Here is a 55,917-nt window from a genome sequence, read left to right as displayed (position 1 = left end):
AAATCAGATCTTCCTGCTCGGTCGGCATTAAATCAGGCAGCAGAATGTCGCAATATTTTGCCGACGCGGTCATAAAGTGCTCGATGCCGACGATCATTTCACATTTACTGTCGTCCTGAAGCACCTCGTGGGTGTGGGCGATATCGCCATGCTGATTGATCAGCGTATTACTGGCGTAGCACCACAAAAATTTGATCGGCACGTCGAGCTTGTCTTTTCCCCGCACGCCGTCGCGTGTGGCGGTCATTTCCGCGCCATGATCGATAGCGTCGGTCCAGGTAAAGACCGAAATCTGGGTTTTTACCGGGTTCTCCAGCATAGAAAACCATTCGACGCCCAGATCCCAGGTGCCTTCGCGCACGCCGGAATTACCGCCATTTATGCCGACGTTACCGGTGAGTACAGACAACATGGCGATTGCGCGTGCGGTCTGCTCCCCGTTAGAGTGGCGTTGCGGTCCCCAGCCCTGGCAAATGTAAGCCGGTTTCGCCGAGCCGATTTCCCGCGCCAGTTGAATGATTTTTTCCGCCGGAATACTGGTAATCTGCGCGGCCCATTGCGGCGTTTTAGCAATACCGTCTTCGCCCTGACCCAAAATATAGGCTTTATAGTGCGCGTTACGCGGGGCCGAGGCGGGCAGAGTGGTTTCGTCGTAGCCGATGCAGTATTTATCCAGAAACGGTTTATCAATAAGATCTTCGGTAATCAGCACCCAGGCGATTGCCGCCGCCAGCGCGCCATCGGTACCTGGGCGAATCGGCAGCCACTCGTCTTCGCGGCCGGCGGCAGTGTCGTTATAACGCGGGTCAATCACGATCATCCTGGCGTTGGAGCGCTCGCGCGCCTGTTCGACATAGTATGTCACGCCGCCGCCGCTCATACGTGTTTCCGCGGGGTTATTGCCAAACATCACCACCAGTTTTGTATTGGCGATATCATCCGGACTATTGCCGTCGTTGCCGCCGAACATATAGCTCATGGCCGCGCTGATTTGGGCGGTGCTGTAGCTACCGTAACGGCTGAGATAGCCGCCGCAGGCGTTCATCAGGCGATACGGTACGTTAGAATTGGTAATATTGCCGCCGTCCACGCCGGTACCGTAAAGCACATGTACCGCTTCGTTGCCGTAGTCCTTGAGGATACGTTTCAGGTTATCGCCGATGGTATCCAACGCTTCATCCCAACTGATACGTTCGAATTTGCCTTCTCCTCGTTTACCAACGCGTTTCATCGGATATTTCAGGCGATCGGGATGATTCATCCGGCGACGAATAGAGCGACCGCGCAGGCAGGCACGTACCTGATGGTTGCCATATTCATCATTGCCCGTGGTATCTGATTCAACCCAATATACGGTGTCATCTTTTACGTGCAGGCGCAGCAGACAGCGGCTGCCGCAGTTAACGGTACATGAACTCCAGACCGCTTTTTCTGCCACATTGCCAGATGCGAGGTCTGCTGCGGCGTGGGCGATGCGGGAGAACGGAAGGGTGAAAGCGCTACTGGCAAGCGCAAGGCTACCGATAGCGGAGGTTTTTACCAGGCTTCGTCGGCTGATACTGGCCGCCATTAATGCCTCAGGGTTGGTGATTTTCATAACAGCTCACTATGCTCATCCAAAAAAGAGTTTTAAATGTTGTTGTGTTCGCAAAACGGGGAGCTCCGGGCGCGTAAAAACGTCCCGGAGCAGGCGGCTTAGATTTTTTCGATTTCCACCAGATTTGTATGTTGAGGATTCCCTTTTGCCAGGGGGGAAGGACGCAGCGTCGTGAGCGTATTGATGCAGGCGCCGTGGTCGATTTTATCGCCAGCCATATCCGCATTATGCCATGCGCCCTGACCCATCGCGCTGACGCCCGGCAGAATACGCGGCGTGACTTTGGCGGGTAGACGCACCTCTCCACGATCGTTAAAGACGCGAACCTTATCGCCATTCGCGATACCGCGTTTTTGCGCATCGAGCGGATTTATCCACACCTCCTGGCGACAGGCGGCCTGCAGAACATCAATATTGCCGTAGCTTGAATGGGTACGGGATTTATAGTGAAAGCCAAACAGCTGTAGCGGGAAGGTGCTCCGTTTCGGATCGTCCCATCCTTCAAAAGTAGGGGTATAAATCGGCAGTGGGCTTATCACGTCGCCTTCCGCCAGCTCCCAGGTACTGGCGATATGAGCGAGTTTGCTTGAGTAGATTTCGATTTTACCGGACGGCGTTTTTAACGGATTGGCCTGCGGATCTTCACGAAATTTTTTATAGGCGACAAAATGGCCGTTGGGATCTTTGCGTTTATAGATGCCCATTTTTTTCAGCTCGTCATACGCGGGCAATGCCGGATCTCTTGCCTGCATTTTGGCGTACAGATATTGCAGCCATTGCGCCTGGGTACGGCCTTCGGTAAACCGCTGATACACATCGTCGCCGAGGCGTTTGGCGATTTCGCTGAGTACCCAGTAGATGGGCTTGCGCTCGAACTTAGGCGTCGTCGCCGGTTGGATAAAAATCAGATATCCCATATTGCCGGCGTAATCATTGGGGATGATATCTTCCTGTTCGACGGTCATGAGATCCGGCAGTAAAATATCAGCGTACTTCGCGGAAGAGGTCATAAAGTTGTCGATGACCACAATCATTTCGCATTTCGTTTCATCCTGAAGAATTTCATGGGTTTTATTAATATCCGAATGCTGATTAATCAGGGTGTTGCCAGCGTAGTTCCATAGAAATTTGATCGGGACATCCAGCTTATCTTTGCCGCGTACGCCGTCGCGCAGGGCGGTCATTTCCGGGCCGCGCGCAATGGCGTCCGTCCAGCTAAAGCAGGAGATGGCGGTTTTAACGGGATTCTCCAGGACCGGCAGACGTTCAATGGTAATGGTGTAAGTAGATTCGCGTGCGCCGCTATTACCGCCATGAATGCCGACGTTGCCGGTCAGAATCGGTAACATGGCGATGGCGCGAGCGGTTTGTTCGCCGTTCGCTTGACGCTGCGGGCCCCAACCCTGACAGATGTAGGCCGGCTTGACGCTGCCTATCTCGCGCGCCAGTTTGATAATCCGATCGGCGGGGATGCCGGTAATATGCGATGCCCACTGCGGCGTTTTGGCGATACCGTCCTCGCCCTGGCCCAAAATATAAGCCTTATAATGGCCATTGGGGGGCGCGTCAGCCGGAAGGGTCTTTTCATCGTAGCCGATGCAATAGTTGTCGAGAAAAGGCTGGTCAACGAGATTTTCGTTAATTAATACCCAGGCAATTCCCGCCACCAGCGCGGCGTCGGTGCCGGGGCGAATCGGTATCCACTCGTCTTCACGTCCGGCAGCGGTATCGGTATAGCGCGGATCTATCACGATCATGCGCGCATTTGAGCGTTCACGCGCTTGCTCCAGAAACCAGGTAATGCCGCCGCCGCTCATGCGTGTTTCAGCCGGATTATTGCCGAACATGACCACCAGTTTACTGTTTTCGATATCAGACGTGCTGTTGCCGTCGTTGGAGCCATAGGTGTAGGGCATGGCGCAAGAAATTTGCGCGGTACTGTATGAGCCGTATTGATTCAACGAACCGCCGTAGCAGTTCATCAAACGCTTCACCGGCGAGGCGGCAGGCGACGAGCGGGTTATGTTGCCGCCTACGATGCCGGATGAATAGTGGATATAAACGGCTTCATTGCCGTAGGTCTCTACGGTCTTTTTCAGGCTGGCGCTAATGGTGTCCAGCGCTTCCTGCCAGCTAATGCGTTCAAATTTGCCTTCGCCGCGGCGGCCAACGCGTTTCATGGGATAGTTAAGGCGATCCGGATGGTTAATGCGCCGACGGATTGAACGGCCCCGCAGACAGGCGCGAACCTGATGATTGCCGTAGACATCGTCGCCAGTGTTATCAGTTTCAACCCACCAGACTTCATTATCTTTTACATGCAGACGCAGGGCGCAGCGACTGCCGCAGTTGACCGAACAGGCGCCCCAGACGATTTTATCTTCTTCGTTGCGCATGGCCTGCTGCACCGCCGCGGCCGCGGTACGCATCCCAAACGGTAAAGATACGCCTCCGGCAGCCAGCGCCAGTGAGCCAAGCGCCGCTGATTTCACTAACGTCCTGCGGCTAACGCCTGTTTGTTGCTTTTCTCTGGGCATCACTCACTCCATTGTCGTTATTATTTCGCTATATATTTATGACTATAACGAAATTATTAACATGCTAATGATGTAATGAGTTTACCCCTTTGGGAGTAAGGATTATTAATCCATGTCAAAGAGCGTTACCCTCCGGACCCGGAGGGCAGGAGGAGGTTATTGCGGTTCGGCGGATGAACCGTTCTGAGCGGGAGAGGTATTGGCTGGCGCATTGCCGCTGCTGGTGCGGGTATAAAGAATTTTATGCGTGTCGTTCGCGCAATGGCCCACCACCTGTGAGTCCGGCTGATCGGCTTGGTCGTTAGGAACGATAGTGAGCGTAAAATTATCCGCCGGCACGCCGTTATTGATGATACGTTGTTCAATATCGCTTTTTACTCTCTCGCACGATCCCGGTGCCGCCATCACCAGCGAGGGGGCGCTGACTAACGCCAGAGCGGCTATTGCAGTTGCGATTTTCATCATGAACTCCTGTGATTAATGACGATGTTCTAAGCTTAGCATTTTTCGTGTAAATAACTGTATTTGCTAATATGATGATAAATATCTTTTCATCCTGGTGACACGCGTGAAGAAACCCCTTTTACTGACGTTATTGTGCATGATACTGGCAGGTTGTGATAACCCGAAATCCCTTGAGTCTTTTACGCCGGAAATGGCCAGTTTTTCGAACGAATTTGATTTTGATCCATTACGTGGTCCGGTAAAGGATTTCAGCCAGACATTGATGAGTGAGAATGGCGAAGTGGCGAAGCAGGTCACCGGTACGCTTTCACAGGAAGGCTGTTTTGATACGCTTGAGTTACACGATCTGGAGAATAATACGGGGCTGGCGCTCGTGCTGGATGCCAATTATTACCGGGATGCTCAGACGCTGGAAAAAAAGGTGCAGTTACAGGGGAAGTGCCAGCTGGCGGCGTTGCCTTCGGCGGGTGTGACCTGGGAAACGGACGACAACGGTTTTGTGGTATCGGCGACGGGCAAAGAGATGAAGGTCGAGTACCGCTATGATAGCGAAGGCTATCCGTTAGGTAAGACAACCATAAACTCGCAGAATACGCTCTCTGTGACGGCAAAACCCTCCGCGGACCCGCGTAAAAAGCTGGATTACACGGCAGTCAGCCGGGTGGATGATCGACAGGTCGGCAACGTCACACAGAGCTGCGAATATGATGCGTACGCGAACCCTGTTGACTGCCGGCTTGTTATCGTCGATGAGAGCGTTAAGCCGGCAGTATCCCACCATTACACCATTAAAAATCGTATCGATTACTACTAAACCGGGCGCGGTGCGACTCTCCGTGACTACTGCGCCACGTTTACTGCGCGGTGGGTTTCAGGAGCGTAGAACCGGACGTTTTATGTTCATCCAGATACTGCTGCTGGAAGATACACATGCGGATGGTGTTACGGTATTCGCCGTTAATGAAGAACTCATGAATCAGCTCGCCTTCTACTCTAAACCCGAGTTTACGGTAGATGTGAATCGCTTTTTCATTCTCTTTATCGACGATCAAATACAATTTATAGAGATTGAGTACGGTAAATCCGTAATCCATCGCCAGTTTGGCCGCGCGTGACGCCAGGCCTTTTCCCTGGTACTCCGGCGAGATAATAATCTGAAATTCCGCCCGCCGATGCACATGGTTAATTTCCACCAGTTCTACCAGCCCAGCGTTTTCACCATCGCATTCGACGACAAAGCGCCGTTCGCTTTGGTCGTGGATGTGTTTGTCGTAGAGATCCGACAGTTCGACAAAAGCCTCATACGGCTCTTCAAACCAGTAACGCATAACGCTAGCATTATTATCAAGCTGGTGGACAAATCGTAAATCTTCACGCTCAAGCGGGCGCAGTCTGACCTTGTAGTCACTTGTCATACTGTATCCTTACACTTCCTTTTAGTTATCCTGCATTAGGGCGTAATAACGCGACCTGTACGACGATCCAGACACCGCAGCGTATTGGGCTCCCAATAGGCGTTGATGTTGGCGCTTTGCTCGCATTTATCGCGGTTATCAAAGGCGGCATCGGCTTTGTCCCACTCTTTTTCTGCGCGGGTATTCACTTTCTGACGCAGACTGCGAGTGTCGTTCCATTGTTCCTTTTCCATCGCCGCTTCCTGACGACTTTGTGCGCTATCTCCCGATTCAATCACCAGTTTACTGGTTTCAGCGAATGCGGAAGTAGTATATACAACGGCCGCCAACGTAAGCATTGCCGTCAGGCACAGGCGTTTGCTCAGCGTATTGTTCATCACAACATCCTTTCATTAGAGGGGAAAAAGCGGTAAACCACCTGTAAATTCTACACCAATCCTTATGCCTGGCATATACACAAGAATGGCCGGATAACCGTAACGATATTCTGTTGTATTATCACTTATCATTTCGTAACCAAATGAATCTCATGCTAAAGACGACTCTGCTTTTCTTTGTCACCGCCCTCTGTGAAATCATTGGATGTTTTCTTCCCTGGCTATGGCTTAAGCGCGGCGCCAGCATGTGGTGGCTTCTGCCCGCCGCCGCGTCACTTGCGTTATTCGTCTGGCTTTTGACCTTGCATCCGGCGGCGAGTGGGCGGGTTTATGCGGCTTACGGTGGGGTATATGTCTGTACTGCGCTCCTGTGGTTACGTGTTGTCGATGGCGTCCGGCTCACGGTTTATGACTGGTGCGGCGCGCTGATCGCGCTGTGTGGAATGCTGATTATCGTCGTCGGATGGGGACGTACGTAACATTGCCGCGCGACCAGAACATTTTGTGATCTGGCAGCGTTTTTTACATTAATATACTTGTATGGTAGTAGCTCAGTTGGGTAAATTTCCTGCATCCCATAATGCGATGTAAGGAATAAACATGAAGATTGTAGGGGCTGAAGTTTTTGTTACGTGTCCAGGGCGTAACTTCGTCACCTTAAAGATAACCACGGAAGACGGGATCACCGGTCTGGGGGATGCCACCCTGAACGGACGCGAGCTCCCGGTGGCCTCGTACCTTACCGATCACCTGTGCCCACAGCTCATCGGGCGGGATGCTCGCCGCATCGAAGATATCTGGCAGTTCTTCTACAAAGGCGCGTACTGGCGCCGTGGCCCTGTCACCATGTCCGCCATTTCCGCGGTTGATATGGCGCTATGGGATATTAAAGCCAAAGCCGCCAATATGCCGTTGTATCAGTTACTCGGCGGCGCTTCGCGTGAAGGCGTCATGGTGTATTGCCATACCACAGGCCACACCATCGACGATGTGCTGGAAGACTACGCGCGTCATAAAGAGCAAGGGTTCAAAGCAATCCGCGTGCAGTGCGGCGTTCCGGGGATGAAAACCACCTACGGCATGGCGAAAGGCAAGGGGCTGGCCTATGAGCCCGCGACAAAAGGCCAGTGGCCGGAAGAACAATTGTGGTCAACGGAAAAGTATCTCGATTTTACGCCAAAGCTGTTTGACGCCGTGCGTAATACGTTCGGGTTTAATGAACATCTTCTGCACGATATGCATCACCGACTGACGCCTATTGAGGCTGCCCGCTTTGGCAAAAGTATTGAAGACTATCGTTTGTTCTGGATGGAAGACCCGACGCCGGCTGAAAATCAGGCGTGCTTCCGCCTCGTCCGCCAGCATACGGTCACGCCGATTGCGGTAGGCGAAGTCTTTAACAGTATCTGGGATTGCAAACAGCTCATTGAAGAGCAATTGATTGACTATATCCGCACCACGCTTACCCATGCTGGTGGTATTACCGGGATGCGCCGCATTGCCGATTTTGCCTCGCTCTACCAGGTGCGTACCGGTTCGCATGGGCCGTCCGATCTGTCGCCGGTTTGTATGGCCGCTGCATTACATTTCGACCTGTGGGTGCCTAACTTTGGTGTGCAGGAGTTTATGGGCTACTCCGAACAAATGCTGGAGGTTTTCCCGCATAACTGGACGTTCGAGGGCGGCTATATGCATCCGGGCGACAAGCCAGGTCTGGGCATTGAGTTCGATGAAAAACTGGCGGCGAAATATCCGTACGATCCAGCCTATTTGCCGGTGGCCCGCCTGGAAGACGGCACACTGTGGAACTGGTAAGGAGCGAAAAATGAAAAGCATCGTAATCGAAAAACCGAATACATTAACTATCGAAACGCGCGCGCTTCCGCAGCCTGCGCCGGGTGAAGTTCGTATTAAAGTGAAACTGGCGGGTATCTGCGGTTCCGACAGTCATATTTATCGGGGACATAATCCCTTTGCAAAATATCCCCGTGTCATAGGCCATGAATTTTTCGGTGTCATCGACGCGGTAGGCGACAACGTCAATCACGACCGGATAGGAGAACGGGTATCCGTCGATCCGGTGATCAGTTGCGGGCATTGTTACCCTTGTTCAGTCGGTAAACCCAATGTGTGTACCTCGCTGGTGGTGCTGGGCGTGCATCGTGACGGCGGTTTCAGCGAGTATGCGGTGGCGCCGGCCCGTAATGCTCATCGCATACCGGACAACATCGCAGATCATCATGCCGTCATGGTTGAGCCGTTTACCATTGCGGCAAATGTGACGGGGCAGGTGAATCCAACCGAGCAGGACGTGGCGCTTATCTATGGCGCAGGCCCGATGGGACTGACGACCGTACAGGCGCTGAAGGGGGTTTATCAGGTTAAAACGGTCATAGTCGTTGATCGCATTGAAGAGCGTTTAGCGATGGCGAAGCAGAGCGGCGCTGACTGGACCCTCAATAATGGTCAACATTCACTGGCGGAATTTCTACAGCAGAAGGCGCTAAAACCGACCTTGATTGTCGATGCCGCCTGTCATCCCGCTATCCTGCAAGAGGCGATTACCCTTGCATCGCCTGCGGCACGCATTGTCCTGATGGGATTTTCCAGCGACCCGTGTGAGATTGTACAGCAGGGTATTACCGGAAAAGAGCTGGCTATTTATTCATCGCGTCTTAATGCCAATAAATTCCCGGTCGTGATTGACTGGCTGAATAAAGGGCTTATTGATCCGGATAAGCTGATAACGCATACATTTGATTATCAACATGTCACCGACGCGATTGAGCTTTTCGAGAAAGACCAGCGTCAATGCTGCAAAGTCTTACTCACGTTTGCGAAATAATATAAATAATTGCGAGTAAGTGGTACGCATCTTACCTCTTAGAGATTGCCTATATGACACAAATAAAGCATGAACGATCGACTCAGGATTTAGTGCGCGCTGCCGTATCTGGCTGGTTAGGCACCGCGCTTGAATTTATGGATTTTCAGTTATATTCACTAGGCGCGGCTCTGGTCTTCCATGAGATATTTTTTCCGGAACAGTCTGCCGCGATGGCGCTTATCCTGGCAATGGGCACCTATGGTGCAGGTTATATAGCCAGAATCATCGGCGCCTTTGTTTTTGGTAAAATGGGCGACCGCATCGGACGAAAAAAAGTGTTGTTTATTACCATCACCATGATGGGGATCTGCACCACGCTGATTGGCGTACTGCCGACGTATGCGCAAATCGGCATTTTTGCGCCAGTATTACTGGTGACATTGCGAATTATACAGGGGCTGGGCGCCGGGGCGGAAATTTCCGGCGCGGGTACCATGCTGGCCGAGTATGCGCCGAAAGGAAAGCGTGGCATCATTTCCTCGCTGGTTGCGATGGGCACCAACTGCGGTACGTTGAGCGCGACGGCGATCTGGGCGGTGATGTTCTTTGCGCTTGAACGCGAACAGCTGATCGCCTGGGGATGGCGTATTCCTTTCCTGGCGAGCGTCGTTGTCATGATATTCGCGATCTGGCTGCGAATGAATCTGAAAGAAAGTCCGGTATTCGAAAAAGTAAGCGAAGGCGAAAAATCGCCAGCGTTAACGTCTGCGTCAGAAAATACATTGGGCGCGATGTTTACCAGCAAATCTTTCTGGCTGGCCACCGGTTTACGTTTTGGGCAGGCGGGGAATTCCGGGCTTATTCAAACCTTCCTTGCCGGATATTTAGTTCAGACGTTATTATTTAACAAATCTATCCCAACCGATGCGTTAATGATAAGTTCCGTAATTGGGTTTATCACTATCCCACTCTTGGGGTGGTTGTCCGATAAATACGGTCGTCGGCTGCCGTATATAATATTGAATATCTCCGCGATTATTCTCGCCTGGCCGATGCTGTCTATTGTGGTAGATAAAACGTATAGCCCTGGCGTAATTATGGCGGCGCTCATTGTTATTCATAACTTTGCCGTGCTGGGATTATTTGCGCTGGAAAACATCACCATGGCGGAAATTTTCGGATCGCGTAATCGCTTCACCCGGATGGCGATTTCAAAAGAGGCAGGGGGGCTGGTGGCGGTCGGTTTTGGCCCCGTCCTCGCAGGAATCTTTTGTAACATGACCGATTCCTGGCTGCCCATCTTAATTATGCTGGTGCTCTACTCGTGTATTGGTCTGATTTCTGCGCTGTTGATGCCGGAGGTCAGAGATCGCGATCTGAGCTTGCCTGAGGATGCGGCGGAAGCGACAGCGGCAGAGAAGTTACGCCACTCCGCAACTCAGACGAGTTAAATCGTGTCGGCGGTATGGCCGGAACGCTAATACGGTTTCGGCCATGCTGTCCGGTCACTTTTGTTTAATTAGCGTAAATCCAAATGCACCAGGGCAGGCGTTACTCTGCGACTGTTCCGCTTTCAGAATATAGAGGTTATAAAATGCAAAACAGGCTTTTATCGGCAAAGGCGACGCTTCCTGATTACGATCGCGCGGCGCTGGCGGCGCGGATGGTCCATCTCGGTTTTGGCGCGTTTCATCGCGCGCATCAGGGGGTTTATACAGATATTCTGGCTGCGGAGCAGCATAGCGACTGGGGCTATTATGAGGTTAATCTTATTGGCGGCGAACAGCAGATTGCCGATCTAAAGCAGCAGGATAACCTCTATACCGTGGCGGAGATGTCGGCGGATGCCTGGACGGCGCGTGTGGTGGGCGTCGTCAAAGCGGCGTTGCATGTCCAGGTTGATGGTCTGGAACGTGTGCTGGCGGCGATGTGCGAACCGCAAATAGCGATTGTGTCTCTGACCATTACCGAGAAAGGGTATTGTCATTCGCCAGCCACGGGCCAACTTCTGCTGGAGCATCCCATGATTGCCGCCGACCGGCAAAATCCGCATCAACCGCTAACGGCACCGGGTATTATTGTCGAAGCGTTAGCGCGTCGTAAAGCCGCAGGCTTACCGGCATTTACCGTGATGTCCTGCGATAACATGCCGGAAAATGGGCATGTGACGCGTCAGGTTGTGACGGCTTACGCCCGGGAGGTGGATGCGGAACTGGCGATATGGATCGAGCAAAACGTGACATTTCCGTCAACCATGGTTGATCGGATTGTCCCTGCGGTCACGCCGGAGACGCTGGATAAAATCGAACAACTGACCGGCGTGCGCGATCCGGCGGGCGTTGCCTGTGAACCGTTTCGCCAGTGGGTGATAGAAGATACGTTTGTGGCGGGTCGTCCGCAGTGGGAAAACGCGGGCGCGACGTTGGTCGCCGACGTGGTTCCGTTTGAAGAGATGAAACTGCGGATGCTTAACGGCAGTCATTCATTCCTGGCTTATCTGGGGTATCTTGCCGGCTATCAGCATATTAATGACTGTATGGATGACGACAACTATCGTCTGACCGCGCAGGCGTTAATGTTACGCGAGCAGGCGCCAACGCTGAAAGTCCAGGGGGTAGATTTACAGCGTTATGCCGATCAGTTGATTGCGCGTTACCGTAATCCGGCGCTGCGTCATCGTACCTGGCAGATTGCGATGGATGGTAGCCAGAAACTTCCGCAGCGTATGCTGGACTCCGTTCGCTGGCATCTTGCTAATCATAGCGATTTTGATTTGCTGGCACTGGGCGTGGCGGGGTGGATGCGTTACGTTGGCGGCGTGGATGAGCAGGGCAAGGCGATCGACATTAGCGATCCGCTATTGCCGGTTATTCAGCGCGCCGTGGCAAACAGTGAAGAAGGCGCAAGTCGTGTTAAGGCGCTGCTGGGAATGGCTGAAATTTTCGGCAACGATTTGCCGCAGGCGGCGCGGTTTACGCAAAAAGTGCAAGAAGCCTATGACAGTTTACTGACATATGGCGCGAAAGCGAGCGTGGCGAAATATGCCGAGCGGTTGAAATAGCGCAACAGAGACCCGGTAGCATTATGCTACCGGGAAGGCCGGGGCGGTTCTTAGCGGCCAGTGGTATCAGTTCATGCCAAGACGAATCAGTTCGACCGGCGCGAATTTACCTTCACAACCTTCGACAATCACCGTTTTGCCGCGGCGAATTTGACCTGCATCCAGACCTTCGCTCTCAATGGCTTTGATAATCCCGGTATGACCCGTGCCGCTTATCATGACCCGGCTACCGGTAGTGATTGCGTTACGGTTACGATCGTATGTCATCATGGTGTTTTCTCCTTTCAAACTTACAGCCAAAGCCCGCAGGTTTCCCCGCATGACGGGCGACATATAAATACGCTTCTCGTTGCGGATTTTTTTTGTTTTTGATCAAGCTCACGGCTTTTTAGGCGGGAATGTGCAGGGTGAGAAAGCGGAGAAGGCGTCTCACCCCGACGTTAAAAGGGGGTTAGTCTTCGCTAAACCAGCCGCTGTTTTCCTGACGGATAAGCTGAACGGATTCGCTAATTTCCTGCAAATGCTGGGTCATTGCGCTCTCAACCGCATTGCCGTCACGATTTTCCAGCGCGGAGAAAATATCATGGTGCTGGCGCAACAACATCTCCGGCGGAGAAACATGATCCAGACTCATATAGCGAACCCGGTCGATTGTCGCTTTGATATTTTCAATGGTATCCCACGCTAACTGGCAATCGGCGATCTGCGCCAGCTTTTGGTGGAAATCGTCATCAAGCTGGAAAAAATCATCAATCTGTTTGCGCTCGATGGCAATATGTTGCAGGTGCAGGTTTTGCGCCAGCTGATAGCACTGGTTGTCGGTGATCATCGCCGCCGCACGGCGGACCACCGCGCATTCGATCGCCTGCCGTACAAAACAGCCATTCTGTACCTGAGAAAGCGAAATCTTATTCACATAACTACCGCGCTGAGGGCGGATCTGAATCAACCCATTTTCCGCCAGCTTTATAAAAGCCTCGCGCACCGGTTGACGCGAAACGTTAAAACGGGTTGAGACCTCTTTTTCTGATAGCGGCGTGCCAGGCGGGATCAGACAATGCACGATATCACGCCGAAGAATACGGTAAATTTGCTGGTTGACAGGCTGTGTAGGGTTAAGCTGCGTTTCGACGGTCATTCATTCTTACTTTTTAGGCGGTTGACCCGGATACTCTACCACTTTTCCGTGGTGGTCTATACCGATCATGTTTCTGGTTGCAGATACGTTTGTCAGGGATTACCCGGCCCGCAGACCGGGTATAACCCCTTAGCTACGGTGGACGCTGAGCCCTGCGAAGGATTGGGTAACAGGCATCATTTCAACGGTATTAATATTCACATGCGCGGGGAGTGTGGCCACCCACCATACCGCTTCGGTAATGTCTTCTGGCGTGAGCGCGGTGGTATTTTCGTAGGTTTTACCCGCTTTCTCATCGTCGCCTTTGAAACGGACGCTGGAAAACTCGGTACCGCCAACCAGACCCGGTTCAATGTCGGTCACGCGAACCGCCGTGCCGTGTAAATCCGTGCGCAAATTCAGGCTAAACTGGCGCACAAAGGCTTTCGTCGCGCCATAGACGTTGCCACCAGCATAAGGCCAACTGCCGGCGGTTGAACCGATGTTAATGATATGACCGCGATTACGTTCGACCATTCCTGGCAGCACGGCGCGGGTCATATAAATTAAGCCTTTATTATTAGTATCGATCATAGTTTCCCAGTCTTCTACGCTGGCTTTATGCGCCGGTTCAAGACCCAGCGCCAGACCGGCGTTATTGACCAGCACATCAATATCGCGCCACTGCGCAGGCAGAGAGGCCATCATCTCTTCGATGGCCGCGCGGTTGCGCACGTCCAGTTGGGCGGTCAATACGTTCTCGCCAAGCTCATCTTTTAACGCTTGCAGGCGTTCATGACGACGTCCCGTGGCAATGACTTTATGTCCATTCTCAACAAAACGGCGTGCAATGCACTCGCCAAACCCTGCGGTTGCTCCAGTTACTAAAACGATCATCACACAGTTCCTCAACGCTTTTTGTGTTGTATTACCATAGCACGCGGCGTTTATGAAAGGGTAATCCTGGTTAACACGGTTGCGGTCAGCATAGGGGGAAGCTTACTCTTATGATCAACCTATTTTCAGGAGTGAAAAATGTCGACGAATCCTTTGTTAGACCAGAGTATGTTGCCTTATCAGGCACCGCGTTTTGATCGGATCAAAGATTGCCATTATCGTCCTGCTTTTGATGAGGGCGTGCGGCAAAAACGCGTGGAAATCGAGGCCATCGTCAATCATCCGGCGGCCCCTGATTTTACGAATACGCTTCTGGCGCTGGAGCAAAGCGGGGCGCTTCTGTCACGCGTCACCAGCGTTTTTTTCGCGATGACGGCCGCGCACACTAACGATGAACTCCAGCGGTTGGATGAGGCCTTTTCTGCCGAGCTGGCGACGCTCTCCAACGATATTTATCTGAATAGCGCGTTATTCGCTCGCGTGGATGCCGTCTGGCAACAGCGTCACTCACTGGGGCTGGATGATGAGTCGCTACGGTTGGTCGATGTGATCCATCAGCGTTTTGTGTTGGCAGGCGCGCAGCTGGCCGAAGAGGATAAAGCGCGACTGAAGGTATTGAATACTGAATCCGCGACCTTAATGAGCCAGTTTAATCAGCGTCTGCTGGCGGCAAGTAAAGCGGGCGGGCTGGCGGTAGATGACGCGCATTGCCTGGCAGGATTAAGCCCGGAAGAAATGACCGTCGCTGCTGAAGCGGCGCGTGAAAAAGGCCAGGAGGAGCGCTGGTTCATTCCGCTCCTTAATACGACGCAACAGCCTGCGCTTGCTACGCTGCGCGATCGCCAGACCCGCGAAAATTTATTCGCAGCGTCATGGACTCGGGCGGAAAAAGGAGATGCCCACGATACCCGCGCTATCGTTCAGCGTCTGGTAGAGATTCGTCGCTGTCAGGCAAAACTGCTGGGTTTCCCCAATTATGCCGCATGGAAAATGGCCGATCAGATGGCGAAAACGCCGCAAGCCGCACTGAGCTTTATGCGTGGCATTGTGCCGCCAGCGCGTCAGCGTGTACTCAATGAACAGGCGGAAATTCAGAACGTCATTGATGGTGAGCAGGGCGGCTACACCGTTCAGGCCTGGGACTGGATGTTCTATGCCGAACAGGTACGGCGGGAAAAATATGCGTTAGATGAAGCGCAACTGAAGCCCTATTTTGCCTTAAATACGGTGTTGCAAGAGGGGGTTTTCTGGACCGCCAACCAGCTATTCGGCATCACCTTCGTCGAGAGTTTTGACATTCCGGTGTATCACCCTGATGTTCGGGTGTGGGAGATTTTCGATTCCGATGGTGTCGGCATGGCGTTATTTTATGGCGACTTCTTCGCGCGGGACTCGAAAAGCGGCGGCGCGTGGATGGGGAATTTTGTCGAGCAATCCACACTCAACGAAACCCGGCCCGTTATATACAATGTTTGTAACTATCAGAAACCGGTTGATGGGCAGCCTGCATTACTGCTTTGGGACGACGTTATTACGCTCTTCCATGAGTTTGGTCATACGCTACATGGTTTGTTTGCCGTCCAACGCTATGCCACGCTTTCAGGTACCAATACGCCCCGCGACTTTGTTGAGTTTCCCTCCCAGATTAATGAGCATTGGGCGAGCCATCCGCGTGTGTTCGAACGCTACGCGCGTCATGTCGACAGCGGTGAAAAAATGCCTGCTGATTTACAGGAAAGAATGCGCAAGGCGAGTTTATTTAATAAAGGTTACGATATGACTGAATTGCTCGGCGCCGCATTGCTGGATATGCGCTGGCATATGCTGGAGGAGAGCGTAGCAGAGCAGTCTGTCGCTGAGTTCGAGCAGCAGGCGCTGGCCGCCGAGCATCTTGATTTACCGGCAGTGCCGCCCCGCTATCGCAGCAGTTATTTTGCCCATATCTTCGGCGGCGGCTACGCAGCGGGATACTACGCCTACCTGTGGACGCAAATGTTAGCGGATGACGGTTATCAATGGTTTGTAGAGCAGGGCGGCCTGACGCGTGAAAACGGGCAGCGTTTTCGTGATGCTATCCTTTCCCGGGGGAATAGTACTGATTTAGAAACGCTTTATTCAGCCTGGCGTGGACATGAACCGCATATTGACCCCATGTTACAATATCGTGGGCTCGATCGCTAAGCTGATACGGTTGTTCGGCACTGTCGAACAACCGCCTGAAAATGAATCCTGCACTTCTGATGACAGCCAGTTAAATTTATGGGGTTAAATTGTCTGAATATAACAAGGGCGTGCATTCGGATTTTTCTACTTATTTTTCCGTGGTGGCTTGATTGCCAAAGATTTATTACCGCTTCGCTGTTGATGTTTTCAAAAAATATATTTTCCGCCATGTATCGGCGTTATGTAAATAATGCAGAAATGAATTTGACACTGCGCACAGGGCGACTAGATTTAGAACTGTATCACATGATATGAGAAGACATATCATATTTAAAACGCAACATCATCATGAGGATTATATTATGGCAGAACATCGCGGCGGTTCCGGTAATTTTGCAGAAGATAAAGAGAAAGCCTCAGAAGCAGGTCGTAAAGGCGGCCAGCATAGCGGTGGGAACTTTAAAAACGACCCACAGCGTGCATCTGAAGCGGGTAAAAAAGGTGGCCAGAATAGCCACAGTGGCGGACGGAAATCCGGCAATTAATTTTACTCCTGATATTTCGTAAATATATTCTAAAATATTGCGCATACGATGCGGGCCATAGGCTCGCATTTTTTTATTCTGACCGGGAGTTATTCTGACCGGTCAGATGAAATTATTTTTTATGCTTTCTTCGTTAACAGAAAAAGCAATTCAGCGAGGGCGAAGCGTACGCATTTTTCCAATACTTCCTGACAATCTCCGTTGAAATGTTGTCGGCTTGTAAAAGTTGTATTGTTAATATTCCAGGCAAACCAAACGGTGCCCGCCGGCGTGCCATCTTCGCCGCCTTCCGGACCGCCATAGCCGCTGATCGCTATGCTGATATTGACCTCAGCCTGATCCTTAGCGCCCTGTGCCATTTCAGTAACGACCGCTTCGCTGACGGCGGTATGTTCGGCAAGACTGTGGCGTTGTACGCGCAAGATTTTTGCTTTGGCTTCATCAGTAAAGGTGACATAACCCACACCGTAAAATGAGGGCGTATCTTCTGCTGCGCACAATGCTGAAGCCAGTTTCCCGCCAGTGCAGGATTCTGCAGTGGTCAGACGGAGTTTCTGGTTAACCAGTAAATGACCAAGTTTTTTTGTCAGGCTATCGATGGTTTCGGCTTCATCAAGGGTGACAATATCGTGCTGTTCTAATCTCATCGTTTATTTTTCCGTTACAGAGACAAATGAAATATGTTCGTTCTTCTCAAGTATGGCATATTTATTTTATGACATTGTCAGTGAATGATTATTTTATCCAGTTACCAACAAACCCGCTGTTGCATAACTTGCTTACTTTTCTGCGGCGATGACTGTCATTGATTATGCGTAAGGCCATTATCCTCAAAAAATAAAGCCGATTATTCTGAATTGCTATCAAGACGTTGATGCATATGACTTCAGCGATGTGGCGAGTTAACTATTACGCCGTTACGCTTTCGTGCTCACCGGCGCTGATATCGGTTGCATATTAATCCGGATGGGTTGATTTTATTGCTTAATATCCTGCGGGTAAATTCATGTTTGTAAAAACTAAAAATAGCGGCCAGACTTAATACGTCAAATAGACGTTATTAAGGAGAGAGCATGAAACTACCGGTGGCTGCATTTTTAAGTTTGCTGATAATGCCTTACGCGCTAGCGGATGATCAAGGGGGATTAAAAAAAGACGTGGCGCCGCCGCCGCCTCATGCTATTGAGGATGGTTATCGCGGTACGGATGATGCAGAAAAAATGACCATCGAACAGGCAAAAACCCTGCATGATGGCGCGACCGTTTCGCTGCGCGGCAACCTTATTGATCATAAAGGCGACGATCGCTATGTATTTCGTGATAAATCCGGCGAGATTAACGTGATAATTCCTTCCGCCGTATTTGATGGGCGGGAAGTTCAGCCGGATCAAATGATCAACATTAACGGTAGTCTGGACAAGAAAGCGAAGGAACCGCTTGTTCGCGTGAACCGACTGCAAAAATAACGCGCGCTAACCGGCAATCTCCAGGTCAGCCATACGAGGCACGCGGCTGGCCTGATACCATGGGTCTTGTAAAAGCGCCTGGGGGACAAAAAGATCCCATAATGTCTTATTCAGGTCTGGTTGCGTATCGTTTAAGCTTCATTGATATTGACGGTGCTACAGTCGTTAGCGATCCGTTATCCTCGCAAGAATTTGCCCGGTAGCGTATAAGCAAAACACAAATCTATCCATGCAAGCATTTACCGCTGGTGAACCGGCGGTTTTTTTTTGCCTGCCATCCAGACAAAAGCGGCCCCTTGCGCAACGATGCAGCAAGGGGCCGGCTCTGCGAGGGATTATCTCCGTTCATTAATCATCCCATTTGTGACTGAACCAGGCGGCCAGAAATCCGGAAAATAAAATAATTCCTAATACAACGATAAAAAGGTTAATACTGCCTAACATCTCGTTTCTCCTTATTTTAGCGTGCATCCTCTTTTTTAAAAAACCTCGTACAGACTATAGTACTAATTTATACTTAAGCAAAGTCTGGATTGCGTATTTATTTTACTGGAAGGGTAAAGCATTAGAATATTTTCGTCAGCGCCCAGGAATATTCCTGAATTATCGCAGTGACAGCAGATAATTAGCCTGCAATATATAGGGTTAACCCAGTGCGCCAGAAACAGCGCACATGACTGGCTGCAGATAATTAACAGGTGATAGCCTGTTGCGTAGGGGTAATCCGCATTCCTTTTAACATCAGTGCCCAGGCGAACACAATGGCGATTATCAGGACAACGAAAAGCGACCAGGCGGGAAGCGTCGTCAGGATGACGCCGCTGGCCAGCGGGTTTACCGCCGCACCCAGCCAGCCCAACGATTGCGCTGAAAAATAGCTGGCTTTCATCCCGGCAGGCGCAATGTTGTCAATTAACATATATTCGCCGGGGGCATAAATAATTTCGCCAATCGTGAATACTGCCGCTGAAAGCCCCCAAAAAAACAGATTGTCGCCTGAAAAAATAAATCCGATGAGCCCAGCGATAAAAAAGACGGTGCCGGTCGTCATCATTGGTCGAATATTGACGGCGGTAAGTCGACGGCCCACGGCGTATTGCAAACTGACCACAATAACCGCATTAACCGGCAGGACGACGGCTACCACTTTTTCCGCGAAGCCGCTATCGGCAACGACCATAACGTACTGTGAAATACAGGACGCAAAGGCGCCCCCCACAAAGGAGGCCAGAAATGCCGAAAGCGTAAACCACAATAATGCTTTGTCGCGCAGCAGAACGGAGGGAGACCAGATAGCGGCATTTTTCCCCTCGCTGGCGGCAACCGAACGTGTCACCCATACCTGAATAAAGACCAGCGGAAATGCGGAACAGATAGCGGCAAGCCAGAAGGGTAAATTGATGCTTTGCATCACCAGCAGCGTGCCGAGCGGCGGGCCAACCGTCCAGCCGATATTGAGTACGGTATAGTTGAGCGAAAAAATCCGTGTTTTTTTTGTCGCGGTGAGATTATCGGCGAACCAGGCCTTCAGGACGGTAGAAAAAACCGAATAGGCGCAGTTAATAAGCGCAAAAAGCAGGACAACCAGTACGACATTATGCACCATTGGGATGGCGATAAATCCGCAGGCGAAGGCGATAATCGCGAGTAACATGTAGCGCTTTTTATCAAACTTGTCCGCCAGAATCCCAAAGCCAAGACTAAAAATGACGCCAATCGTTAACGCGCTGGTCAGCGCGTAGCCAATCAGATCCACGCCTAAACCGTACTGACGGTTAAGATAGATGGTCATAAAGGGGAGCGTGGCGCCGCGTCCAATTGTCAATAACAGCGATGAGGCGAGTAGAGCCAACGTCGAACGTCTCAATCCTGGATTCATTTTTCCTGCCTGAAATGGAGGTTACGTATCGGGACGTTTTAATCTACCGTGCCCGCAAAAGCATGATGTCTATACGCTATAGCGTAGTCTTAACATACCATAACGCAGGATTTTGCCCATCGTGTGTTGTTCAATGCCATGCTCACGGTAAAAAGAAAAGTCCTGTTATGGCGCACTGATTTCCGATAACTTACCTTTTTACAAAATTTTAATAATGACAGGGGCCGATGATGTCGCGTAAAGACGGTTTTTTGGCGTTACTGGTGGTTGTCGTATGGGGGCTCAATTTTGTTGTCATCAAAGTAGGCCTGCACCATATGCCGCCATTATTGCTGGCAGGATTACGATTTTTACTGGTGGCGTTTCCGGCAATTTTCTTTGTCGCCCGGCCTAAAGTCCCGCTTACGCTGTTGCTGGGCTATGGGCTGACGATAAGCTTTGGGCAGTTCGCCTTTCTCTTTTGCGCGATAAAGTTTGGTATGCCCGCAGGACTGGCGTCGTTGGTATTACAGGCGCAGGCCTTTTTTACCATGGCATTGGGGGCGTTTGTTTTTAGCGAGCGGTTACAACGTAAGCAGTTGGCGGGGATCGCCCTGGCGATCATAGGTGTACTGGTATTGATTGAAGCCAGTCTCAACGGACAGCATATAGCGATGTCGGGATTTATGCTGACTCTGGCGGCGGCATTTAGCTGGGCCTGCGGCAATATCTTTAATAAAAAAATTATGCAACATAGTCCGCGCCCGGCGGTGATGTCGCTGGTGGTCTGGAGCGCGCTGATCCCGATCCTGCCGTTCCTGCTGTCATCGCTGCTACTGGAGGGGGCGGATCACATTACGCAAAGCCTTATTACCATCGATATGACGACGATATTGTCGCTGCTTTATCTGGCTTTTGTCGCCACTATACTTGGCTACGGCATCTGGGGCACGTTACTGGGGCGCTATGAGACCTGGCGCGTGGCGCCGTTATCATTGCTGGTGCCGGTAGTCGGGCTGGCGAGCGCTGCGGTGTTACTCGGGGAAACGTTGACCGGGATGCAGCTTGCGGGCGCAGTACTGATTATGGCTGGACTCTATATCAATGTGTTTGGATTTCGTGTGCGCCGTACTGCGCGCGTCAGGGGATGAGGCATTATGTTACTAAGAAGACAAACGCTAATTTCAGACCATACCGCGAGGTGATAGCGGCGGACTTGTCATCGCCAGACGGTACTAAAAAAATGCCCCGCAAAACGGGGCAAAGAGGTTAAAGGTGTTGGTCGTTATAATAGGGCACGCCTAATTCATCTGACTTATCGCTGTTCACGCTCACGGGGTGAAGGTCATTTGGCGGATCGCCCACACAGGGCAGCAGCATCACATCGCGGCTATTTTGCGCCACAGGTAACAAAGTTTGTTCTGCAATGCCATATCCGGAGGCGATAAGTAACAGACCCGGCAGGGCGGGAAACAGCATTTTCATGGTGCTCTTCGCGTGGCGCATAAACAAACTAGTAGTTGCCATGGTTCAGCGGCAGCATATACCGTGATTCGCCATGCATATTGGTGATCCGGTATTTGTGTGGCGGCACATCAAAATAGTTTTTGAACGTCCGGGTCAATGTTTGCTGTGACTCAAAGCCATAGCGTTCCGCCAGATAGAGAATGGGCTCGTTGCTCTCTTTTAATTTTTGCGCGATTTCCGTCATTTTACGGCTGCGGATGTATTGGCCTAATGAATGACCGGTCTCTTTTTTAAACATCCGTTGCAGGTGCCATTTGGAATATCCTGAACGCTCAGACACTTTTTCCAGTGAGAGCGGCGACTCCAGGTTATCCTCGATCCAGTCCAAAATGCTATGAATAGTAATAGCGTCAGTGTTGCGTCTGGACATCGTCATACCTCTTTTTTGTCTACGGCAGAATTTTCTTGAGCAAATACTCAAGCGTTGCCACTTCGTCCGCCGTTAAGTTTTTTGTTAATTCCTGATGCAGGTCTTGCCCTGGTCGTTGATGACATTGCTCACAAATTGCCGTGCCGTCCGGCGTTAGCTTCACCAGTACGCCGCGTTTGTCATTAGGATTCGGCAGTCTTTCGATCCAGCCTTTGCACAGCAGGCGATCGAGCATCCGCGTCAATGCGCCGAGATCGACAGACAGCACTTTTTTAAGTTCAACCGGGGTAATACATCCCGCGCAGCGTATCGAGCACAGCACTTTAAACTGTGTTGCGGTGATATCCAGCGGGGATAAATAGTTATTTAACAGGCGATCTTTTTTTTGATTTACCATGTAGATCAAGCGACCCAGCGGAATGATTTCATTGAACAGATCACTGGTGCTTTTCAAAATGGTTGCCCCGGCAAGTAATTAATTTCGTCAGATACTATTGCCCAGGCAAGTATAAGTCAACTAAATGAATTGACCGATGCCACGATTTGCTAAAAGGCGTCCGGAGTATTGTGTTGTGATAACTTGTAACTAATTGATAATTACAGGTTATATGTTGTAGAGGATATTAATTTGCACACTGGCGAAATGGCGCGCCTGGGCAATTTCACTTTATACTTCCGGTTCATGAAACGCTGATGGGTAAGAGATAGTATTATGATGGATTTGTTTAAAGCGATTGGATTGGGGCTGGTCGTACTGCTCCCGTTAGCCAATCCGCTAACCACCGTGGCGCTGTTTCTTGGCCTTGCGGGCAATATGAATAGTGCGGAACGCAACCGGCAGTCCTATATGGCTTCGGTTTATGTCTTCGCTATTATGATGGTGGCGTACTATGCCGGGCAGTTAGTCATGAACACCTTCGGTATTTCGATTCCAGGGCTACGGATCGCCGGGGGGTTAATCGTGGCGTTTATCGGCTTCAGAATGCTTTTCCCGCAGCAGAAGGCGCATGAGTCGCCGGAAGCGAAAAGCAAATCGGAGGAGCTGGCAGACGAACCGACGGCCAATATTGCGTTTGTTCCACTGGCTATGCCAAGCACCGCAGGACCGGGGACCATCGCAATGATCATCAGTTCCGCTTCCACGGTGCGTCATGGCGGCGAGTTTCCCGACTGGGTCATTATGGTCGCGCCGCCGATTATTTTTCTTGCCGTGGCGGTGATCCTGTGGGGATGCTTACGCAGTTCTGGCGCTATTATGCGGCTGGTGGGTAAAGGGGGGATTGAAGCGATCTCCCGCTTAATGGGATTCCTGCTGGTGTGTATGGGCGTGCAATTTATTATCAACGGCGTGTTGGAAATTATTAAAACGTACCACTAAGGCGCATTTTCGTCTGCCGGAAACCTGTTCCCGGCAGACGAATGTCTTAATGCGGTTGTTCTTCCAGCGTCACTGGCCATTTGCGGAATATGAGCACAGCCCATACCAGCGCGGCACAGGCGGGTATGGCGCCAATATAGCCGATGGCCGACATTGACCAGTGCAAACTCACCTGATTGCCTACCAGCGCGCCAGCGCCAATACCAATATTAAAGATGCCTGAAAATAGCGCCATTGCGACATCGGTCGCGTCCGGGGCCAGCGCCAGTACTTTCACCTGCATACCGAGCCCTATCACCATAATCGCGATGCCCCAGAAAATGCTCAGTATGGCCAGATGCGCTTCGCTCTCCGCCGCAGGCAGCAGCAGAAGCAGACAGACAACCAGCAGGGCAATAGCGATACTGACGAGCGACGAGGCATGGCGATTACCCAGTTTACCAAACACGAGGCTGCCGATGATCCCGGCGCCGCCGAGGATCAGTAACAGGACGGTAGCAAAATTCGCACTGAGCCCGGCGACATTCTGAACGAACGGTTCAATATAGCTATAAGCTGTGTAATGCGCAGTCACCACAACGACGGTCAGTACATAGAGGCTCATCAGCGCCGGGCGCCGGAATAGCAAAGGTAAACTTTTTAGTGAGCCGGAATGCTCGCTCGGCAATTTCGGTAGAAGCTTAATCAGACATAGCAGCGTAATTAATGCGCCCATGCCGATGGCAAAAAAGGTGGTGCGCCAGCCAAAATACTGACCAACAACGCGACCTATCGGCAGCCCAAGCACCATGGCCAACGCGGTGCCGGTCGCTATCAGACTTAATGCCTGCGCGCGTTTCCCGGCAGGGGCCAGGCGGATCGCCAGCGAGGCGGTTATCGACCAGAAAATAGCGTGGGCGAAAGCGATACCAATACGGCTAATGACCAGCACGGTAAAGTTCCATGCCAGAAAGGAGAGCACATGGCTGGCAATAAACAAAACAAACAGACAAATTAGTAGCTTACGGCGCTCCATTTGACTGGTAAGAAGCATAAAAGGCAGCGACATGACGGCAACTACCCAGGCGTAAATGGTTAGCATGATGCCGACCTGCGCGGTTTGCATATGAAAGCTTTCAGCAATGTCTGATAGCAAACCAACCGGCACAAATTCTGTGGTATTGAAAATAAAAGCGGCAATAGCAAGCGTAACTACCCGTAGCCACGCGACCTTGCGGGAAACTGGATTGATTGTCATAAAAATATTTCGGGTTAGTTGCGAGAAGGTGAGACCGCGATCTTAAAACGTTTACTGGCGAAAAGACAATCATTTTGTGACCTGCTTCTCATTTACTTCGCAGGCCGTTTCGTCTTCAGTCGACGCTCGCCAGTTGGGCGTTAAGTAACTCGATAAAGGCCTCAAGCTGACGCGTCATCGCCCCGCGCCGCCACATTAGCCAGGTGTTAAGCCAGCGCCACTTCTCCGCCAACGGCCAGGCTTCCACCTGATGATGTCCTGGCATACTGTTGAGCATACTTGCTGGCATCAGCGCAATACCTGCGCCGGCAATTACGCACGCCAACATTCCATGATATGACTCCATTTCGTGAATCGTACCTGGAGTCGCGCCATCGGCATGAAACCAGCTTTCGAAATGCCGTCGGTAAGAACAGTTGGCGCGAAAAGCATAGATGTTATAACCATTCACCTCGCTGGCCCGCGAAACGACGGAATGGCCGTGTGGCGCGACGATCATCATCTCTTCCTGGTAAGCCGGTATACCTTCCAGCCCCGGATGCATTAGCGGGCCATCAATAAAGGCGGCGTTCAGCTTTCCTTCGAGCACGCCATCCAGCATGGCGCCGGAAGGACCGGTCGTTAACGCGAACTGAATTTTAGGGTAACGCTGGTTATAACCCGCCAGCAGCGCGGGGATACGTACGGCGGCAGTACTTTCTAACGCGCCGAGTGAAAACAGTCCTTGCGGTTCCTCTCCGGCAACCACCATACGGGCTTCATCAACCAGCGCCAGGATCTGCTGGCTGTAACGTAAAAAGTTATGCCCGGCTGGTGATAGCCTGAGCCGCTGGTTTTCGCGAATAAACAGAGAGACGCCCAGGTCGGCTTCAAGCTGGCGGATACGCGTGGTCAGGTTGGACGGAACGCGGTGCACTTTTGCCGCCGCCTGCGTAATGCTGCCCGTCAGAGCGACAGCGTTAAACATTTCCAGTTGCGTCAGGTCCATGGTTTTCTCAATTCGTGAATAGTCTGGTTAATATTATTCATTTTTCAGAAATGGTAAAGGGCGTCATGATGGTACAACCCCCCTGATAACGAGAGAAAGAACATGACCATGATGACTGCAACACAGGCGTTATCCGTGAATCCTGCGACCGGCCAGACGCTGGCGGCAATGCCCTGGGCTAACGCGCAAGAGATTGAACATGCGCTGAGTCTGGCGGCGAGCGGTTTCAAAAAGTGGAAAATGACATCGGTAGCGCAACGGGCGCAAACATTACGTGATATTGGTCAGGCGCTTCGCGCTCATGCAGAAGAGATGGCGCAATGTATTACGCGTGAAATGGGGAAACCCATAAAGCAGGCGCGTGCGGAAGTGACGAAATCCGCCGCGTTATGCGACTGGTATGCGGAACATGGCCCGGCAATGCTGAATCCTGAGCCTACGCTGGTAGAAAATCAGCAGGCGGTGATTGAATACCGTCCGCTGGGCGTCATTCTGGCGATAATGCCGTGGAATTTTCCTTTATGGCAGGTGTTACGCGGGGCAGTGCCGATACTGTTGGCGGGGAATAGCTACTTGTTAAAACATGCGCCCAATGTCACGGGTTGCGCGCAGATGATAGCCCGAATCTTGACGGAAGCCGGTACTCCTGCTGGCGTCTATGGATGGGTGAACGCCAATAATGAGGGCGTGAGTCAGATGATTAACGATCCGCGAATCGCGGCGGTGACGGTGACCGGTAGCGTGCGCGCCGGCGCGGCGATTGGTGCTCAGGCTGGGGCGGCGCTGAAAAAGTGCGTACTGGAACTGGGTGGCTCGGATCCGTTTATTGTACTCAATGATGCCGATCTCGAACTGGCGGTAAAAGCCGCGGTTGCAGGACGCTATCAAAACACCGGACAAGTCTGCGCCGCCGCCAAACGTTTTATTGTCGAAGAGGGCATTGCGCAGGCGTTTACCGATCGTTTTGTGGCGGCTGCCGCAGCATTAAAGATGGGTGATCCTCTGGTTGAAGAGAATGACCTGGGGCCGATGGCGCGCTTTGATCTGCGTGATGAACTCCATCAACAGGTGCAGGCTTCCGTCGCCGAAGGTGCACGGCTACTGTTGGGCGGCGAGAAAATCGCCGGGGAGGGCAACTATTATGCCGCGACCGTTCTGGCGGATGTCACACCTGACATGACGGCATTTCGTCAGGAACTTTTTGGGCCTGTTGCCGCCATTACCGTTGCAAAAGATGCGGCGCACGCCCTCGCGCTGGCGAATGACAGTGAGTTTGGCCTGTCGGCGACGATCTTTACCGCCGACGATACGCTGGCCGCGGAGATGGCGGCGCGTCTTGAGTGCGGCGGGGTATTCATTAATGGGTACAGCGCCAGCGATGCGCGTGTGGCATTCGGCGGGGTGAAGAAAAGCGGCTTCGGTCGTGAGCTTTCGCACTTTGGTTTACACGAATTTTGTAATGTGCAGACCGTCTGGAAGAACCGCGTCTAATCGCCCTGACGTCGCGTGGCGCCCTCTGCTATACTCGCAGGCCTTTTCAGACCTGCGAGCAAGGAGCATGTTGTGGCCAGGGCCATGGATAATGCAATTTTAGAGACGATTTTACAGCGCGTTCGCCCCCTCATTGGCCAGGGCAAAGTCGCTGACTATATTCCGGCATTAGCGTCCGTCGAGGGTTCAAAGCTAGGGATAGCGATTTGTACCGTGGACGGGCAGCATTATCAGGCGGGCGATGCGCACGAACGCTTCTCTATTCAGTCTATTTCGAAAGTGCTTAGTCTGGTGGTGGCGATGCGTCATTATCCGGAAGAGGAGATCTGGCAGCGCGTCGGAAAAGATCCTTCCGGCTCGCCGTTCAATTCGTTGGTTCAGTTAGAGATGGAACAAGGCATCCCGCGTAATCCATTTATCAATGCGGGCGCGCTGGTGGTATGCGACATGTTGCAAGGGCGGCTTAGCGCGCCGCGTCAGCGGATGCTGGAAGTTGTGCGCGCGCTTTGCGGCGTATCGGATATTACGTATGACGCTACGGTCGCGCGCTCTGAATTTGAGCATTCCGCCCGTAACGCCGCTATTGCCTGGCTGATGAAATCATTCGGTAATTTTCATCATGATGTGCCTACCGTGTTGCAAAATTACTTCCACTACTGTGCGTTGAAAATGAGCTGCATGGAACTGGCGAGGACGTTTGTCTTTCTGGCGAATCAGGGCGAGGCGTTTCATCTCGACGAGCCGGTAGTTACCCCCATGCAGGCCCGGCAGATTAATGCGCTAATGGCGACCAGCGGGATGTATCAGAATGCCGGAGAGTTTGCCTGGCGGGTGGGATTGCCAGCTAAATCCGGCGTGGGCGGCGGTATTGTCGCCATTGTGCCGCATGAAATGGCGATTGCCGTCTGGAGTCCGGAGCTGGATCCTGCGGGAAACTCTCTGGCAGGTATCGCCGCGCTTGAACAATTAACACAAACGTTAGGACGTTCGGTATACTGATGAATGCGCTTGAACCGCTCTTTGCCCGCCTGGCGCGATCGACATTTCGTTCGCGTTTTCGTCTCGGGATAAAAGAAAGACAATATTGCTGGGATAAAGGCGCGGAGGTAATTGATAAACACGCCGCTGATTTTATCGCCCAGCGACTGGCGCCAGCTCACCCGGCGAATGATGGTAAGCAAACGCCGATGCGGGGCCATCCGGTATTTATCGCGCAACATGCGACGGCAACCTGCTGTCGCGGGTGCCTGGCGAAGTGGCACCAGATACCTCAGGGAGAACCGCTGAGCGAAGCGCAGCAACAGTATATTGTCAACGTTATCCATTACTGGCTGGTCATACAAATGAATCAGCGGTAGGGCAGTGCGTCGTTGCTGACGCTTTCCCCGATAAAACACCCTATACCACTGATAGCAGCCGTTGACCGTCATATATCTCATGTGCTGAAATGTCTTTTTAGTTACAACATACATTTGGTTGTTTTTTTTTTCAACGCCTGTCAGCACTGTGCAAAAAAATGTTCTACAGGGCAGGGAACCCGTGTATCGCCAGAAGCTTGCAACCTTGATCTGGATCACGTTTAATGACAGTGCTTTTTCACCTGCTGAAGATAATCATGATCGTTAGACCACAACAGCACTGGATTCGCCTGATATTTGTCTGGCATGGTTCCGTGTTATCTAAAATCTTTTCACGACTACTCCTTAACTTTCTTCTTTCTATCGCCGTTATTATCATGCTGCCCTGGTACACAATGCTGGGTATTAAGTTTACCCTTGCGCCGTTTAGCATACTGGGCGTCGCTATCGCCATTTTTCTGGGGTTTCGCAATAATGCCTGTTATGCGCGTTACGTTGAAGCCCGACATTTGTGGGGGCAGTTGATGATCGCTTCACGCTCAATACTGCGTGAGGTGAAAACAACCTTACCTGATGAACGCGGTATCGAGGATTTTATTCGGTTACAAATCGCTTTTGCCCACTGTTTGCGTATGACATTGCGTCGACAGCTTCAAACGCAAGTTCTGGGAAACTATCTTGACCAGGAGGCGTTACAGAAAGTTGTCGCTTCCCATTCCCCCGCTAACCGTATCTTATTGCTGATGGGAGAGTGGCTGGCGATTCGCCGCCGCAGCGGAAAGCTTTCCGATATTTTATTTCATAGCCTCAACAACCGCTTAAATGATATGTCGTCAGTATTGGCCGGCTGTGAGCGCATCGCCAATACGCCGGTGCCTTTTGCCTATACGTTAATTTTGCATCGTACAGTTTATCTTTTCTGCATTATGTTGCCATTTGCACTGGTGGTTGATCTGCACTATATGACGCCGTTTATTTCGGTGCTTATTTCTTATACGTTTATCGCGCTGGATGCGTTGGCGGAAGAGTTGGAAGATCCGTTCGGTACTGAAAATAATGATTTACCGCTGGATGCGATATGCAATGCGATAGAAATCGATTTACTGCAAATGAATGATGAAAGGGATATTCCGGCAAAACGGATACCGGATAAGCACTATCAACTGACCTGAGATCGTCTTAACTGGCGCAGAATGTTCATCTGCGCCATAACCTGAAGAGCAAAGCTTAATAGCCTTCTCCAACGCCGGTTTTGGCTGGACCGGAGTAGTGGACATGAACGATTCGCCATCCTGTGTTTGGTATCTTCGCCCACACCTGGCTTTCGCGGCCTGTCGTGTGTTGAGTCTGCCCATTATCACGGCGTACCGCGGTAAAATGCCAGTCGAACTCTGCAACGGCGGCATTGCCATACACATGAATAGCAGGGGGAGCGTCCAGTTTTAATGTGCGTTTGCTGAAGGTTTTACCCATAGTGGTGCCATAAAAATTTTCAGCGATCTGCGACCATCCGCGTTCGTGACCGCGTGGATGAATAAAACTGGTTTCCGGTGAAACATAAAAGAGCTGCTTGCCTAACGTTGGGTCTGCCTTATCTATTGAATAAAGGTAGCGGTTAATACCTTCTGTAATTTCTTGTTTAACGGTCGACGTAGCTTCATTTTGTGCGGCGGTTGGCGTTGCCGCTGATGCCGATGACGCCATCAGAGTTAACGTTATCGCGGCGGTCGAAAACAATAGTGACGTTTTTTGCATAATAGTTATACCCATATGGTCTGTTTTTGAGACGCTTTATCTTTCCTGTTACGTTCACCTTTATACTAAAGGAGCATGGCTCACGAACAATAAAAAACATCCTTCTATAAAATTACCCCGAAAAGGGAGTAGTGCAATTAAGAATATCGTATTTGTTTGTAACGGCATGACTCAAAATATCAAAATTTAGAGTTTCAGTATTGTTGTTGTCCCTTGATTTGTTTTTGTATTTATTACCTCTGGTAAATAGTTAATCTTATGAATAGTGATACACAAATGACCGTTTGCGCTATGTGATAATTAACCATAGTAAAAATACACGAAGCGAAGAAGTGCTATTTCAGTAGTACTGATATTTTCATAACGCTAATTTAAAAATAAATGTAAACGTAACAAATTATACACAAAAATAAGAAGGGCTGTGGCCTCAACTGACTTGATTATGATTCCGTCTTAACGAATGCCAGCCGAGTGTTCAGTGCCATTCTCGCCCTGGCATCCCCGACCGTAAGCCAGTTCTCTACTGGTAACCTCCTTGTTATTACAGCAGAAAACAGGGCATATCATTGATGTAGCCATGCTTAACTTGCATTTTAACATCACTAATACATAGCAAGCTAATATTACACTTTGAAACTTAACGCACGGTAATTGTTAGTGATATTGTCCTGGACAGTTCCGCGAGCAGGCTTTGCGGAAAGTCCAAAAATAAGACAAATAAGGCATATAAAATGAAAAAAGTAGTGGTGTTATCTGCGGTAGCCGCAGCCGTAATGATGGCTGGAGCCGCCAATGCAGCAGAAATCTATAACAAGGATGGCAATAAACTGGATTTGTATGGCAAGGTCGACGGCCTGCATTATTTTTCCAGTAATCATAGTACGGATGGCGATCAATCTTATATCCGTATGGGTATTAAAGGCGAGACTCAAATTACCGATCAACTAACCGGTTTTGGACAATGGGAGTATCAGGTCAACGCCAATCGTCCGGAAGATGGTGACTCCAGCGGTTCCCCGCAAAGCTGGACGCGTCTCGGTTTTGCTGGTTTAGCATTTGCCGATATGGGGTCTGTTGATTATGGTCGTAACTATGGCGTGTTATACGACATTGGTTCATGGACTGACGTACTGCCTGAATTTGGTAATGATTCGTATGAAGCTTCCGATAATTTTATGACCGGACGCGCGAATGGCGTTCTGACTTATCGCAATAATGATTTCTTTGGTCTGGTTGATGGTCTGAATATTGCGTTGCAGTATCAGGGTAAAAATGACGGCCTGTCGAAAGAAGGTGATCCTTTAAGTAATAATGCCAGAAAAAGTATCGCGTACCAGAATGGCGATGGTTTCGGGGCATCAGCGACATATGATTTGGGCATGGGGGTGAGCCTGGGGGCAGCCTATACCAGTTCCAAACGCACGCTTGATCAGATGACGCAAGATAAATACGACAATGGCGACCGCGCTGAAGCCTGGACTGGCGGCGTGAAGTATGATGCCAATAATATTTACCTGGCGGCAAACTATACCCGTACTTATGATATGACCTATATGGGCGATACATTGGGCGGCTTTGCACATAAAACCGATAACTGGGAAATGGTAGGGCAATATCAATTTGATAATGGCTTACGCCCGTCACTGGCGTTCCTGCAATCCAGAGCCAATGATGTTGATGGACTGGGTTCGTTCGACCTTGTGAAATATATTGATGTGGGTTCCTATTACTACTTCAATAAAAATATGTCCGCGTATGTTGACTACAAAATCAATCTGCTAAAAGATGGCAACCCATCGAATCCTAATACAGACAACACCGTGGCGCTCGGCTTAGTCTACGAGTTTTGATAAAACTTGCTGATTAAGACAGTTTAGGGATACCCTCCTTTTCCCAAAACTGTGTCACTGCTTAACCTTTATTATTGTTAATTTATTCTTTTATTATTTCAGGACGCTTCTGGCGTCCTTTTTTATTGATTATTCGTTGACTATTCGACTTCGATCTCGCGAATGCGCATTCTGCTACTGTCATCTATCTGCACTTTGCCTGAATGACAAAAGGGGCAACAGAGTGTGGATGTTTGAGAGGTGAAGGGTTGATTACAGGACAGACACCAACCTTGCGCCGGTGTGATAGTAATGTGGAAACGCGCATTGTCAGCAAGGGTATGACGAGCGGCGACGTCCAGGCCAAAATGCAGCGCTGGCACCTCAACACAGGCCATAACGCCAATCTCCAGCCAGACTTGCTTTACCTTGCTGAACTGGTGATTTACTGCCTGTTCCTCCAGCAATTCGATAATATTTTGCGCCAGGGCTAATTCATGCATGGGCCAGCTCCTTCATTCAACAATATTTACGGCGACACAAGGATCAATTACCTGTAACTGTTGCATCCACAATGAGAGTGGAATAGTGGCCAGTTCGCGAGCAATGACGCCGTCAGGTTGGGCGTGACGTGTGGTAGGCGAGATAATACGGTAATCAAGAATATTGCCTGACGTCGTCAGTCTGGCCTGATGAACTAACCATCCTCGCGCGGTTTCCACTACCGCTATTTTCCAATCGCCATCATCAAAACGATTCCAGCGCAGGGTAGGAAGGGCGCTCAAACTTCGGGCGAGCGTAATGCAGCGGGCCAGCAGACGTAGCGCAGTCGTTTTTCCGCTAAGACAACAGGCTGACAGTAGCGGATATTCGATAGCCAGAGGCGAGACATCCAGGGGACCAGGGGTTATTAACGTATGGTCCGGGGATGACGCCATCGGTAGTGTAGGTGTAATGATATTCTGTAATGTCGCCAGCCAGCGGGCGGTTTCAGAACGCTCTTGCAAAAACCAGGCTTCCCAGCCTTTTACGCCAGCGGCAAGCCAGGTCTGAGGATCATCGTCAAAAAAGATTGTGCTTGCCAGCGGGGATAACTCTCCGCGACGTAACAACGCCCATTCTTCAGCGGTTGCCTGTCGGTGGCTAAACAGGGGGAGCCAGTCGGTCAACGCGCGACGGAGCGTTTCTCGCGCCAGCTCTTGTTGTGCGGCCTGCATATCTGGCTTCTCTTCAGGAAACAACAGTAAAGCCGCCGCTGCGCTGTGTGCCTGAGCGCACAACGTAAACAAACGTGAAATAAGCGTTTTTGCGTATACCGGCGTTGCGCCCTGTAACAAACGACCGATCGGCGCCTCCTGCCAGATAATCCGTAGCGGGTGAGAATAGACGGTCAATCTTTGCACGAATTATTACCTTCATCGATCACCATAAACCCGGACTTACTGGTTTCGCAAACCGGACAGCACCAGTAATCAGGTAACTGGCTGAAGGGCACGCCGGGTGGAATTTGCCATACGTCATCGCCCAGCGCAGGGTCGTAAACCCACCAACATACTTTGCACTCCATGCGCACCACTGGCTCATTTTCTGTGACCGGGTATTCTTTCAGCCATTCCAACGTATTTTTTAGCCCCGCGTAGGCATCTTCGATATCGTCGATGCCTGCAACGGCGATATCAGGAATGTCTGCTATCTCAATCATATCTTGCAGTAATGTGTTCATATCATTGAAATAATTGACCCGCCATACGCCGGGAAAATGCGTGCTTACAATCCGGCATTTACCATATCCGCGTGAAAAAATAGCGCTACAGCCTTCGCCTAAAAAATGATCCAGATACTCGCGATCGGCATCGTTTACTGGCAATAGCGTTAAGTTAATGATATGCGGCTCTTTTACCTGCTGTTTTACGCGCTCGGCTATTTCATGCGCGATAAAGGCGCCATTCATCAATCCCGCCGGTTGTGGCGGCAATTCTGGTGTAATCGGCGGCTGCGGATGCGTCTGCCAGATGCTCTCCGGGATCGGGCCAATGATAATTTCATCGGCAACCCGTTGCTGGTCAGCGTTATATTCACGTACACGCCAGACGCCCGTAAAAACCGTCTCCTGAATACGCTGTTCTTTTCCATCGGGTAATAGTACCCGGGCGGATATTTCACCTTCGCCGAGCAGTTGATCCAACAAACCGCTATTCTGTTGCTCAGTGGCATTCAGCTTATAGCTCAGGGGAAAGGGGAGCGTTGCCACCGGGTTATCCATATCGCGAATAAGCGTAGTCAGGATGTGTCTGGCAACACGAAGCTCAGCGGGCAGCGCCTGTTCCGGTAAAACCGGCGTCAGTGGGAGATTAATGCCGGCGGGGATAGGAAGAAAGTTAAAGTCTTCCTCTTCTGGCTGCGAGCCTGGTCCGGCAATATTAACGACTGGAATAGTTCTGGAATGATTCACGTGTGTTACCTTTCATTCTATTGCGTGATAACGGGAATATCCTGACGATAGCCCGGTGTGGTCAGCAATGCGGCCACCCGCTGAGAGTATTCTTGCCAGCTATATAATCCCGCCAGACTGCCGACAAAACGGTGCTGGCGAAAGAAAAGCAGCGCCGGATATTTCAGAATGCGATACTCCCGGGCGATCAGTTCACTCTGTTCGCTATCCGCAAATGCCGCGGTATAAGACGTCGCCGAAAATTGCTTGAGGATCTCCGGGATAATGACCCAACTGTCGGCGACTTCCGGATGTTTGTTGGGGTCGCTTTGCAGCAAAACCAGCACAGTCGGATGCGCATTAATCAACGACGGGAGCGTTTGCGCATCGGTAACCAGAAAGCCTTTATCCGCCAGTGGACAAACAGAATTTTGGGGTGAGATAGTCATTTTTTTAAATGCTCCGGTAATTCAGGCGTGCGAGATAATAAATCGGCAAAACCGGTCAGCGGATCGCTTTGCGTGAGCATGGCCTGTTCCAGCGAGTCCAGCGCTGCCAGTACCTCAACGGCTTCCGCTTCGTCCATTTCCCGTCGCGCTGCGCCGCCAAATGTCAGCAGCCATGCGCCTGCTAAGGGGGGAACCACAAGCCGAATATCAACGTCGATAAGCTCGCCGTGTCGGTCGCGGCATTTGGCGAACCACTGACCGGGTGAAATAACCTGCACAGGAACGCCGATACACATTATGATTTCTCTCTCTGTAGCACCCGAATATCGCCGACCCGGCAAGCGCTTTGCGCATCTGGCCGTTCATCTTCGTAGCGTTCCATACACAGGCTGTAATGATTGAGTCTTTCAGTGGGCAAGGCCGCTGAAGAGGCGGTGATACCCCATTGCGCCAGCACTTCCTGCGCGAGACAGACCGCAGGCATCAGTTGCGCCTTTACCTGCGGCGTAAGACTTCCACCATAGTCATCCAGACATTCCGGCTGCACGCCAATCAGCACAATCTCCGATAACTGGCCGCCGGTTAATTGCAGCAATGCCAGCACTTCAGAAAAACTGGTCTGATGTAAACTGAGTTTTTTCGCCGTCAGATAGGCGGGAACCTGTTCATCACGAAACATCGCCAGCGAACCTGGCGCCATACCAAAATCGATAGCATCCATGATTAACAGTTTTTCGGTCTGTTGCAGCCAGGGCAGCAGCGCCAGTCCCTGCGTACCGCCATCAACAACGTCAACTTTCTCGTTATCGGCATACTGTTCAAACAGCTTTTCCGCCGCTCTGACGCCGAACCCTTCATCTGCCCAAAGCAGGTTGCCAAGCCCTAAGATTGTTACTTCTGCCATTGTTATCACCTGAACCAGCGCCAGCCGCTTATCATGACGGAAATCACGCTTTGTCGGCTCATAATGTCTTCGCGGATAGCGGTATAAACATGCGCAATGACGAAGGCGATAATGAACCACATGCCCAGCCGGTGCCAGAAATGCAGCGCGAGGCTATCGTTGCCAGTCAGGCGAATCATCCAGCCAAACCATTGATACGCCCAACTGTCTGTTCCAAGTCCTTCGCCATAGAGCGCAAAGCCGCTACACACCATCAGTACGGACATCCAGAAATAGAACATTACCGCCAGTCCCGCTACCGGATTATGTCCATAGTAACGATGGGCCTCTTTTTCGAGGAAAAAATACCAGCGGATTTCGCTGATAACGCCTTTGCGCCAGGCGCGGCGCCAGAACGGAACCAGAAACATCTCCCTGGCGTACTCATTGCCGACACATGCCCAGTAAATACGAAACAGCAGCGCGACAGTAAAAATATACGCCGTGGTAAAATGGATCAGTCGTATCCAGCCCATCCAAAACATAAAGGTCGCTTCACCTTGAATCGATGGCAGGGGGTGGCCAATGAAATATCCTGTAACAGCCAGGACGACAATGGATAACGCCGTGATCCAGTGCCATAAACGGACCGGCGCTTCATAGATATAGTACCCCTGGCTGGTTATTTCTTTGAGATGCATTGAGACCTCCGAATCGTCGTCATCGTACCTGAACCCTGACCAGCTCCCCTCCATGATTATCAATAACATGGGTGGAGCAGGCCAGGCAGGGATCGAAGCTGTGCAGAGTACGTAAAATCTCCAATGGTTGATCGGGAACGGCGAGTTTAGTCCCCATTAACGCCGCTTCGTACGCGCCAATTTGACCTTTATCGTCACGTGGCCCGGCATTCCAGGTTGTCGGTACCACACACTGATAGCTGTCGATTTTCTGATTTTCAATTTTTATCCAGTGCCCCAGCGCGCCGCGCGGCGCCTCGCTGAAACCAACGCCTTTTGTCGATGTAGGCCAGGTATCGGGTTCCCAGAGCGTGACGTTTGCCGTCGCCGTATCGCCGGACTTGAGGTTACGCATCAGACGATCGAAGAAATATTGCAGCGTATTGCCTGCCCATACGGATTCCAGCGCCCGCGCGGCAGTACGCCCTAATGTAGAAAAGAGCGCTTCTTTAGGCAGCTTTAATACACTAAGCAGTTGATCCACGGGTTCTTTAAATTCCGGTTTATTTTGATGATATCCAATCAGATAACGCGCCAGCGGACCTACCTCCATCGCATGTCCCTTCCAGCGCGGCGATTTAATCCATGAATATTTAGCGGACTCATCCACCTGTTCGATAAAGGTTTTTGTGCCTTTATAGTGTTCGCCCATGACCAGTTGCGGTTCGGTCAGACCATCCCAAGGATGCAGGCCCTTATCGTTATTGCCGTTACCATAGGTATACCAGGAGTGAGTGACAAACTCCTGAATCTCATCGGGGGCGGTTAAATCGACAGGATGAATTTCGTCGAAACGACCGTTAATGATAGCCCCACGCGGAAGCAGAAGATTACTGGCGGAATAATCGTTAGGGTTATCCGGAAACTCGCCATAAGCCAGCAGGTTCATGCTCGATAACCCGCCGCCGATTTTTGCCCAGTCTTTGTAATAACTGGCAATCAGCAAGACGTCCGGAAGATAAACCTGTTCGCAGAACTGGCGAGCTTTTTGGATGATGGAACTGACAAGGTTCAGGCGTTCCATATTCACTGCGCCGACCGCGCCCGTTTCGTCAAGGTTGATGGCGCAAGGAACGCCGCCCACCAGCCAGTTAGGATGCGGGTTTTTACCACCGAAAACGGTGTGAATTTTTACGATCTCTTTTTGAAAATCGAGTGCTTCAAGATAGTGGGCGACCGCCAGCAAATTGGCTTCCGGCGGAAGTTTCATCGCCGGATGTCCCCAGTAGCCATTACGGAAAGGGCCAAGTTGACCGGACTCGATAAACCGCTTCAGTCGATTTTGCAAATCGCGGAAATATCCCGGCGAGGATAGCGGCCATGCGGAAAGGCTTTGCGCGATGGCGGAGGTCTGATGCGGGTCGGCTTTCAGGGCGGCAACCACATCAACCCAGTCCAGCGCGTGCAGATGATAAAAATGCACCAGGTGATCGTGAACGTGTAGCGTAGCCTGCATCATATTACGGATACAGTTTGCGTTGTCCGGAATCGCGATTCCCAGCGCATTTTCTACGGCACGGATTGAGGTCAGAGCGTGTGTACCGGTGCAGACGCCGCAAATGCGTTCAACAAATGCCCAGGCGTCTCGCGGATCGCGACCTTTCAGGATAACCTCCAGGCCGCGCCACATGGTGCCGGTCGACACGGCGTTAGTAATGACATTATTACTGTCGATATTCACTTCGCAGCGCATATGCCCTTCGATGCGAGTAACCGGATCGACCACAATTCGCCGTCCGCTATTGTCCAGCGTAAAACCCTGAGTCTGATAAGGATATGCCATAATTATTTTTTCTCTTCCGGAGCGTTTTCTGATGACGTGTTGTTTTTATTACGGGCGTGTTTTATGGCGCTAACCGTGGCGTGAGCGATGGCGGCAGCGCCCGCGACGCCGGCAACGCCCAGTCCGATTTTATCGGCGGTAGCCTCAATGCCGGTTTGCGGAATGCCCGTTGCCCGGCTGTAAAAAGAACCGTAATCCCAGAATCCATCTTCCGAACATCCGAGGCATCCATGACCTGACTGGATAGGAAAAGACACGCCATCATTCCAGCGAACGGTTGAACAGGCGTTATAAGTGGTCGGGCCTTTACAGCCCATCTTGTACAGGCAATACCCTTTTCTGGCGCCTTCGTCATCCCACGCTTCCACAAACTGACCGGCATCGAAATGCGCGCGTCGGTAACATTTGTCATGAATTCGCTGGCCATAAAACATTTTTGGTCGTCCAAGACGATCAAGGGGAGGGATGCGATCAAATGCCAGCATATAGGTGATAACGGCGGACATCACTTCAGGTATAGGTGGGCAGCCTGGCACTTTAATAATGGGTTTATCGGTAATTAATTTGTGAACCGGCGTGGCTTTAGTTGGGTTGGGACGGGCTGCCTGCACGCAGCCCCATGATGCGCAGGACCCCCAGGCGATAATCGCTTTAGCATCCGCGCTGACGCGTTTTAACTTCTCCAGGAACGGCTCACCAGCCAGTATGCAAAACATCCCATCTTCATTCAGCGGCGCGTTACCTTCCACGGCAACGATATAATTTCCTTTGTACTCGCGCATCACATCCGCCAACGCCTGCTCGGCTTGTTGCCCTGCGGCGGCCATAATGGTGTCGTCATAATCCAGGGAAATGAGCGACAGAATGGCATCTTTTGCCAACGGGTGCGCAGAGCGAATGAAAGATTCGGTACAACAGGTACATTCAAGACCATGCAGCCATATCACTGGCGTACGCGGTTTATTCTCCAGGGCATAAGCTATCTGAGGAATCATCGAACTGCTCAGGCCTAAAGACGTTGCGGTAAGGCTGCAAAACTTGAGGAAGCTACGCCTTGTCACGCCGTGTCTACGCATAACTTGATAAAATGTATCTTGTGTTTGCATAACGTTTATCCCAAACCACTATAGTTAGTGTGGGCATCATATGTTGCATTTCTTGTCTTTCTCAACGTGTTTTAGTAGCAATTATGTTTCTAATTCGTAACAACCGATTACATGTGTGCTACTCACATTACTCAAAAACATAAATTAATTTAATGTTATTGGTGATGTGGAGTAAATATAGCGTTGTGATGGTATCTCTTAATGTTGATAAGAAACCGTGTTTTTTATTTATAACATGATGGGATTTTTTTAAATGGTCACACGGATAACGCGTTTCATATTAGTTCGCTGTGTTTAACTCTCCTTTAAACCCGTCAGTTAAATTTATTAGCTTGTAAAATAAGATCACAATTAATTACGTGCTGCATAACCATTGATAGGTTTAATTTAATATATTCATCCAATCCATTTTACAAACAAGGAGAGCATGATGAAAAAAAGTAAAGCAATGTTATTTATCGCTCCGGCGCTGTTTTCATACGCCCTGGCTGCACAGGCCTGCACAACCCTTGCTATTCAGGATAAACAAGGCGATGTTTTTCATGGACGTACGCTGGAATATATGCAGGATTTACCCTCATGGTTAACGTATTATCCGGCGGGAACACAGTTTGATAAAAAAACGCCGGATGGCAGTCAGGGAGTGAGCTATCAGGCGAAATATCCGATACTGGCCATTACTTCCACCATCACTGATGGCGATAGCAGAGACATACTTGAAGGCATGAATAGCGCGGGATTGTCATTTAGTGAAAACATGATCATGAATGCGCAGTTGCCGCCATTGCCCGCGAGTGAATATAAACAGGCAATTCCTGTCACCTCGTTGGGAGAATGGGCGCTGGCCCGTTTTGCTACTGTCGGCGAGGTAAAACAGGCAATAAAAGAGGGTAAATTCTGGTCACCGGAACTGCATCGGTTTGGCGATCTGAAATCGCCATTTCATTATGCGTTTTACGACAAGAAAGGAGGAAGCATTGTCGTTGAAGTGGAAAATGGCAAATTCCATGTCTATGACAATCCCACTCGCGTGATGACAAATGGTCCCGCATTCCCCTGGCATCTGACAAATCTGAATAACTATACGCAATTAACCAATGTGGACCGCTCTTCAGGCACACTGGGCGGGATAAAAGTGATGCAGCCTGATAGCGGGATTGCTATTGCAGACTTGCCATCGTCCGATACGTCGGTTTCCCGTTTTATACGCGGCGTTTATTACACCACATATGCGCCGCAAGCGACATCCGCCCACGATGCAATGAATACGCTTGCGCATATTATGAGCCGTTTCGATCGTCCGAAAAATATTACGGTTGATTATATGGGGAGTGAAGGGGAAGGCAACGCCACCCGCAAACCGGTCTCAGAATATACGGTTTGGACAACGCTGTCTGACTTAACGCACGGTGAGATGATGGTGCGCGGCTACAATGATATCAACTATAAAACCTGGTCTCTTTCTCAGTTTAAGAACGCGACTGCGCCCGTGTTCGAGAAAATCAACGTCAAAGGATAAATCGCTCGTCTCGGTTTAGGTTCCCCGGTAGTCTCAGCGAAGGTAATGGAGACTACCGGCGGTTGCTTCTCTTTATCATGCACGGTAATTAATTATCACGATCACCAGCGCCAGGATGGTATGCTAAATCCATTCAAAATCCCCTGGATATGGATTGGAGGGCGCATGGTTATACCTGAGGTCAGGCAGGAGAGGCTCTATCAGAAGATAGCCAACCTCATCATTAAGCTGATCAATGATAATATTTTTCCACCGGGAACTTTTTTACCGCCAGAACGCGAACTGGCAAAACAGCTTGGCGTGAGCCGCGCCTCCTTGCGAGAAGCCCTTATTGTACTGGAGATCTCCGGATGGATCGTGATTCAGTCCGGTAATGGGGTTATCGTTTCAGATAAAAAACACCTTGCCAGCGACTATACTATCGAAGAAATTCTCTCTACTCGCGAGCTGGTCGATAGCCATTGTGCGCGCTTAGCCGCACAAAACGATAACGTTGACGTCATCAACCAAATAGAGGCGATTTATCATCGTATGGATCAAGCCATTAACGATAATAACGTCCACGGCTTTTACTCGCTGGATAAAGAGTTTCACCTTGCGATCTCTGAGGCCAGCCGTAACCGGGTGTTGTTCGATATGTCCCGTATGTTATGGGAACAACGGATTAATATCCCTTATGCCGGGCTTGATGAGCAGTCTGGAGACAGAAATGTTTTACTTAATCTCAACAAACAACATAAAGCGATAGTGGATGCGATGCGACAGTCTGATACTGACAGCGCCTATGAGGGATCTCTGGAACATTTACGCTATGTGAGAAAGATTGTCGGCGGCTAAGTTTGTCGATGAATAACACCGCATGGCGGTCATGCCATGCGGTAGAACTCGACGTAAATCAATGGAAAACAGCATTAATCTTTAAGTAGCGCTCCGGATAGCGATCAAGCTCTTTAACTGCATCAGGGATCTCATCAAGATTGACGATCTTACTGACAACATCTTGTGGATTAATCTCCAGCGTAGACAGCATACGTAATGCCTCATCAAATTCACCGGCACTGGTGCGGGAGCCGCGTAAATCCAGTTCTTTATAGGTGATCAGGTTCGTCGGCAGCGACGTTTCCTGTTTTGGCCATCCGGTAAACGAAATACGACCAGCAAACGATGCTAAATCAAGCGTATTTCGAATAGCGCTATTTGCGCCGGAAGCTTCTATCACGACCTGCGCCATGGTGCCGTGGGTGATATTTTTAATAGCGTCGATAACCTGATCGTCAGCGGCGTTCAGCACATAGGGAACGCCAAGCTTTTGTGCATAGCGTAGCCTTTCTTCCACAATATCGATCAGAATAGGCATTGCCTTGTAATGACGCGCGCTTAATGCCGCCATAAGACCAATGGCCCCCGCGCCGATGATGGCAACATATTCCCCGGCCTTAACGTTTGCCCGATGCAGCGCGTGCAGAGCGATAGTCAGCGGTTCTGCCAGCGGCGCCATTTCAGAAGGCACGTTATCTGGTATTTTATGAATTAAATGTGCGGGATGAGTCACCACCTCCTGCATTGCGCCATCGACATGCACGCCAATGACGTTTAAATTTTCACAACAGTTAGTTCTGCCGACAGAGCAAGGGTAGCAGTGACCACAATAAATATAGGGGTCAACAATCACGCGGTCGCCTTTTTTAATATTGTCCGGCATTCCGGTACCTTCCTGAAGAACAATTCCGGTCACTTCATGCCCAATAATTCTTGGGTAAGTAACAAGTGGGTTCGTTCCACGAAAAGCCCCGATATCCGATCCGCAAATGCCTGCAGCATCAACCTTAATTAATACTTCATTTTCTTTCTTATGGGGATAATCCACCCAGCGGGTTTCAACTTCACCAGGCTTATTAATGAACACAGCTTTGACTTTCATTGGCTTTGAATCCTTTACTTTTTACAAACACGAAGACCAACAGGCTTGAAACGATAGCGATAGCACCAGCCAGATAGAACGCATAGTCATATTTACCGCTAAATTGAACGATAAAACCGGTGACAAGCGGACCGATAATGCCGGATATATTAGCCAGGCCATGCATGGCTCCGCCGACGCTCCCTACTTTATCTTTATGAACAACATCCTGAATAACCGCCCAATAAATTGGGCCCGTTAAATAGAGCAGGAAGAGTGAAACTGACATGAGCGTAATTGCGCTACCAATAGTGCTAACAGTACCGGAAACGGCAACACATACCGCTGCGCCTGCCAGACATACGCCCAGAATAAGTCGACGTGAGAGCAGAGCATTACCGGTAATCCGATAAATTACATCAGAACAGACGCCGCCGAGCACCATACCAATGGCACCGATGACCCAGGGAATTACCGTGGCGATACTAATTTCTTTAATATCGAGATGTAACGAATGGTTCAGGTAACTTGGGAACCAGGTCAGGAAGAAAAAAAGAATATAGTTGTAGCTGAAAAAAGCCAGAGTTGTCGCCCATACCATTGGTTGTTTCATGTAATAGCCGAGTGAAGGCGTAGCCCGGCCATTATCAGATAAAATAACGTCCTCATGATTTTCAAAATCAATGCGTTCTTCCGGCGCCAGGCGTTTACTCATTGTTGGCTTATCGCTAACGATAAAGTACCAGAGCAGTACCCAGGCCAGGCCAAATAAGAAAATAATGCCAAATGCGGGGCGCCAGCCTAAGGATAACGCCAGCAGGCCCACTATCGGCCCGGACACCGCGCCGCCGAGCGGGGAACCGGCGCTAAAAATTCCGATCGCCGTGGCAGACTCCTTTCGGGAAATCCAGTTATTGATGATTTTATTTCCGGCAGCGCTGACCGGTCCTTCAGCCATACCGAAAAGAACGCGCACGATAAGCATTGTCCACAATCCGGTGACTAAACCAGTTAAGCCACAAAATATAGACCATAGTAACGCTGCGATGAGAAAAACCGTTTTTGGCCCAACTTTATCGCTGGCCCAGCCACCAATAAAATTAAACAGGGCGTATCCGATAAAAAATGCGCTGAAGATCATTCCCATCTCCGCGGCGTTAAATCCTAACTCCTTTTCGATCAAGGGGGCAGTTATCGACAATGCTGAACGATCCATATAGTTGAGCATGTAAACTATAAATAGAAGAAAAACGATAAGCCATCCCATTGTTTTTCTTTTCATGATTAATCCTCTTATTGTGGTCTAGCGGCCTGACCACAATATTTTAAGGTTATTTTCAAATCACCTCTCTTGTGGTTAGAACGTGATCAATATAACAAAAATTTATCGCAGAGGATTTTTATCCATCGCAAGTGTGATGGATAAAATTATTTAAAATCAGACAATTACTTGAAAATTCAATCGGGGCTATCGTTTTCCCCTAATCCACGCCCCGGTAACGTTTGACATGCGGCGTTAACGGAAGGTGGTGCTGTCTGTGGGTATTTTTCATCGGGCGTAATATAAACCTGACTCGTGGCGACATAGCCATCATTGAAAGTTGCTTCGATATAGGTAGCTTCCCAACCTGTCTTCGGTTCATTTAACGTAATACTGATCTTATTGTTGGCGGGAATATCTATTGTAAGTGGCTGATAGCGGATGCCACAGGCATAACGAAAATCACGCGCATTTGGATTATTGGCTGTCCAGCGAACGACTTTTACCGGCGCTTCTGAGAAATAGACCGTAAGAAGATGGTGGTGAATAAGGCCGATCAACTGTGGTAATGTTTTTTTACTTTGAAACCTATTAATAAATGGAACGAGGCTTTCTTCAGCGAACTGGTTAATTGAGTAGTGGTTCATATTAGGCACTATACGTAATGATTTTACGCCAGGAAGTTTGCTATAATAAAAGCGAGTGTTGTCTGGTACGAAAAAATCATCGCCACTTGCATTAATAATATATTTCGGTATTGCAAGGCGGGGTTGATAAATAGTGTTGAGATATCTTAACGGATCTATTATTTGCCTTAGCTGGGTAAATGTGGTGGATTTTATTTTCTCATCTATGCCTTGCTGGTAGTAGGGGTAGAATGTAATGGGCCAATTTCCACCGTATGATTGATAAATATGCTCAAGTGAAGCATCAATATCAAGTAGATCAATGGCGAAGGGAACAATTGCTTCAACATCAGGATCGGCGATAGCTGACAACCAGGTAGTCCACCCACGCTTTGAAATACCTGTAATGATAAAGGAATTTATATTCCATTGCGTTAACTCCTTTTTTGCTAATCTCATCGCTTGCGATAGGGCAGTGACCATAGGAATATTTAAGGGCATTAACTCACGTTGCTCCGGCGCTTCCATAAATAATGCCCAGCTTCGGGAAACGCTCTCGTCCTCTTTCAGTGGTTTTTTATCATCCTGAAAGGTTAAATATTGGTTAGGTATATCACTCACTGATATTACGATGGTATTCGTATCACGGGCGATGCTTGCCAGTGTTTCCTGGGGGAAATCACCGGGTTTACCAGTGATTTGTACGCCTTTATCATAATTAATTCCGTTGTTTACAACCACCAAAGCATGGTGCTCTTTTGCCGTTTCAGGGATATAAATATCAACGTTATGTCGCCATTGCGTAGGGGTTACCATGTCATCTGGCGACCAGTGTTGCGATAATAATTCATAGTGTCTGACTACAACCTGTGCTAATTGAGCTGTACTAATCAAGGTATATTTTAGCGGTGTGCCTGAAATCTTCTCCCGGTAGTCGGGGAGAACATGAGACAAATCACACTCCGGGCTGTTTCGACAAAAGAAGATGTTGTTATGAAGTAGTGTATAAACTTTTGTAGAAATAAAAAACAGTACGATAACAACGAGATATATTTTTTTCATGCTTTCCCCGCGCTTTACAAGGGCAAATGCCAACCAGCATAATTTCCATAAATACCTCTTAAACATTCAATATAAGTACAATACTTTTGATAAATAAGGGAAGAAGGGAGTAATAATGCTTGTGACGTTGTCACATTATTCTGTTTCTGGTTTCGCTATTAGCACTGAACTTTTTGAAAGGTAAATCATTGCCGTCACCAGACCAATAATGGCGACAGAGATAGCTATACCGATCCAGACACCATACAGGGCATAACCCAGGACAAATCCGCCCAATACGGGGGATATAAAATCAGCGATTGCGATTAATGCCTGCGCCGTTCCGATGACGATACCTTGTCGGGCAGGCGATACATGGACGGACAAGGCGGCAAGATAAGTGGGTTTGGCTAGCGCATCAGCGATACTAATACAAACGATAGCAAAAATAAGCACTGGTATGGTCGTGGCGATACCCGCAGTGAGAAATCCAGTACAAAGAAGGGCGAAGATTAGAATAATTAGCTTTCGCTCCGAAAAATATTGGCTCACCCAACCTAACAGAAATAGCTGAACGAAAATATTAATAACCCCGTCCGCCATTAACAGGTAGCTTAACGCTTTTGGCCCAAAGGGAAGCCCATTCCAGATGAAGGTGTCAGAAAGAAAAACAGGTAATTGTGAAGAGTACATGCCATAGGCGAAGAAATGACAAAGCATTACGATGATTAAGACGCGAAGGACTGGCATCTTTAAAATAGCGCGGGCAGATAACGCCGCTATTTTATCTGCGGTACGTGATGTTGTGGACGGGTCTTTTAACCCCCAAATCGCGACCAGGGCAGACCCAAGGACAAGTATAAAGGCGGCGTAGATCGGCGCGCTCAGACTGATACGCGATAGCCACCCTGAAACGCCTGCCCCGACAATACCGCCTAAACCAATGCAGCCTGTGAGGATACCGATTGCCTGGCGCCGATTTCTGACGTGCGTACAATCGGCAATATAGGCTGCGGCGGCTGACAAATTCCCGGCGCTAATGCCAAAAAGCGTGCGGGCGAGCAGGATAAACAGGATACATTGCGCGTTGGCGAGTAATAGTAAACTTATCGCCGCAATAGTCAGCGTGATAATCAGTATTCGCTTGCGGCCAACGCGATCGGAAAGGTGGCCAATCAGGGGCGCCGCACAAAATTGGCTAAAAGCCTCAGTGGCGATGATGATTCCAATGATAAGCGGCGAACCGCCCATCTCGCGGATATAAAAAGGCAGTACCGACATCACAGCCGCTGTACTGGCGGCGTAAAGGCCGACAAGCAGGAAAACAGGCAAAATACGCCGCTTGTTGAGCGGGGTGATAGTTTCGCTGTCGGTGTTCTCATAGACATTAGTATTCATCTTTAATCCCTATGGCAAAACGAGAGAGATAATTTTCAATATCGTTGCTCTGTTTGCTGTGAAAGAATGCGCCGACATAGCCATCGGGTCGGATCAGCACGCATTGACCCGGCGCCAGTTGATAGGACTCCCGGAAGTGCCCCAGGGTATCGATGAGCTCGTCCTGCTCGCCAATGTGATGAATACGCAGATTTCGCCGCGCATCGATGACCTTACCGTGGGTTTCGTAGGCCAACAGATTCCAGTCCGGACCTTGTAGTAACTGAAATAATCGTAATGATTGGCCGCCGGCGCCCAAAAGAGGAGCATCCGGCGCTCTTTCTCCCGCTTGTAACCCATGCTGACGTTCGGGCAACGTGTGGGCTAAGGGGGAGTCGGTATACTGGATGTCAAGTTGTTGAACGTCGCGTTCTCGTTTGATGCCACCCTGTTTTTGAGAGTCAAGTAATCGGGTAGAAAGGTGGAGCAGTGATTCGGCTACCGGGCGGCGTTCCTGTTCATAGCTATCGAGAAGTTCTTTTCCTGCGCCCCGCAGCGAGGCTGCCATTTTCCATCCCAGGTTATAGGCATCCTGGATACTGGTATTTAACCCTTGCCCACCCGTCGGCGGATGCACATGAGCGGCATCACCGGCTAAAAATACCTTACCCACACGGTAATGTTCCGCTATGCGCGCATTCATCTGGTACTTCGATACCCAGGGAATCGAATGGATGCGAACATCCGTCCGCCCGATTCGTTCAGTAAGAAAAGCCGTGAGCACGTCGGCTGAGAAATTCTGCGAGTCGTCCGGGGCCAACAACGCCTGGATTTGAAAGAGCTGCGTGCCGGCGAGAGGGCAAATCGTTATCATCCGCGCCATATCGCCATCGTTAAAATGGTGCCATACATCCCGGTTCAGACCGGAAAGTGAAGCGTCAGCCACAAGCGCATGGATTCCCAACGTACGACCGGGGAAGCTGACGCCTAATTTTTTTCTGACAAAGCTTCCGCCGCCATCCGCGCCTATCAAATAATGCGCGATGATGACCTCTTCTCCAGCCGGCCCGGCAACATACGCGGTGACTGTGCGTGGGGTTTGCGCAAAATGTCGTAACTCGCAGCCGAACTCCACCCGATGTCCCCATGCTTTTAATTGCTCTCGCATAATCGTTTCTGTCACGTTCTGTGGAACCATCAATGGCAGATGGTAGGGTTCGGCGTGGGTCGGTTTTGTATGATGCGCAATATCTGAATCTACATAGCTTCCGTCGTGACGGTAGGTTCGTAGTCGGGGATAGAGCCCGCCGGCGGCGACCACTTTATTGAGTATTCCAAGATCCTCGAAGATTTCTTGCGTTCGCGGCTGAATACCTTTACCGCGGGAGCCGATAAAAGGCGTCGCTCTTTTCTCAATCAGGCGAAATGAGACCCCGTGACGCGCCAGTTCGATGGCTAAAGTAAGCCCGGTAACGCCAGCGCCGCAGATCAGTACATCTGTAGTGGTGTATCTTGTCATCGTCTCTCCAATATGTGTATTATGCACATAAGAGGAGACATGCTATGTCAGAAAATAAAAATGTGCAAGATACACATATTTCCGAGCAAATGAAGGCGCTTCACGGTGCGTTGATTCGCGTGGTGAGCGCGCTTAACCGGCCTCGTAATGATGAGAAATTAATTGCAGAGGCGGGGATTCAACTCGATCGTGCGCTATTTTCGATCCTTATTAGTATCGAACGTTTAGGGCCGATTGGCGTTGTTGAGTTAGCCGAACGTGCCGGTCGTGATTATACGACGGTAAGCCGACAGGTCGCCAAACTGGAGAAGCTGGGGTTGATAATACGGCAGCATAATGCCATCGATCGTCGTATACGCGAGGCCGTTATCTCCCGGACAGGAAAGGCGATGACGGAGCGTATAGACGCTGCGCGAGAGCAAATGGGCAAAGTTGTTTTTAAAGACTGGCCTCAGGATGAACTTGATGTCTTTGTTCGGCTAATGCAAAAGTTTGCCGATGCAATGGATAGCGATGCTTCAATGCCGGAATAAGCAAAAGAAAAGGGCGGTCAAATCCGATCGTCCAGCTTAATATCGGTATCTGACATTGATTAAATAGCCAGCAAAGTAAATATAACAACAACATTTATTGAGTTAATTTTCACCCTCTGAAAGACCAACGTATACTGCAGAATACGGCTATATAACAATCGCCGTATCAATGGTTTTTCAAAGGGTAAATATATGCTTACCGAAAAATATGATTTTCGCATTACCGATCAGATGACTATCCCACTCAGACCTCATTGGATAGCCAATGATTCATACAGGGAAAAGTGTAAAATGCTTGTCCTCAACCGGAGTAAAGGAGAAATTCATAAGGTAGACTTTAGTAAATTAACAGATTATATCAAAGAAGGTGATGTAATCTGTTTTAACGACAGTACTATAATAAACCATATGTTTATCTGTAAAACAAGACAGAATAGGTTAATTAAAATTGTTTTAGAGGGATTTTTACCAAATAATAGAGTAATTATTTCCGGACTTTTAAAAGAAAGGCTTAACGCGAATGATGTTTTCTATTTGGTTGATAACCCTGAAATTTCCATTAAGATAGAGCAAAAGTTTAGCGAAGAGAGCCAGTACCGGGCCGTCGTGGAAAATCATGAGGCCTTAATTTGCTATTTAGCCAGTCATGGTGAGCGTCTTGATGAGTATGTGGATTCCAGCTTGTTTTATAAATATCCAGATGCTTACCGTTCCGTTTTTTCTAAAAAGTATGGTTCTTTGGAAATACCTTCTGCCGGCATTCATTTTACCTGGGATCTTATCCAAAAAATAAAAGATAAAGGTGGGTTAATATCCTTCATCACTTTACATGTGGCATCAACAGAAATGTTGTCCAACAGAAAAATACAAACAAAATGTGTAGAGGAAGTGACTATCAACGAAGAATACTACGAGGTTCCGCAAGCAACAGCGGATATCATTAATACTGCGAAGCAAAATGGCGGACGTATTTTTGCCGTAGGAACTACCGTTACACGATGCCTGGAATCTGCGTATTCAAGGGAGCACAATTGCCTCAAAGCAAGTTCTGGCTGGACTGCGCTTTATATACATCCAGGCTATCAACTGAAAGTGGTTGACTGCCTGCTAACGAACTTACATCAGCCAAAAACGACGCATATGGTGTTAACCGGTCAATTTGCTGGGGTTGATCTACTCATGAAGGCCTATGCCTCAGAACATATCCAGTCATGTAAGTTCGATATGTTTGGTGATTGCATGTTAATCATACAGGATGAAGGGTAGGGATGAATAAAATAAAACCGGTACATATAATGCTACCGGTTTTACCGAGAATAAGCATCAGGGGATTCGGGCAATAACCTTTATTTCGAAATCAAAGCCGGCCAGCCAGGTAACGCCAACAGCGGTCCAGTTAGGATAAGGGGGATGGGCAAATATCTCCTGTTTCACCGCCATCACGTCGTTAAGTTGTTGCTCTGGATCGGTATGGAATGTGGTGACATCCACTATGTCATCGAATGTGCATCCTGCTGCAGTCAGTGTTGCTTTCAGGTTTTCAAAAGCAAGCCTCACTTGTTTTTGAAAATCAGGCTCCGGCGTGCCGTCTGTGTGACTGCCTACCTGGCCTGAAACAAACAGTAAATCACCAGAACGGATGGCGGCGGAATACCCATGTTCTTCATACAGAGAATGGCGGTCAGCAGGAAAAACCGCGATACGTTGCGTCATAATGTTATCCTCAGATAGCGTAAACACTCCGGGCGGGAATAAAATGAATGTCACATACACAACGTAGGCCATAGTTTCATATACGTGGCATATGTCAAGGTGCCGTCACATAAAAGAACTGAGCCTGTTTGTCGTATCGCTTGACGGGGAAAGAGAGCATTTCCTGAGTGATTAGCTTCTGTGTTGTGTCACTTTGTAGACGGCATCATTTTCACGCTTTCCAACACCAATGACAGTTACCGTGATAATTTCATCTTCGACGCTGTACACCAGTCTGTATCCTGCACCACGCAGCTTAATTTTGTACTGATCCTTTCTTCCATGTAATTGAGAAGCCGGAACCCGAGGGTTTTCAAGCCGTTCCCGTAACTTTTTTTTAAACTGTTCCTGTATGGTATGACCCAGTTTTTTCCACTCTTTTAGTGCAGATTCGTTAAATGCCAGCTTATAAGTCATCAATGTTGACCTCAATGACGCGTTCATTCGCACGCTCATCGATAATACGACCGAGTTCTTCATCCTCAAGAATATCCATAAGATGAGCATAAAGTGCCGGAGGAACACAGTAGAAAGCCGGTTCATTACGGTTAAGAATGGCAACTGGAGCGCCATCTCCGGCATTGAAAGTTCCCATTGGATCACGTTTCAGTTCTGTAATGCTTGCTGCAGTAGTCGTTAAAATTTGAAATGCCATAATTTACCTCCTGGTTGATGACTAAATATAGCACCTTTAATAGTACTAATAAAAGCATCCTTCACGAAGGGGATTCAGCTCCAGCCCGGTCAGTGATGCGGGCAGCTGACGGTTTTTTCAAGGCTAAGTTCAGATGTCCAGAACCTAACTTGTGACCACTGAAACCGGCGTTAATAACTCGCCAACCCTTATCAAGCGTGATGTAACAACCGAAGTCAGCCTTGCAGATGGTGATATTATTTTACTTGGTGGCCTTGCTGAACAGTCGGATGGATTATTCTGGCCTCTGACGTGTCGCAGATTGCATATCGTACAGGCAGGGATTACAACCGTATTGCCAGAGGAAGCGATAAAATATGGTAAGTGATGCTCTTGAACAGCGGATTTATGAACTGGTAAGAAGCCATGATGGAATTTACCTCTTTAAGAAAAAAGAACTGACACCGTCAACAGATTTGGATTCAGATTTACGGTTGGAAGATGATGAAGCACTGGCATTGATGGATGATTTTTTTACGACATTCAATGTAGATAAAGGGAATTTCTCGATCACAACATACTATCCGCCAGAACCACCGCTAAAGCATTTGCTTAATCCGTTTCGCAAAAACGATATTCCTCAGGTGCCGGAGTTCACGATAGGTATGCTCATTGCGTCTGCCAGGTCTGGTCGCTGGTTGTATGACTGATTCACGCTGGGGGGCTGCTTTTCGCCCTCTGCTATTCTAATGCGCATAATGTATATTATGTTAAATGCACCAGAACATTTAAAAGACATGTTAAGGCGGCTGGATTCGTGCATGTCAAAAAACTTCTGGCCCATAAGTTTGATCCCTTCCCTGCCGTGACGCTGAGCGAATTCTGTTGATTTGCACCCGCTATTCCTGCACACGATTTCACGCAGCACACGCCGCTCAGGCATAAAAAAACCGGCTATTGTGTTCGGTTCGTCATTGTCAGTGTGTCAGTCCAGGATGAAATCGTCGCGCAGCGTATCAGCGAGCGCCCACGGCATTTCAGACGTAAAACTCTTTTCATCAAGGCCTGTTTCACGCGCTGCAGATAACACGGCATCGCCGTAGGACTCAACAGCCATTTCCGACAGTTCCCGTTTTAATGACGGGCTTTTTTCCATGCGCTGACATGGGCTAAAAAATCAATGGGAACCTCATTTCATGAGGTTTGATTATTCACTGTCTGCCAATGTCTTGCATTCACACTCGCCACCTACACCGGCGGCGGTCAAACATAATCGGTTCGTATATTAACGTCGCGCCTGGCATGACCTGCACATGCGTAACCGTATCGCCTGGCCTGTTTGTTTTTGTATACGACGCCGCCGAACATCCAAAAAGGTTGCGAAGAATTGGTAGCGATTTTACAAATGACATGTCTTACCTCAACCACCCGGTAAAAGTCATATATCGATAGCAGTATGTTACTCCAGATAAAACAATCAGCTCAGAAAGGGATATGTTCCAGCAGACAGGAATGTTATAAGGAGCTTCCCCCTTCGACACAAATAATGGTTGAGGACTAAGAACAGATGCAGCTGAATATGCTGGAAGCCATGAATATTTATGTCAATGTGGTAGAGCAAGGGAGCTTTATCCGCGCGGCGGAGGTGCTTGAACTGCACCGCCCTGCTGTTACCCGCGCCGTTCAGAATCTGGAACATGATCTGGGCGTTAAGCTCCTGCATCGTACAACACGACAGGTCAGTATGACGGATGAAGGGGAAGAGTTTTACCAGCGTTGCCTGTCGCTCTTAAGTGAGCTGGACGACGTCCGGCGATTATTTTCCCGCACGCAACCGCCGAAAGGTCGCCTGCGCCTTGACGTCCCTATTACACTCGCCCGGGCAGTCATCATTCCGGCTCTTGGAGATTTTCAGAACCGATACCCGGATATTGAGATTGTACTTGGTACGTCCGATCGCAAGATTGATTTGATTGCCGAGCGTGTGGACTGCGTCATCCGACTTGGTGAGCTTAATGACTCCAGTTTTGTTGCCAGACGTCTGGGAACGGCAGCCATGGTGACCTGTGCTGCGCCATCTTATCTTGCGAAGCATGGCACGCCGCACTCTATCGATGAGCTGATGACGTCCCACCGGGCTGTAAATTTTTTCAGTAATCACAGCCTGCAGATAATGGAGTGGAAATTCACGGTTGATGGCAGTATTGCGTCAATAAAAGTTCCCTCCAGCATCCTGGTAGACAATTCAGAAGCGTTTCTTTCATGTGGGCTGGCGGGGTTGGGGATTCTACACGGATTGCGTCCGTCGCTTGCACCCTTTATTGCCAGTGGAGAGCTGACAGAGATCCTCACTGATTTCCCGCCCCCGCCAAAACCGGTTTCACTGCTTTACCCGGATCGTCGGTATCTGGCACCTAAAGTTCGTGTATTCATCGACTGGCTGTGCGAGGTTTTTGGTCCGGATGCACATCTCTGATAACGCTCTTTCGTGCATATCCGACCTGGCTATTGTTACTTTATCAGTAATTCTGTTTTAAAGATTGGATGGTTTTTCGTAACAATAAAGAGGCTTAAGATCTTCTTCAGATTAATTAACTACCACAGTCGCCTAAAAGGCTGGCTGAAAATTTGTTCGAAGGAGATTACGTCATGAAGTACAACCGTATCTGCCAGATTCTGGGTATCGAAAAACCTGTTATACAAGGCCCATTGTCCTGGCTTACCGATGCAAGACTGGTTGCAGCCGTAAGCAACGCCGGTGGTTTGGGTGTGCTTGGCCCAAATGCGGGCTTAACAGCGGAAACTGCTGTATCAACGCCTGAAGAAACAGCAGAAAAAATGCGTGAAGAAATTCGTAAAACCAAAAAACTTACCGAAAAACCATTCGGGGTGAACCTTATTCCAACCCCTGAAAACGACATCTGGACTCCGCCTATCCTACAGGTAATAAAGGAAGAGGGAGTAAAAGCTGTTGTTTATACCGGTTACGGAGAAGGAGCTATTATCACTTCGCTGTTTAATGAACTAAAAGCGTCGGGTATTGCAATTATTTACCGCGATATTAATCCGACACCTGAAAATACACGTTTAGCGGAAAAAGCCGGCGCCGACATTATTGTTGCAACAGGTTTTGATGAAGGTGGCACATTGCCTGGTACCGCGCTTGGCACCTTTTCGATCGTGCCGCTGATTGCGGACTCGGTGAGGAGTGTTCCCGTCATGGCTGCAGGCGGGATTACCGATAGCCGTACCGCCCGTGCTGCCCATGCGCTGGGAGCAGAGGGTGTCTTTGCTGGTTCGGTGTTTATTGGGACAGAAGAAAGCCGTGTGCCGCAGTCAGTAAAGGATAAAATCATTAATGCTAACGGCCTGGATTTGCTGCTTTTCCGTACCCTGCCAGATTACTACCGCTCACTTCCTGGCAAGCTGGCTGACAAGCTCGTGTCGATGGATAAAGCTGGTGCAAGCAATGAAGAACTGGCCCAGACGATGGGAGGTTTACGAGGGTTGCGTATCGGCATGCTGGAAGGTAATACAGATGAAGGATACATTGCGCTGGGCACGGGCATTGGAAATATCCGCAGCATCAAGAGCGTAGCTGAGGTCGTGAACGAGCTGGCCATTTGTTAAGGGCAGTACTGACTGCAAAAATAATCGAACTTTGCGAAACGGCCTGGCGCGCAGCGGCCCTCTGACACAAGATGTGGTAGTGTTTTCAGACATTGAAACGCCATAGGCTGTATTCCTCCCCTACCCTGTGACTACCGGCTCACCACCGGACAAGCCGCTGTGCTTATCAGTAAAGCCGAAATGATTGTTTGAGTAACTTTACGACAATTGCTTCAAAAACTGACTTCCGCTACCAGACGGTATACACAGTATGACTATTTCTTTTTATATGCCCCATACAAAAGCGATACGGGTGTTTTTTCTAATATCTGGATTTCATTTTTATGTGCTTTATGTTCACTAAAAATATCTGCCAGACTTTTACCTCCAAAGGCCAGGCCAATTCCCGTTGCTGCTGCTGAAAGTAATGTCAATTGCGGCATGGCAAGTGAAGCTATACCTAACGTGGCTGTTCCTGCAAAAATTAATCCAGATG

Annotated in this window: 59 protein-coding genes and 2 pseudogenes (2 of these 61 cut by a window edge); 25 read left to right on the top strand and 36 right to left on the bottom strand. The window is 49.7% G+C overall.

The genetic code is table 11. The features are described from left to right. From ynfF to LCS67_RS11770, 3 genes are all read right to left on the bottom strand, one after another. Positions 1-1,597, bottom strand: the 5' portion of a protein-coding gene (ynfF, locus tag LCS67_RS11780; protein WP_086801282.1) for a selenate/tellurate reductase subunit YnfF. Its footprint begins 839 nt before the window's first position; the window shows 1,597 of its 2,436 coding nt (coding positions 1-1,597); the start codon lies at positions 1,595-1,597; its stop codon lies beyond the left edge, outside the window. A gap of 98 nt (positions 1,598-1,695) precedes the next feature. Next, complete coding sequence (gene ynfE / locus LCS67_RS11775) at positions 1,696-4,134, bottom strand: selenate/tellurate reductase subunit YnfE (RefSeq protein ID WP_023230776.1); 2,439 nt, start codon at positions 4,132-4,134, stop codon at positions 1,696-1,698. A 156-nt stretch (positions 4,135-4,290) separates the two neighbouring features. After that, positions 4,291-4,599, bottom strand: coding sequence for a DUF1161 domain-containing protein (locus LCS67_RS11770; RefSeq protein WP_000975517.1), 309 nt, complete (start codon positions 4,597-4,599; stop codon positions 4,291-4,293). 103 nt (positions 4,600-4,702) lie between these two features. Here LCS67_RS11770 and LCS67_RS11765 point away from each other — a divergent pair, with 103 nt between their 5' ends. Further along, complete coding sequence (locus LCS67_RS11765) at positions 4,703-5,413, top strand: YnfC family lipoprotein (protein ID WP_000743122.1); 711 nt, start codon at positions 4,703-4,705, stop codon at positions 5,411-5,413. Between the two features lie 40 nt (positions 5,414-5,453). Here the strand turns inward: LCS67_RS11765 and speG are convergent, their stop codons facing one another. Both speG and LCS67_RS11755 read right to left on the bottom strand, forming a co-directional pair. Continuing rightward, positions 5,454-6,014: a spermidine N1-acetyltransferase gene (gene speG, locus LCS67_RS11760; protein WP_000199997.1), complete on the bottom strand. Its 561-nt coding sequence runs from the start codon at positions 6,012-6,014 to the stop codon at positions 5,454-5,456. A 35-nt stretch (positions 6,015-6,049) separates the two neighbouring features. Then, positions 6,050-6,391 carry a DUF1283 family protein gene (locus LCS67_RS11755; protein ID WP_001066440.1) on the bottom strand — a complete coding sequence of 114 codons (342 nt, stop codon included), beginning with the start codon at positions 6,389-6,391 and terminating at the stop codon, positions 6,050-6,052. 152 nt (positions 6,392-6,543) lie between these two features. Here LCS67_RS11755 and LCS67_RS11750 point away from each other — a divergent pair, with 152 nt between their 5' ends. From LCS67_RS11750 to LCS67_RS11730, 5 genes are all read left to right on the top strand, one after another. Next, on the top strand, positions 6,544-6,870 hold the full coding sequence (locus LCS67_RS11750; RefSeq protein ID WP_000921387.1) for a YnfA family protein: 327 nt from the start codon (positions 6,544-6,546) through the stop codon (positions 6,868-6,870). Between the two features lie 121 nt (positions 6,871-6,991). Then, on the top strand, positions 6,992-8,206 hold the full coding sequence (gene rspA, locus LCS67_RS11745) for a starvation-sensing protein RspA (RefSeq protein WP_000706271.1): 1,215 nt from the start codon (positions 6,992-6,994) through the stop codon (positions 8,204-8,206). Positions 8,207-8,216: 10 nt separating this feature from the next. Further along, the gene (locus LCS67_RS11740; protein ID WP_000836487.1) at positions 8,217-9,236 is read left to right on the top strand and encodes a Zn-dependent oxidoreductase; all 1,020 of its coding nucleotides are present in this window, start codon (positions 8,217-8,219) and stop codon (positions 9,234-9,236) included. Positions 9,237-9,289: 53 nt separating this feature from the next. After that, positions 9,290-10,669 (top strand): MFS transporter, encoded by a 1,380-nt coding sequence (locus tag LCS67_RS11735; protein WP_000192119.1) that lies wholly within the window; start codon positions 9,290-9,292, stop codon positions 10,667-10,669. 143 nt (positions 10,670-10,812) lie between these two features. Further along, entirely contained in the window at positions 10,813-12,279 is a 1,467-nt protein-coding gene (locus tag LCS67_RS11730; protein WP_031568988.1) for a mannitol dehydrogenase family protein, read from the top strand. A 66-nt stretch (positions 12,280-12,345) separates the two neighbouring features. Here the strand turns inward: LCS67_RS11730 and ydfZ are convergent, their stop codons facing one another. From ydfZ to ydfG, 3 genes are all read right to left on the bottom strand, one after another. Beyond that, positions 12,346-12,549: a putative selenium delivery protein YdfZ gene (ydfZ, locus tag LCS67_RS11725; protein ID WP_000989267.1), complete on the bottom strand. Its 204-nt coding sequence runs from the start codon at positions 12,547-12,549 to the stop codon at positions 12,346-12,348. 181 nt (positions 12,550-12,730) lie between these two features. Beyond that, entirely contained in the window at positions 12,731-13,417 is a 687-nt protein-coding gene (locus LCS67_RS11720; RefSeq protein WP_000215562.1) for a GntR family transcriptional regulator, read from the bottom strand. Positions 13,418-13,546: 129 nt separating this feature from the next. After that, the gene (gene ydfG / locus LCS67_RS11715; protein ID WP_000636564.1) at positions 13,547-14,293 is read right to left on the bottom strand and encodes a bifunctional NADP-dependent 3-hydroxy acid dehydrogenase/3-hydroxypropionate dehydrogenase YdfG; all 747 of its coding nucleotides are present in this window, start codon (positions 14,291-14,293) and stop codon (positions 13,547-13,549) included. A gap of 138 nt (positions 14,294-14,431) precedes the next feature. Here ydfG and dcp point away from each other — a divergent pair, with 138 nt between their 5' ends. Both dcp and LCS67_RS11705 read left to right on the top strand, forming a co-directional pair. Then, positions 14,432-16,474, top strand: a complete 2,043-nt coding sequence (gene dcp, locus LCS67_RS11710) for a peptidyl-dipeptidase Dcp (protein ID WP_000106280.1) — start codon at positions 14,432-14,434, stop codon at positions 16,472-16,474. 344 nt (positions 16,475-16,818) lie between these two features. Continuing rightward, on the top strand, positions 16,819-17,001 hold the full coding sequence (locus LCS67_RS11705; RefSeq protein ID WP_000807642.1) for a general stress protein: 183 nt from the start codon (positions 16,819-16,821) through the stop codon (positions 16,999-17,001). A gap of 119 nt (positions 17,002-17,120) precedes the next feature. Here the strand turns inward: LCS67_RS11705 and LCS67_RS11700 are convergent, their stop codons facing one another. Beyond that, complete coding sequence (locus LCS67_RS11700; RefSeq protein ID WP_001235359.1) at positions 17,121-17,648, bottom strand: 2-oxo-tetronate isomerase; 528 nt, start codon at positions 17,646-17,648, stop codon at positions 17,121-17,123. Positions 17,649-18,074: 426 nt separating this feature from the next. Between LCS67_RS11700 and LCS67_RS11695 the strand changes: the two genes are divergently transcribed. Continuing rightward, a complete protein-coding gene (locus tag LCS67_RS11695) occupies positions 18,075-18,467 on the top strand; it encodes a YdeI family stress tolerance OB fold protein (RefSeq protein ID WP_000775494.1) in 393 nt (130 codons plus the stop codon). 348 nt (positions 18,468-18,815) lie between these two features. Here the strand turns inward: LCS67_RS11695 and mgtS are convergent, their stop codons facing one another. Together mgtS and ydeE are read right to left on the bottom strand one after the other, a co-directional pair. Further along, positions 18,816-18,911: a protein MgtS gene (gene mgtS / locus LCS67_RS11690; RefSeq protein ID WP_000901531.1), complete on the bottom strand. Its 96-nt coding sequence runs from the start codon at positions 18,909-18,911 to the stop codon at positions 18,816-18,818. A gap of 247 nt (positions 18,912-19,158) precedes the next feature. Further along, positions 19,159-20,346 (bottom strand): efflux MFS transporter YdeE, encoded by a 1,188-nt coding sequence (gene ydeE, locus LCS67_RS11685; protein ID WP_031568996.1) that lies wholly within the window; start codon positions 20,344-20,346, stop codon positions 19,159-19,161. 227 nt (positions 20,347-20,573) lie between these two features. Here ydeE and eamA point away from each other — a divergent pair, with 227 nt between their 5' ends. After that, positions 20,574-21,476, top strand: coding sequence for an O-acetylserine/cysteine exporter (gene eamA / locus LCS67_RS11680; protein WP_000987753.1), 903 nt, complete (start codon positions 20,574-20,576; stop codon positions 21,474-21,476). 118 nt (positions 21,477-21,594) lie between these two features. Here eamA and marB read toward each other — a convergent pair whose 3' ends face one another. From marB to marR, 3 genes are read right to left on the bottom strand one after another with little or no spacing between them, the layout of a single operon-like run. Further along, entirely contained in the window at positions 21,595-21,810 is a 216-nt protein-coding gene (gene marB / locus LCS67_RS11675; RefSeq protein WP_000783049.1) for a multiple antibiotic resistance protein MarB, read from the bottom strand. 28 nt (positions 21,811-21,838) lie between these two features. Next, positions 21,839-22,222 carry an MDR efflux pump AcrAB transcriptional activator MarA gene (gene marA, locus LCS67_RS11670; protein WP_000091194.1) on the bottom strand — a complete coding sequence of 128 codons (384 nt, stop codon included), beginning with the start codon at positions 22,220-22,222 and terminating at the stop codon, positions 21,839-21,841. Between the two features lie 19 nt (positions 22,223-22,241). After that, positions 22,242-22,676 carry a multiple antibiotic resistance transcriptional regulator MarR gene (marR, locus tag LCS67_RS11665; protein WP_000843435.1) on the bottom strand — a complete coding sequence of 145 codons (435 nt, stop codon included), beginning with the start codon at positions 22,674-22,676 and terminating at the stop codon, positions 22,242-22,244. A 258-nt stretch (positions 22,677-22,934) separates the two neighbouring features. Between marR and LCS67_RS11660 the strand changes: the two genes are divergently transcribed. Then, positions 22,935-23,600: a MarC family NAAT transporter gene (locus tag LCS67_RS11660; RefSeq protein ID WP_000968968.1), complete on the top strand. Its 666-nt coding sequence runs from the start codon at positions 22,935-22,937 to the stop codon at positions 23,598-23,600. A gap of 46 nt (positions 23,601-23,646) precedes the next feature. Here the strand turns inward: LCS67_RS11660 and LCS67_RS11655 are convergent, their stop codons facing one another. After that, positions 23,647-24,837 (bottom strand): sugar transporter, encoded by a 1,191-nt coding sequence (locus tag LCS67_RS11655; RefSeq protein ID WP_000154621.1) that lies wholly within the window; start codon positions 24,835-24,837, stop codon positions 23,647-23,649. A gap of 115 nt (positions 24,838-24,952) precedes the next feature. Beyond that, positions 24,953-25,825, bottom strand: a complete 873-nt coding sequence (gene ptrR / locus LCS67_RS11650) for a putrescine utilization regulator PtrR (protein WP_000366539.1) — start codon at positions 25,823-25,825, stop codon at positions 24,953-24,955. Between the two features lie 102 nt (positions 25,826-25,927). Here ptrR and sad point away from each other — a divergent pair, with 102 nt between their 5' ends. The 4 genes from sad to LCS67_RS11630 all read left to right on the top strand — a co-directional run bounded on the left by sad (position 25,928) and on the right by LCS67_RS11630 (position 29,846). Then, on the top strand, positions 25,928-27,316 hold the full coding sequence (gene sad / locus LCS67_RS11645) for a succinate-semialdehyde dehydrogenase (RefSeq protein ID WP_000178411.1): 1,389 nt from the start codon (positions 25,928-25,930) through the stop codon (positions 27,314-27,316). A 72-nt stretch (positions 27,317-27,388) separates the two neighbouring features. Then, positions 27,389-28,315 (top strand): glutaminase B, encoded by a 927-nt coding sequence (gene glsB / locus LCS67_RS11640; RefSeq protein WP_000090081.1) that lies wholly within the window; start codon positions 27,389-27,391, stop codon positions 28,313-28,315. After that, the gene (locus LCS67_RS11635) at positions 28,315-28,674 is read left to right on the top strand and encodes a DUF4186 domain-containing protein (protein ID WP_000992447.1); all 360 of its coding nucleotides are present in this window, start codon (positions 28,315-28,317) and stop codon (positions 28,672-28,674) included. Before glsB ends, LCS67_RS11635 begins: the two co-directional genes overlap by 1 nt. Positions 28,675-28,931: 257 nt before the next feature. Then, positions 28,932-29,846 carry a bestrophin family protein gene (locus LCS67_RS11630; protein ID WP_170909375.1) on the top strand — a complete coding sequence of 305 codons (915 nt, stop codon included), beginning with the start codon at positions 28,932-28,934 and terminating at the stop codon, positions 29,844-29,846. Positions 29,847-29,901: 55 nt separating this feature from the next. On the opposite strand, the gene LCS67_RS11625 is transcribed toward LCS67_RS11630, so the two are convergent. Continuing rightward, positions 29,902-30,444, bottom strand: a complete 543-nt coding sequence (locus LCS67_RS11625) for a YybH family protein (protein ID WP_000513130.1) — start codon at positions 30,442-30,444, stop codon at positions 29,902-29,904. Positions 30,445-31,160: 716 nt separating this feature from the next. Between LCS67_RS11625 and ompC the strand changes: the two genes are divergently transcribed. Then, positions 31,161-32,279: a porin OmpC gene (gene ompC, locus LCS67_RS11615; RefSeq protein ID WP_000758335.1), complete on the top strand. Its 1,119-nt coding sequence runs from the start codon at positions 31,161-31,163 to the stop codon at positions 32,277-32,279. Positions 32,280-32,419: 140 nt separating this feature from the next. Here ompC and hypA read toward each other — a convergent pair whose 3' ends face one another. From hypA to LCS67_RS11570, 9 genes are read right to left on the bottom strand one after another with little or no spacing between them, the layout of a single operon-like run. Then, on the bottom strand, positions 32,420-32,761 hold the full coding sequence (hypA, locus tag LCS67_RS11610; protein WP_023230169.1) for a hydrogenase maturation nickel metallochaperone HypA: 342 nt from the start codon (positions 32,759-32,761) through the stop codon (positions 32,420-32,422). Between the two features lie 12 nt (positions 32,762-32,773). Beyond that, positions 32,774-33,661 carry a hypothetical protein gene (locus tag LCS67_RS11605; protein ID WP_001605400.1) on the bottom strand — a complete coding sequence of 296 codons (888 nt, stop codon included), beginning with the start codon at positions 33,659-33,661 and terminating at the stop codon, positions 32,774-32,776. Then, the gene (locus tag LCS67_RS11600) at positions 33,649-34,710 is read right to left on the bottom strand and encodes a hydrogenase expression/formation C-terminal domain-containing protein (RefSeq protein WP_001016740.1); all 1,062 of its coding nucleotides are present in this window, start codon (positions 34,708-34,710) and stop codon (positions 33,649-33,651) included. The genes LCS67_RS11605 and LCS67_RS11600 overlap by 13 nt, the downstream gene beginning before the upstream one ends. Positions 34,711-34,727: 17 nt before the next feature. Beyond that, complete coding sequence (locus tag LCS67_RS11595; RefSeq protein WP_000155991.1) at positions 34,728-35,138, bottom strand: hydrogenase; 411 nt, start codon at positions 35,136-35,138, stop codon at positions 34,728-34,730. After that, positions 35,135-35,434 (bottom strand): HypC/HybG/HupF family hydrogenase formation chaperone, encoded by a 300-nt coding sequence (hypC, locus tag LCS67_RS11590; protein ID WP_000334915.1) that lies wholly within the window; start codon positions 35,432-35,434, stop codon positions 35,135-35,137. Before hypC ends, LCS67_RS11595 begins: the two co-directional genes overlap by 4 nt. Beyond that, positions 35,434-36,042 carry a HyaD/HybD family hydrogenase maturation endopeptidase gene (gene hybD / locus LCS67_RS11585; protein ID WP_000852663.1) on the bottom strand — a complete coding sequence of 203 codons (609 nt, stop codon included), beginning with the start codon at positions 36,040-36,042 and terminating at the stop codon, positions 35,434-35,436. The genes hypC and hybD overlap by 1 nt, the downstream gene beginning before the upstream one ends. Positions 36,043-36,047: 5 nt before the next feature. Next, entirely contained in the window at positions 36,048-36,791 is a 744-nt protein-coding gene (cybH, locus tag LCS67_RS11580; protein ID WP_000924455.1) for a Ni/Fe-hydrogenase, b-type cytochrome subunit, read from the bottom strand. Beyond that, a complete protein-coding gene (locus LCS67_RS11575) occupies positions 36,742-38,544 on the bottom strand; it encodes a nickel-dependent hydrogenase large subunit (RefSeq protein ID WP_000331201.1) in 1,803 nt (600 codons plus the stop codon). The genes cybH and LCS67_RS11575 overlap by 50 nt, the downstream gene beginning before the upstream one ends. Positions 38,545-38,546: 2 nt before the next feature. Further along, positions 38,547-39,650 carry a hydrogenase small subunit gene (locus tag LCS67_RS11570; RefSeq protein WP_001194448.1) on the bottom strand — a complete coding sequence of 368 codons (1,104 nt, stop codon included), beginning with the start codon at positions 39,648-39,650 and terminating at the stop codon, positions 38,547-38,549. 427 nt (positions 39,651-40,077) lie between these two features. Here LCS67_RS11570 and LCS67_RS11565 point away from each other — a divergent pair, with 427 nt between their 5' ends. Both LCS67_RS11565 and LCS67_RS11560 read left to right on the top strand, forming a co-directional pair. Beyond that, complete coding sequence (locus LCS67_RS11565; RefSeq protein ID WP_000976505.1) at positions 40,078-41,169, top strand: choloylglycine hydrolase family protein; 1,092 nt, start codon at positions 40,078-40,080, stop codon at positions 41,167-41,169. 45 nt (positions 41,170-41,214) lie between these two features. Beyond that, entirely contained in the window at positions 41,215-42,006 is a 792-nt protein-coding gene (locus LCS67_RS11560; RefSeq protein ID WP_000450398.1) for a FadR/GntR family transcriptional regulator, read from the top strand. A 58-nt stretch (positions 42,007-42,064) separates the two neighbouring features. Here LCS67_RS11560 and LCS67_RS11555 read toward each other — a convergent pair whose 3' ends face one another. The 5 genes from LCS67_RS11555 to LCS67_RS11535 form a co-directional block, all read right to left on the bottom strand. Continuing rightward, positions 42,065-43,090, bottom strand: a complete 1,026-nt coding sequence (locus LCS67_RS11555; RefSeq protein WP_080183698.1) for a zinc-binding alcohol dehydrogenase family protein — start codon at positions 43,088-43,090, stop codon at positions 42,065-42,067. Continuing rightward, positions 43,065-44,351 (bottom strand): MFS transporter, encoded by a 1,287-nt coding sequence (locus LCS67_RS11550; protein WP_031569034.1) that lies wholly within the window; start codon positions 44,349-44,351, stop codon positions 43,065-43,067. Before LCS67_RS11550 ends, LCS67_RS11555 begins: the two co-directional genes overlap by 26 nt. 176 nt (positions 44,352-44,527) lie before the next feature. Continuing rightward, complete coding sequence (locus tag LCS67_RS11545; protein ID WP_000476908.1) at positions 44,528-46,084, bottom strand: PhoPQ-activated pathogenicity-related family protein; 1,557 nt, start codon at positions 46,082-46,084, stop codon at positions 44,528-44,530. A 69-nt stretch (positions 46,085-46,153) separates the two neighbouring features. Continuing rightward, complete coding sequence (locus LCS67_RS11540; RefSeq protein ID WP_001095723.1) at positions 46,154-47,395, bottom strand: MFS transporter; 1,242 nt, start codon at positions 47,393-47,395, stop codon at positions 46,154-46,156. Continuing rightward, positions 47,385-48,893, bottom strand: coding sequence for an FAD-dependent oxidoreductase (locus LCS67_RS11535; protein WP_000199405.1), 1,509 nt, complete (start codon positions 48,891-48,893; stop codon positions 47,385-47,387). Before LCS67_RS11535 ends, LCS67_RS11540 begins: the two co-directional genes overlap by 11 nt. Before the next feature lie 44 nt (positions 48,894-48,937). Between LCS67_RS11535 and LCS67_RS11530 the strand changes: the two genes are divergently transcribed. Both LCS67_RS11530 and LCS67_RS11525 read left to right on the top strand, forming a co-directional pair. Continuing rightward, positions 48,938-49,426, top strand: a complete 489-nt coding sequence (locus LCS67_RS11530) for a MarR family winged helix-turn-helix transcriptional regulator (RefSeq protein WP_001293634.1) — start codon at positions 48,938-48,940, stop codon at positions 49,424-49,426. A gap of 192 nt (positions 49,427-49,618) precedes the next feature. Continuing rightward, complete coding sequence (locus LCS67_RS11525) at positions 49,619-50,692, top strand: S-adenosylmethionine:tRNA ribosyltransferase-isomerase (protein ID WP_000954684.1); 1,074 nt, start codon at positions 49,619-49,621, stop codon at positions 50,690-50,692. 57 nt (positions 50,693-50,749) lie between these two features. Here the strand turns inward: LCS67_RS11525 and LCS67_RS11520 are convergent, their stop codons facing one another. From LCS67_RS11520 to LCS67_RS11510, 3 genes are all read right to left on the bottom strand, one after another. After that, positions 50,750-51,139 carry a RidA family protein gene (locus tag LCS67_RS11520; RefSeq protein WP_000194089.1) on the bottom strand — a complete coding sequence of 130 codons (390 nt, stop codon included), beginning with the start codon at positions 51,137-51,139 and terminating at the stop codon, positions 50,750-50,752. 171 nt (positions 51,140-51,310) lie between these two features. Then, a complete protein-coding gene (locus tag LCS67_RS11515) occupies positions 51,311-51,595 on the bottom strand; it encodes a type II toxin-antitoxin system RelE family toxin (protein WP_000221344.1) in 285 nt (94 codons plus the stop codon). After that, positions 51,585-51,833: a type II toxin-antitoxin system Phd/YefM family antitoxin gene (locus tag LCS67_RS11510; protein ID WP_000885424.1), complete on the bottom strand. Its 249-nt coding sequence runs from the start codon at positions 51,831-51,833 to the stop codon at positions 51,585-51,587. The genes LCS67_RS11515 and LCS67_RS11510 overlap by 11 nt, the downstream gene beginning before the upstream one ends. Positions 51,834-51,984: 151 nt before the next feature. Between LCS67_RS11510 and LCS67_RS11505 the strand changes: the two are divergent. From LCS67_RS11505 to LCS67_RS11500, 3 genes and pseudogenes are all read left to right on the top strand, one after another. Beyond that, positions 51,985-52,104: pseudogene (locus tag LCS67_RS11505) on the top strand (type II and III secretion system); the annotation flags it as partial. After that, a pseudogene (locus LCS67_RS22830) lies at positions 52,098-52,196 on the top strand (STM2901 family protein); the annotation flags it as partial. The pseudogenes LCS67_RS11505 and LCS67_RS22830, both read left to right, overlap by 7 nt. Next, positions 52,190-52,522, top strand: coding sequence for a DUF1493 family protein (locus LCS67_RS11500; protein WP_000253078.1), 333 nt, complete (start codon positions 52,190-52,192; stop codon positions 52,520-52,522). The pseudogene LCS67_RS22830 and the gene LCS67_RS11500, both read left to right, overlap by 7 nt. 275 nt (positions 52,523-52,797) lie before the next feature. Here LCS67_RS11500 and LCS67_RS11495 read toward each other — a convergent pair whose 3' ends face one another. Then, entirely contained in the window at positions 52,798-52,968 is a 171-nt protein-coding gene (locus tag LCS67_RS11495) for a DUF29 family protein (RefSeq protein WP_000415762.1), read from the bottom strand. Positions 52,969-53,379: 411 nt separating this feature from the next. On the opposite strand from LCS67_RS11495, the gene LCS67_RS11490 reads away from it, so the two are divergent. Together LCS67_RS11490 and LCS67_RS11485 are read left to right on the top strand one after the other, a co-directional pair. After that, positions 53,380-54,288, top strand: a complete 909-nt coding sequence (locus LCS67_RS11490; protein ID WP_001176637.1) for a LysR family transcriptional regulator — start codon at positions 53,380-53,382, stop codon at positions 54,286-54,288. Positions 54,289-54,461: 173 nt separating this feature from the next. Continuing rightward, a complete protein-coding gene (locus LCS67_RS11485; protein WP_080183699.1) occupies positions 54,462-55,442 on the top strand; it encodes an NAD(P)H-dependent flavin oxidoreductase in 981 nt (326 codons plus the stop codon). Between the two features lie 254 nt (positions 55,443-55,696). Here the strand turns inward: LCS67_RS11485 and LCS67_RS11480 are convergent, their stop codons facing one another. Next, on the bottom strand, positions 55,697-55,917 hold the 3' portion of the coding sequence (locus LCS67_RS11480) for a hypothetical protein (RefSeq protein WP_000987832.1). 1,246 nt of this gene lie beyond the right edge of the window; the window shows 221 of its 1,467 coding nt (coding positions 1,247-1,467); its start codon lies beyond the right edge, outside the window; it ends in the stop codon at positions 55,697-55,699.

The organism is Salmonella sp. A7 (genome assembly GCF_020181675.1).
In the GTDB taxonomy this organism is placed as follows: domain Bacteria; phylum Pseudomonadota; class Gammaproteobacteria; order Enterobacterales; family Enterobacteriaceae; genus Salmonella; species Salmonella enterica.
This window is presented reverse-complemented; position numbering and strand designations above follow the sequence as displayed.

What these genes read in the sequence shown, in the direction of transcription:
- hypC (WP_000334915.1), bottom strand. Translation starts at nt 35,434, where the DNA reads ATGTGTATCGGCGTTCCTGTGCAGGTTATTTCACCCGGTCAGTGGTTC.
- mgtS (WP_000901531.1), bottom strand. Translation starts at nt 18,911, where the DNA reads ATGTTAGGCAGTATTAACCTTTTTATCGTTGTATTAGGAATTATTTTA.
- LCS67_RS11695 (WP_000775494.1), top strand. Translation starts at nt 18,075, where the DNA reads ATGAAACTACCGGTGGCTGCATTTTTAAGTTTGCTGATAATGCCTTAC.
- LCS67_RS11705 (WP_000807642.1), top strand. Translation starts at nt 16,819, where the DNA reads ATGGCAGAACATCGCGGCGGTTCCGGTAATTTTGCAGAAGATAAAGAG.
- LCS67_RS11495 (WP_000415762.1), bottom strand. Translation starts at nt 52,968, where the DNA reads ATGGAAAAAAGCCCGTCATTAAAACGGGAACTGTCGGAAATGGCTGTT.
- ynfE (WP_023230776.1), bottom strand. Translation starts at nt 4,134, where the DNA reads ATGCCCAGAGAAAAGCAACAAACAGGCGTTAGCCGCAGGACGTTAGTG.
- LCS67_RS11655 (WP_000154621.1), bottom strand. Translation starts at nt 24,837, where the DNA reads ATGACAATCAATCCAGTTTCCCGCAAGGTCGCGTGGCTACGGGTAGTT.
- ydeE (WP_031568996.1), bottom strand. Translation starts at nt 20,346, where the DNA reads ATGAATCCAGGATTGAGACGTTCGACGTTGGCTCTACTCGCCTCATCG.
- LCS67_RS11540 (WP_001095723.1), bottom strand. Translation starts at nt 47,395, where the DNA reads ATGAATACTAATGTCTATGAGAACACCGACAGCGAAACTATCACCCCG.
- LCS67_RS11570 (WP_001194448.1), bottom strand. Translation starts at nt 39,650, where the DNA reads ATGCAAACACAAGATACATTTTATCAAGTTATGCGTAGACACGGCGTG.
- LCS67_RS11555 (WP_080183698.1), bottom strand. Translation starts at nt 43,090, where the DNA reads ATGAAAGTCAAAGCTGTGTTCATTAATAAGCCTGGTGAAGTTGAAACC.
- LCS67_RS11735 (WP_000192119.1), top strand. Translation starts at nt 9,290, where the DNA reads ATGACACAAATAAAGCATGAACGATCGACTCAGGATTTAGTGCGCGCT.
- LCS67_RS11700 (WP_001235359.1), bottom strand. Translation starts at nt 17,648, where the DNA reads ATGAGATTAGAACAGCACGATATTGTCACCCTTGATGAAGCCGAAACC.
- cybH (WP_000924455.1), bottom strand. Translation starts at nt 36,791, where the DNA reads ATGTTATTGATAATCATGGAGGGGAGCTGGTCAGGGTTCAGGTACGAT.
- LCS67_RS11770 (WP_000975517.1), bottom strand. Translation starts at nt 4,599, where the DNA reads ATGATGAAAATCGCAACTGCAATAGCCGCTCTGGCGTTAGTCAGCGCC.
- hybD (WP_000852663.1), bottom strand. Translation starts at nt 36,042, where the DNA reads ATGGCAGAAGTAACAATCTTAGGGCTTGGCAACCTGCTTTGGGCAGAT.
- LCS67_RS11635 (WP_000992447.1), top strand. Translation starts at nt 28,315, where the DNA reads ATGAATGCGCTTGAACCGCTCTTTGCCCGCCTGGCGCGATCGACATTT.
- LCS67_RS11730 (WP_031568988.1), top strand. Translation starts at nt 10,813, where the DNA reads ATGCAAAACAGGCTTTTATCGGCAAAGGCGACGCTTCCTGATTACGAT.
- LCS67_RS11500 (WP_000253078.1), top strand. Translation starts at nt 52,190, where the DNA reads ATGGTAAGTGATGCTCTTGAACAGCGGATTTATGAACTGGTAAGAAGC.
- LCS67_RS11660 (WP_000968968.1), top strand. Translation starts at nt 22,935, where the DNA reads ATGATGGATTTGTTTAAAGCGATTGGATTGGGGCTGGTCGTACTGCTC.
- ydfG (WP_000636564.1), bottom strand. Translation starts at nt 14,293, where the DNA reads ATGATCGTTTTAGTAACTGGAGCAACCGCAGGGTTTGGCGAGTGCATT.
- LCS67_RS11550 (WP_031569034.1), bottom strand. Translation starts at nt 44,351, where the DNA reads ATGAAAAGAAAAACAATGGGATGGCTTATCGTTTTTCTTCTATTTATA.
- LCS67_RS11560 (WP_000450398.1), top strand. Translation starts at nt 41,215, where the DNA reads ATGGAGACTACCGGCGGTTGCTTCTCTTTATCATGCACGGTAATTAAT.
- LCS67_RS11595 (WP_000155991.1), bottom strand. Translation starts at nt 35,138, where the DNA reads ATGACTATCTCACCCCAAAATTCTGTTTGTCCACTGGCGGATAAAGGC.
- dcp (WP_000106280.1), top strand. Translation starts at nt 14,432, where the DNA reads ATGTCGACGAATCCTTTGTTAGACCAGAGTATGTTGCCTTATCAGGCA.
- LCS67_RS11630 (WP_170909375.1), top strand. Translation starts at nt 28,932, where the DNA reads ATGATCGTTAGACCACAACAGCACTGGATTCGCCTGATATTTGTCTGG.
- rspA (WP_000706271.1), top strand. Translation starts at nt 6,992, where the DNA reads ATGAAGATTGTAGGGGCTGAAGTTTTTGTTACGTGTCCAGGGCGTAAC.
- LCS67_RS11535 (WP_000199405.1), bottom strand. Translation starts at nt 48,893, where the DNA reads ATGACAAGATACACCACTACAGATGTACTGATCTGCGGCGCTGGCGTT.
- LCS67_RS11625 (WP_000513130.1), bottom strand. Translation starts at nt 30,444, where the DNA reads ATGGGTATAACTATTATGCAAAAAACGTCACTATTGTTTTCGACCGCC.
- LCS67_RS11565 (WP_000976505.1), top strand. Translation starts at nt 40,078, where the DNA reads ATGATGAAAAAAAGTAAAGCAATGTTATTTATCGCTCCGGCGCTGTTT.
- LCS67_RS11520 (WP_000194089.1), bottom strand. Translation starts at nt 51,139, where the DNA reads ATGACGCAACGTATCGCGGTTTTTCCTGCTGACCGCCATTCTCTGTAT.
- ydfZ (WP_000989267.1), bottom strand. Translation starts at nt 12,549, where the DNA reads ATGATGACATACGATCGTAACCGTAACGCAATCACTACCGGTAGCCGG.
- sad (WP_000178411.1), top strand. Translation starts at nt 25,928, where the DNA reads ATGACCATGATGACTGCAACACAGGCGTTATCCGTGAATCCTGCGACC.
- LCS67_RS11720 (WP_000215562.1), bottom strand. Translation starts at nt 13,417, where the DNA reads ATGACCGTCGAAACGCAGCTTAACCCTACACAGCCTGTCAACCAGCAA.
- LCS67_RS11485 (WP_080183699.1), top strand. Translation starts at nt 54,462, where the DNA reads ATGAAGTACAACCGTATCTGCCAGATTCTGGGTATCGAAAAACCTGTT.
- LCS67_RS11750 (WP_000921387.1), top strand. Translation starts at nt 6,544, where the DNA reads ATGCTAAAGACGACTCTGCTTTTCTTTGTCACCGCCCTCTGTGAAATC.
- LCS67_RS11515 (WP_000221344.1), bottom strand. Translation starts at nt 51,595, where the DNA reads ATGACTTATAAGCTGGCATTTAACGAATCTGCACTAAAAGAGTGGAAA.
- LCS67_RS11530 (WP_001293634.1), top strand. Translation starts at nt 48,938, where the DNA reads ATGTCAGAAAATAAAAATGTGCAAGATACACATATTTCCGAGCAAATG.
- ompC (WP_000758335.1), top strand. Translation starts at nt 31,161, where the DNA reads ATGAAAAAAGTAGTGGTGTTATCTGCGGTAGCCGCAGCCGTAATGATG.
- LCS67_RS11525 (WP_000954684.1), top strand. Translation starts at nt 49,619, where the DNA reads ATGCTTACCGAAAAATATGATTTTCGCATTACCGATCAGATGACTATC.
- LCS67_RS11490 (WP_001176637.1), top strand. Translation starts at nt 53,380, where the DNA reads ATGCAGCTGAATATGCTGGAAGCCATGAATATTTATGTCAATGTGGTA.
- hypA (WP_023230169.1), bottom strand. Translation starts at nt 32,761, where the DNA reads ATGCATGAATTAGCCCTGGCGCAAAATATTATCGAATTGCTGGAGGAA.
- LCS67_RS11740 (WP_000836487.1), top strand. Translation starts at nt 8,217, where the DNA reads ATGAAAAGCATCGTAATCGAAAAACCGAATACATTAACTATCGAAACG.
- LCS67_RS11575 (WP_000331201.1), bottom strand. Translation starts at nt 38,544, where the DNA reads ATGGCATATCCTTATCAGACTCAGGGTTTTACGCTGGACAATAGCGGA.
- marA (WP_000091194.1), bottom strand. Translation starts at nt 22,222, where the DNA reads ATGTCCAGACGCAACACTGACGCTATTACTATTCATAGCATTTTGGAC.
- LCS67_RS11510 (WP_000885424.1), bottom strand. Translation starts at nt 51,833, where the DNA reads ATGGCATTTCAAATTTTAACGACTACTGCAGCAAGCATTACAGAACTG.
- marB (WP_000783049.1), bottom strand. Translation starts at nt 21,810, where the DNA reads ATGAAAATGCTGTTTCCCGCCCTGCCGGGTCTGTTACTTATCGCCTCC.
- ptrR (WP_000366539.1), bottom strand. Translation starts at nt 25,825, where the DNA reads ATGGACCTGACGCAACTGGAAATGTTTAACGCTGTCGCTCTGACGGGC.
- LCS67_RS11545 (WP_000476908.1), bottom strand. Translation starts at nt 46,084, where the DNA reads ATGTTTAAGAGGTATTTATGGAAATTATGCTGGTTGGCATTTGCCCTT.
- speG (WP_000199997.1), bottom strand. Translation starts at nt 6,014, where the DNA reads ATGACAAGTGACTACAAGGTCAGACTGCGCCCGCTTGAGCGTGAAGAT.
- LCS67_RS11755 (WP_001066440.1), bottom strand. Translation starts at nt 6,391, where the DNA reads ATGAACAATACGCTGAGCAAACGCCTGTGCCTGACGGCAATGCTTACG.
- eamA (WP_000987753.1), top strand. Translation starts at nt 20,574, where the DNA reads ATGATGTCGCGTAAAGACGGTTTTTTGGCGTTACTGGTGGTTGTCGTA.